The organism is Brevibacillus sp. MS2.2 (assembly GCF_013284345.1).
Taxonomy (GTDB): Bacteria; Bacillota; Bacilli; order Brevibacillales; family Brevibacillaceae; genus Brevibacillus; species Brevibacillus brevis_C.
The window spans coordinates 115,343-172,036 of the sequence record NZ_JABSUZ010000012.1; the positions used below are offsets into that span (position 1 = coordinate 115,343).

Below are 56,694 nucleotides of genomic sequence, written 5' to 3' on the forward strand. Positions count from 1 at the left end.
ACAGAATGGTCCCCGACGGATTTTATTAATCGCCCGTTGGCTATGCCATGCTCGCGTATGAACTGGCGAATGGTCTCTCCTTCTTGAGCGAGTTCGAAAGCTCGGTCGGACAAATAAGGCTCCATCGCCTTGATCCCGGCATAAATGGCTCCTAGCGTCACCGGGTGGATTCGGTCTCCTCCCTCTTCCCAGCAATCAAAGTTCGGGAGCTGCCAGCACGCCATTACATAGTCAATCGTCAGTTCAATAGAAGGCTTCAGCTCGTGAATCAAGTCATGCTCCCCACTCATCCGCACATGCTCAGCCAGCCCCCACAGCCATGTCCCGTAGCCATCGAGCTGAAAGCTGCCCCATTCTCCGGCTACTTCTTCTCCGTCCGCTGTATAGCGCGTATGCAAAAAGCGGTCGTTCCCCGCATCATTTTTATCTAATCCTTTTTTTACAGCCGAAATGGCTGCTCTTGCTTTTGCCTCATGCTTTCGGATCACATCATCGCACCATTGGTAAAACTTGCGGGCGCTCTCATGATTGCCGGTACGGTTCATCGCGTAAGCCGTAAATGTTCCATCGCGGAGCCACGCATACTGATAGTGGACAAATACGGGTGAAGCGAGATACGCCCCCGTACTCGCTTGATGCTGAAGGATCAACTTTATACTTTCCTCGATCAGGGTCATGGTTATCCCCCTTTATTCGGACAAGCCAACTTCGTAATAAATACAGTCGCTGCTCGTCTTCCGACTATGTTTTATAGCATATGCAACCGCCGTCCTAATGGAAACCAATCTGCCTAGCAAAAGAAAACCCGCTGGATGCGTATGTCCAGCGGGTTCTTGTGACATTTAATTTTGTGAAGGTATATCCGTATGTTCGGATTTCAGGTAATGCTGCAGCTCCTCATAAAAAGTCGGGTTGCAAGCCATCACGCTGCTTTTTTGGTCGTACGGTAGTGGTGTCCCCATCATGGTCGTCACCCGGCCGCCCGCTTCCTCTACAATAATGCGAGCGGCCCCGAAATCCCACGCATTGAGCTGCATACTGACGTAGCCATCCAGTCTTCCGGCAGCCACATACGCCATCTCCAGAGCGGCGCTTCCTAAAAGGCGCATACCGCGAACCTTCCCAGCCAGCTTTTTCACGATCAAGTCGATGCCGATTTGCTCAGCACGCTTGTTCCAAAATACGCTCGTGCACAATAAAGCTTGCTCCAGGCTCACTGCTCGATTCACCTGCAAGGGACGATCATTGAGAAAAGCCCCTTCTCCTTTTACCGCATAAAACAACTCGTCTCTGGAAGGATCGTAAACCGCTCCGACCATTCCCTCTCCCTTATGGTAAACGGCAATGGAAACGGAAAAATTGATTTGCTGATGCACAAAATTGGTCGTGCCATCAATCGGGTCGATGACCCAGAGCGTGTCATACTGCTTGTAATCCTCCGCATGTGCACTCTCTTCTCCAAGAATGCCGTGATCAGGGAAGCGTGCAAGAATCATTTGAATGACGTGATTCTCTACTTCTTTATCTACGGCTGTAACAAGATCGGAGGCTGATGTTTTATACTCGACGGTAAAAGGCTCCTTCATTCGCTTCAGACTCAGCTCACCCGCTGAACGGGCGCATTGCAAAGCAAGCTCCTTGAGAGCCGCCAGTGTTGATGCTTGCACACGTATCGCCACCTAAAACTTGACTTATTTTTTCGCAAAGCACGCCCTTTTCTTTTAGAAAGAGAGGCTTCGACGTTTTATTTGATAATGATGAGACAGCTCGTGCTAAAAAACGGTCATGCTATATGATTTAGTGTACCATACTTTACCTGCTGTTACACCACACGTTAGCCATGGGGAGTGCGCCTGAAATATCGTTGCTGCACCCAGCTCCCGAATGATTGAAAAAGGGTCTCTCCCTCGTCATTTTCTGACCGGGGAGACACCCTTTTTTACATGACCACTTTAGCAGCAGCGCGTTACGCCGCCTTTTTCAAATCGTTCGGTCAATGCGTACATGTAATACTCACGCTCTGTCATCGGAAAGATACCCGGTGCCCCATGTGTCTCATACCAATGAGCGAGATAGCGATCATAGTCTGGCATTCCGAAAATCGTTTTAATAGCAGAGCTCACTTTGCGCATTGCCTTTCGCATGGCTCTCAGCTTGCGCCTCATGCTACGTGATGTCCTTTCCCGTCAAATACATTTCCTTTGGACTTGATGTACGGCGACTCCTGCAACGGATAATGCTTGCCGCGGAGAATATTAATCCATGCCCTCGCACCGTCGAGAATGATCCCAATCGTAATGACCATGAAGATTGCACATACCACAGCATCGATCTGGTCGTTGAAGATCATTTTTTGAGCAGCTTCTACTGTTTTTACTCCTTTTGGCAGCGTACCGGCATCCAGAGCCTTTTGGAATGATTCTGCATGCGAGAGGAACCCGATTTTGGGATCAGGATGAAACAGCTTTTGCCAGCCCGCTGTCAGCGTAGCCGTCGTCAGCCAAGCCATCGGTACGAGTGTGATCCAGGAGTAAGCTGCTTTGCCCATTTTGAAAATAATCGTCGTTCCCACTGTAAACGCAATTGCGGCGAGCATCTGGTTGGCGATACCAAAGAGCGGCCACAGAGTGTAAATGCCTCCCAACGGGTCCATGACACCTTGGAGCAGGAAGTACCCCCATCCGATGGTAATGATCCCAGAGCCAATCAGATTACCTGGTAGCCAGTTGACTTCCTTCATTTTCGGAATGACGTTGCCGAGCATGTCTTGTACCATGAATCGTCCGACACGCGTTCCCGCATCGATCGTCGTCAAAATAAAGACAGCCTCAAACAAGATCGCAAAGTGATACCAGAATGCCATTAATGCCTTGCCACCGAGTACACCCGAGAAAATTGTCGCCATCCCGATTGCCAGTGACGGCGCTCCGCCCGTTCGGGAAAGGATCGTCTTTTCCTGAATGTCGTTGGCGAGCGTCGTTAATTGGTCAGGGGTTACGGTATAGCCCCAGCCCGTTATCGTCGTCGCAACCTGGACTGCATCCACGCCAATTGCTGCGGCAGGTGAGTTGATCGCAAAATAGACACCGGGGGTCAACACGCACGCTGCAATCATCGCCATAACCGCGACGCCAGACTCCATCAGCATCCCGCCATAACCGATCAATGGCGCATGCGATTCCTTCGCGATCATCTTCGGCGTCGTTCCGGATGATACGAGTGAATGGAATCCTGATACGGCTCCGCACGCGATGGTAATAAACAAGAAGGGAAACAGATTTCCTGCAAAAACTGGGCCAGTTCCATCAATGAACTTCGTCAGTGCTGGCATTTGCAATGGCGGCAGTGTCAGCACAATTCCCACCGCCAATACCGCAATCGTCCCTACTTTCAAGAACGAGCTGAGATAATCGCGCGGTGCCAATAGCAGCCACACAGGCAAAACAGAGGCAATAAAGCCGTACACAATGATCATCCAGGCAAGCTGGACTTTGGAAAACGTGAAGGCTGGTCCCCATGTTGGCGATGCAGCGACGATTTGACCGAGCCAGAGGGAAAAGAACAAGAGAGCAAGCCCGATAATCGAGCCTTCCAATACCTGCCCGGGTCGTATATACCGCATATACAATCCCATCAATATCGCGATAGGCAGGGTCATGAATATCGTGAAGGTAGCCCACGGTGACTCAGCAAGAGCGTTTACAACCACCATCGCCAAAACAGCAATCAGGATAATCATAATGGCAATAATACCAATCAAAGCGAGTGCTCCGCCAACAGGACCGATCTCTTCCTTGGCAATTTGACCAAGGCTTTTTCCGTTGCGACGCATCGATCCGAACAGAATAATGAAGTCCTGCACCGCCCCACCGATCACGACCCCGACGATAATCCAGATCGTTCCCGGCAAATATCCCATTTGCGCAGCCAACGTAGGACCTACGAGCGGGCCTGCTCCTGCAATCGCAGCGAAATGGTGCCCAAACAACACCCATTTGTTCGTGGGCACGAAGTCTTTGCCGTCGTTGTTCACTTCTGCCGGAGTAGCGCGATTGTCATCGAGTGACATTAGTTTTTTGGCTATGAATTTGCTGTAAAAACGATAAGCTACAGCATAAGTGCAAAATGCGGCTGTCAGTAACCAGAACGAGTTGACTGATTCCCCTTGCCAGAGGGCTATCATCCCGAACCCGACAGCACCCAATGCGGCTATCCCGCCCCAAATCAAGAGGGAAAGAAACCATTTCTTCATCCGAGTCGCCTCCTCCTATTTATCAAATATTCAGGCAATGAACCTTAGAAAAACGTATCACATCGGACAGCTTGCCAACATAAAAAATGGCTGAACCGTACAAAAACAGGCACAAGCTGCACCATCCTCGTTTGAGTGTAAGCGCGTTCAATTTTGGGACGTAGAAAGTCTCCGCCCCGAGTCTGATACAAACTCCCCCACAATATGTTAAAGTTATACATAAATTGGTATGGAAATCAAAAAGGAGAATACGCACATGCGACGAATCGGGGGTTACATCATTATCGGAATCGGAGCGATTTTTGTTCTGGCTACCTACCTGAACGTACCGCTCGCAATGGACTTGCTATGGCCAGTCTTCCTTCTCATCCCAGGAATCGGGTTTCATATTTTCTTTTTTATGAACCCAAAGCCAAATCGCGCTGGATTGCTCGTGCCAGGCGGGATCTTGCTCGTTTATGCCCCACTCTTCTTTTTCAGCCAACTATTTTTTCACGGGGATATGAGCACGACGTGGCCCTTCTTCCTGATCGGTCCTGCCGTAGGGCTTACCGAGCTGTACATATTCGGCAATCGCAAACCCGCTCTCTTGATCCCCATTGGCATCCTCACCGTTCTTGCCATCGTATTTTTGATCGCGAATCTGGCGTCCACCCAAGTAGGCGGCATCCTCGGCCTGATCCTGATCGTATTGGGCGGCATCATGGTGACACGTAAGAAAAACGATGACTATCCCGTGTAGGCAGTCAAAAAAAACAGACCAATCCTCCCCAAACGGGACGCAGGATTGGTCTGTTTCCTTTAAAACCCCAGTCGTTTCTTCAATTCCTTCACGACATTGCGGCTGACTGGCACTTCTGTTTTGCGATGATCCTGCATGACGAGATGAATCGAGCCTTTGAACCAAGGGACGAGCTCTGCCGTTTTGGATAAATTGACAATAAAAGCGCGATGCGTCCGAAAAAACTGCTGACGGGACAGTCTGCTCTCCAGCTCCTGCAACGTAAACGTGGTCGCATATTGCTCACCTGCTGTATAAATGCTCGCATACCTTCCTTCCAAGGTAGCATAGACGATTTCGTTTGGATCAATCAGCATGATTTTGCCGTTTTTCTCCACCGGGACACGACGCGGCTGAGTATCGACCAGCACATTTTGCAGAAGGGACTGTAGCCTTTCCTCCAGTAGAGGTGACGTGTCCAATGCAGGCTCACTTTTCCGCCTCATTCTTCGTACCCGATTCATCGTCTTTTCCAGACGCATTTCGCTGAACGGCTTGACGATATAATCGACGGCTTCGGCCTCAAATGCTCGAACCGCATGAAATTCATAAGCACTTGCGAAGATGATGACAGGTGGATTGACCATGGATTCCAGAAGCTCCTGCCCCACATCGACGCCATCCCTGTCCTGCAAATGGATGTCCAAAAAAACCGCATCCGGCTCTGTCTGAAGCACCGCTTCCAACGCCTCTTCCCCGCTGCCCGCCTCTCCTACTACGGACACCTCCGAAAACTGCTCCAGCAAATACCGCAGTTCTTCTCTGGCAGGCGTCTCATCATCGACGATGAACACTTTGAGCACTGACGTTCACCCCTATCGGTAATTGTATGGTGCATGTTGTGCCGCTCCCGCTTTTGCTCTCGATCACGATTCCATACGGTTCTCCGTAGATCGACTGGAGACGGCTTTTTACATTGGCAAGACCGATCCCGGATAATTGCCGCCCTGCACTCTTCTCATCTAGGGCTGGCTCGAATGGGTCCACTTTCATTCCTACTCCATTATCTGCCACTGTCAGTTCGACGGTTTGCTTTTCTTTGCGGCGCGCACGAATCACGACGGTTCCCCCTTCGCGCTTGGGCAACAGCCCGTGCTTGACCGCATTTTCTACCAGCGGCTGCAAAATCAGTCCTGGCACAGTAAACCGCTCTACCCCATCCTCGATGTCGTACTCTACATGGAGCTTGTCCCCGAACCTCGCACGTTCGATAGCCAAATACGCTTCGATATGCTCCAGCTCACGCGCCAAACTGACATATCCGCCAGAGTCATGTAAATTACGCCGGAAGTACTCCCCCAAATGAATCAACAGTTCGCGCGCCTGTTCGGGCCGGAAGCGAATAAAGGAAACAATCGTATTGAGCGCATTAAACAAGAAATGAGGATTGATCTGCGCATGCAAGGCTCTGATTTCTGCATCTGCCAACAGACGGGACTGCTTCTCTAGCTCAGCCAGTTCGAGCTGACTCGATATCAGGTTCCCCAATCCGCGTACGAGTTCCAAGTCCACCGCCGATAGTTTTCGTGAGCGATCCTGATACAGCTTGAGCACGCCCGCCACTTCACGTCTTCGCATCAGGGGGACAAGGATCGCATAGCGCAAGGAACAATTCGTCTCCCTGCATCCAATCTCTTCCTTCGTCTGGGCAATCTTTACTTCTTTTGTTGATAAAACTTCACGGGTCGCCTTGGTCGTTATGCCTTCTCCCACTACGTGATGGGATGAGCCTGCGCCAACATGTGCAAGTACAGAGCGCGTATCGGTAATCGCTACCGCTGCTACACGCGTCGTCCGCAATATTTCCTCCGCTACCTTATGGGCAGAGTCATACGTCAGTCCTTGACGCAAGTAAGACAACGTTTTGTCCGCTACTTGCAGCGTTCGCTGGGCTTGGAGCGCGCCAATCCGATCCTCTTCCTTTTTGGCCAAATCAATAATAATGATCAAAATAGCAATTCCGACCGAATTGACGATAGACATCGGTACACTTATGGCCTGCACCAATGCCAAAGCGTCAGCGTAAGGACGTGCGATGAGCAGAACAATTCCCATTTGCAGCCACTCCGCCAAGAAACCGACGACGAGTGCTGTCGTCCACCCGATTTTTTTGCTGCGGTTACGGCGGAACTGATAAATTAATCCCGCAAACAAGCCCTCGCTTATCGTCGAGATGGCACAAGCCACATCCGTAAAGCCCCCCAATGAATAACGATGAATCCCCGCAATCAGTCCCGTCATCAGCCCTACCCATGGACCAGCCAGCAAGCCCGCCACGACAGTCCCAATCACGCGTGAATTCGCGATCGCATCCTGATACCAGATGCCATTATATGTACCCAGTATGGAAATAGCAGAAAAAATGACGACCATCAGTGCTTTTTCTCGCCACGTTGCTTGCTGGTTCAATATGCTGCGGAATGCACGTACACGCGTAAACAGCAAGGCCACCACGATCAAAACAGCCGTCCGCTCCGTCAACGGAACCATTAATGCCATGTTCATTTGTTTATCCCACTCCTGTCGCTGCCCGATGGTTCCTGTTCGTTTCTGCAACTAATCAAAATATTCACTTTCCATACCGTATTTCCCTCTTGCTTCTCTTCCTTTCCTAGTGAAAAAGGTTGCCGAAGTGATTTCGACAACCCATGGATACCCGTATCGTTTTAGTATTCGAACTCCAGTATTTTCCCCTTTTCTTTCGGTTCAAATCCTAGCTTTGTTGCCAGTCGCACTGACTCCTCATTGGTTTCCAGCGTGGTCCAGTGCGGGGTCAGCCCATGTTCCATGCAATGCTCCAGGTACGCCACACAAGCTAGCGTAGCAAAGCCCTGGTTCATGTCGGTTTCCTCGTAGGTTTCCACGCTAATTTCATGATCAAGCTCATGGACACAGCAAGACAGGCAAGCACTCACAATCGTATTTCCTTTACATACGCTGAAACCTACACCCCACTGCAAAAAATCATCCACCGAATGATAGAATTCCTCTACAACCTCGATCAGGGTGTTGTCAGGGTCGTCTTCTATGACACCTGCATCGATTCTTTTCAACGTGTATCCTTCAGGCAGAGGGCGATAGCTGATCTTTCGCGCTTGGAATTGCTCGGGATTGAACTGGTAGTAATACTCCCAATCCGTTTCTATCTCTCGATGCGAGATAGCTTTGGTCACTGCCTTTTCCCACGCTTCATCTGGCACAACTGCCAAAAAATGAGTGCCCCCGCATGATTCGGTCGTATATCTGCGTAATTCCCCCTCGATAAAGGCACCCAGATCGGCTGTGAACGCTTCATTGGCAGCATCCCCTACGAAAATACTGATCACGCCGGTTTGATCGACCAATGCTGTCCGGGGCTGCTCCACATCATCTACGTAAATCGCTCCTCGATTTGTCCCATTGATAATCGCATGAATCGTCAAATCGTTCACGTTATCAGGTGACAGCAACGTCCTGATTTTTGCATAATCATTAGGTTCCAATCGATGAATCATCGCAATTTCGTCCCTTTCTCTCTCTTTTGGACATCTGTGTACTTATGCGGCTGACAGCGGAGCGAAGTCATCCAGATTCAGACTCAGCTTCCGCACAATAGTCGGGTCATCGTCCACGTTCCTTTCCTGGGAGGATTCCAGCTCTTCTGCAAGCAGTACGCGAGCCCGGTGCAGCCGGGATTTCACTGTGCCTTCCGGGACACCTACTCGCATGGCGACTTTTTTGATCGGCAAATCCTCGTAATAGTGAAGCCACACGACGATGCGCAGCTCTTGCTCCAACTTCCATACCGCCTCTGTTAGTTCAATCGCTTCGTAGGGGGCTTGTATGGCTATCTCTTCGATTTGCAGTGAAGACAGCTCTACGGTTCGGCTTCGTTTCTTTTTTCGCTGCCATTGTCTGCATTCGTTTATGAGAATTTGGATCATCCATGTTTTGAAATAAGCAGGCTCTCGCAGCGTTCGGATGGCTCTGAATGCTTTCATCATCGTATCCTGCACCACATCGGCACAATCCTCGTCCCGCCCGTTATAGGTTCGTGCCAAGCCATACAAGGTACGCTCGTACATTTGAATGACTCTAGCGAAAGCTTCTACGTTACCGTCCTGTGCAAGCTGAATGTCTTGCTGAACGTCCCTCATGATGATCACATTGCATAAGCCTCCTTTTATCTCCAATTTTTGGTTCCTATTAGTATAGATGATAGAGTCGAGTAAATGGTTCATGAGTTTTTATTTTTCTGCTTCGCAAATAGAAAAAGACCATCCCTTCCGCTTTTTCAGCCTGAGATGGTCTTGTCATGCTCGTTACATCAATGAATTACAGATTACCTCTGCGCTCCTGCTCGCGCTCCAGCGCCTCGAACAGTGCCTTGAAGTTGCCATTCCCGAAGCCTCGTGCTCCTTTGCGCTGGATAATCTCGATAAACAGCGTTGGACGGTCTACAATCGGCTTGCTGAACAGCTGCAAGAGATAGCCTTCGTCGTCTCTGTCAACCAAGACACCCAGCTTTCTCAGCGCCTCGATGTCTTCGTCGATTTCTCCTACACGCTCTTTCAAATCTTCGTAGTACGCATCTGGTACCATGAGGAAATCTACACCGTTATCACGCAGCTTCGATACAGTGTCGATGATGTCGTTGGTCAGGATCGCAATATGCTGCACACCTGGTCCTTTGTAGAACTCCAAAAACTCCTGAATCTGCGACTTGCGGCGTCCTTCTGCTGGCTCATTGATCGGGAACTTGATGCGTCCTGTTCCGCTTTGCATTACTTTGGACATGAGCGCAGAATACTCCGTCGAGATGTCGTCCTCACTGAAATTTTGTACGGCTGTAAAGCCCATGACCTTTTGGTAGTATTCTACCCACTCATCCATGACCTCGACGTTACCAACAATGTGGTCGATGCCGATGATACCCGTACTCTCCCCTTTGACTGGAGATTGGTAAGCTTTAAAGCCTGGGAAGAATGGGCCGTTGTAATTTTTTCGTTCGATAAAGGAATGAATGTTTTCGCCGTACGTACCGATAATCGCTTTTTTGACCGTCCCGAATTCATCGGTATACTCAGTCGGTTCCATGATCGGAATGGCTCCGCGAGAAACGGCCTCCCGGTAAGCCTGCTCACAATCCTCTACACGCAGGGCAACGTCTTTGACTCCGTCCCCATGCTTTTTCACAAAATCCGCGATCGGGCTGTCAGGCGTAAGCGCCCCACTGATCACGAACGTCATATGCTTCTGCTTCAAAACGTAGGAAACCTTTTCCCGAGAGCCTGTCTCCAAACCCGCATAGGCTACTGCTTCAAATCCAAACGCATTTGTAAAATAGTGCATAGCTTGCTTGGCGTTCCCTGTATAAAACTCCAGATAGTCCCAGTCCTGAATCGGGAAAAAATCGGTATTGCTCATTGTCTACCCCTCCGCTTTCCTGTTCAATTATTGACATTATTTTGTGAATTGGGATTATTTTGTCGTTATCTTGAGAGTACATTGGAAGCGCTTCCTCATGCAAGAACACGGAACAACGCGAAAACGCGAAAACGCTTTCATTTATTAAAGTACGCATGCGAATAACAACTGGATACCAAAAAGCCACCGATCAAGTTGACCGATGGCTTTCGCTGCGTTTTCCTACTACTTATGTTTGAAAACAAATTGTTTCAGTTCCGCTAGAGGAGCCGCTCCTACGACTTTGTCGATCAATTCCCCGTTTTTGAGCAAAATGGTCGTTGGCAAACTCATAATGCCATACTGATTGGCAATCTCCGTTTGTTCATCGACATTGACCTTTAGGACTCGCACTTCACTGCTATGCTCCCCATCAAACGATTCGAGTATCGGTCCAAAAAAACGGCATGGCCCGCACCAAGGTGCCCAAAAATTGACGAGGGTGTAGCCTTCGCTTTTTACATCTTGTTGAAAGGTAGTGTCAGTCGTGTGGCAAATGCTCATTTGTACTTTCCTCCCCTTTTTATGTTGAACAGTTATTCAAAATGACCATTACAGAGCTTTAATATCCTTAATAGGGGCAAAAAAAAATAACTCGCTGTACTTGGATCATTTCAAACAACTTGTTCACAGACTTATTGTATCTATAATATCCTTTAAAGATTTTTTGTGTCAAGTTGCACCACCCAAAAATGGTCATCGAAAGTGCAGATGCCAGCACGAATCACTCTTCCCCTTGCTCATGCTTCGCATTCACTTTATGATGGATGTATTAAGTCCATGATTGAGGTGTCTTATGAAGTATTCACAGGCAACAGACTATGCCCTCCATGCGATGCTCTATCTGGTGGCAGAAGCGCCTGATAAACCCGTTAGTGTTCAGCTTTTGGCAGAGAAGCTAGGCGTTTCACAAACGTACCTGTCCAAAATGCTGACGAAACTGGTCAAGGCTGGGTTGATCCACTCTGTCTCTGGCGCAAATGGCGGATACAAGCTCAAACGCAACCAGGATGATATATCGTTTCTGGATGTTATCCAAGCTATTGAAGGGACAACCTCCTTGTTTGAATGCAGCTTCCATCATGATAGTGCGTGTCTGATTCAACAGGTTGTGGCTGACGCCGAGCAGCAAATGATGCAAACGCTGAAGAATAAAAAAATTGCTGACTTGGTCGCACATATCCCCAACCGTTTGACGTAAAACAACTTCCTTGAAAAGCTCCGGCCACCTCGACCGGAGTTTTTCTTCATAACGGTATTGCTCAATCGATGAGAAGGGCGTGAACAAGGATGAGCCAATGGACAGAACAAGCCGCCAAGCAATGGGATCAATTTGCAGAAGACTGGCGAAAACGAAGTGAGCACATGTGGGAAAAAGGTAGCCGCAGCACCATCCTCCCCTATTTTATGAAGCATGTACCTGTCGGATCGGGACCTGTTCTCGATGCAGGCTGTGGTGACGGCTATGCCAGTTGCAAGCTCGCAGAGCACGGCTATCAGGTGGAGGGCATCGACATTGCCGGGGAAATGATTCGCCTCGCTCATGACCGGGTCATTTCCTTCCCAGGCTCTGTTCATTTTCAGACAGGAGACATCAGCAACCTTCCTTTTGCCGATGATTCATTCTCCGGTGTGCTCTCCATTAATGTAGTGGAATTCACGCCAGCTCCGCTCAAGGCACTCTTGGAGCTTCACCGCGTGCTCGCTCCCGGAGGAATTCTCGTCTTGGGAATCCTCGGTCCTACAGCTGGCCCCCGTGCACATAGCTATCGCAGACTATACGAAGAGACGACGATCCAAAATACGATGATGCCCTGGGAAGCCAAACAGTTGGCGAGCGAAAATGGCTTCACATTGCTGGGCGAAGAGCCAGTATACAAAGAAGGAATTACGCCAGATATCGCCGGCCGCCTAAGCGTAGAGCTGCGGGAGGCTGTCAGCTTTTTGACCTTGTTTGCTTTGCGGAAAATAGATTAAATGAACTTGCCGATACATGCAAAAAACCCGCAGGAAAGCACTCTGATAAAGTGTCCTTCCTACGGGTTACCATTCCATATGTTAACGGTACTGAACATTATTCAGTTGCATCCACATCAATTTACTGTCAATCAACAAGGCAAGCGTCATCTCATCCATCCCGTGCAGTTGACGGTACAAGCGCTGGGTTTCGACCAAGTCATTGTAGGTCAAGAACGGATAGTCCGGTCTTCCGAATGTCCCGTCCGGAAAATAAGCGTAATGCAAATCGCCATTTCCGAGAATCCACTGCGATCCGAGGTTTACCACACCGTAGAGCATGATGTCTGCTAAGTCTTTGTCTACCCGGTCCCCGAATTGCATGTAGCTTTTGTAGAGAAAATTGATTTCCGCCAACTGGTGATTCAAAGAAACATGTGTCTGAATCATTGGATTCGTTGCTGTCGCGTAGTCAGAAACCAGCCACCCTTGCTGTACACCAGCGATGACAAAACGGTTCATGGCTGCGTGATTGTGAAAGTAAGAAGCATATTTTTTCGCCGATTGGCAAAAGTCATTTTCTTGATACTGATCACAGCCCCGCAGCATCAGATCAGCCGCTCCTGTGTTGAATCTCGTATCGTAAAAGCCCTCTGGTATCCCGTAATCGCCGCTTAGCCACAAGGAGCGCGGCTGTGTCTTCCAGTACCCCTCAGGCTCCTGCTGCTTCAGGCTCGCTTTCAACATCACATAGCCCATATCCCGGGCAGCCTTGCTTCCACCTGTATATAAAAAGGAGCGAAGGACATAATTTTCAGGAATCCGCCAAAAAGAGGACTCCGAAGTCGGCTCGTACGTTGAAGGACTTTGATAGTAATACCCGTCGTACAGCCATTTTGCCTTTTCCGTTACGTCCAGGTTAAGCCAGACGCTGTCAATCGATTGTTCTCCCCAAGGAACGAGCGGATCTCTCGAATCGAGTGCCCACATTTCGCTGATAAAGCCTGCTTTCATCGGCAGCTTGATCACCAGCTCGACACCAGATGATGTCTGTTTTACTTCGATTGGCAGCGCCAATGCCGGCTTTTCCTCAATCGTGGCTCTGCCTTTATCCACGTAGGTAATCGGCTTACCTAACCAAATATACCTGCCCTCCGTCTCTACAAAACCAGAGGCAAGCGGAAGGGTCTGGACCTGATCAAGTGTGACGACCTTCCAATACGGTTTCTTCGACTCATCATAGGCTCGATAGCGAAACATCATGTTCTGACTGTTGCCCTGAATCGGGAGGGTGAAAACGTAGGGCATCATATTGCGCTGACCTGTCAGTTTATGCGCCCAATACGTGACACCATCTGGGAAACGAAATTCTTGTTTTTGGTGCATCGCGCCATTCAAGTGGTCAACAGTTTCTGTTTCTGTTGGTTTTTTCCATTCGTTTGCAGAAAGATTGCTCGGAAAGAAACTACTTACGGCGATGGCCGTCATCAAAAGGAGCATTCTGCTGATTTTTCTGACCATGTCATCCCCCTATTCTATTAAAGGAGAACCGAAAGTCCTACTTTAAAATGAATATTTCGTAGCGATTATTATTTTTATAATAATCTGATAAATTAATCATAGGTGTCTACTTCTATTTCGCAGGAGGGAATTTATGGACAAGAAAGTACGCTACGTTGTTTCTACAGCACTCGTAATATCTCTGTTCACCAGCCCCTCAATCATCCATGCCACTCAAGCTGAACCACAACCCCACATTCCTTATTACGGAATAGGGCCAACCTATGTACAGCCTGCACAGATTGAGAGCTTGTTTCCCAAGCCAACTATCCAGTTTGGGACACCCGGCTTCCAAGAAGGAAAAGAAGCTTTTACGTCCCAGGAAGAAATGATGGCTTACATAAGCAAATTGGCAGCAGGCAACAAGGAAATCAAGCTGCTATCCATCGGTACATCATTGGAAGGTCGTGATATCCCCCTGCTGCTATTCAGCAAAGACCACGGCAAACTCAAACAAAACAAGGAGAAGCCACTCATCTGGCTACAGGCACAAATCCACGGAAATGAACCCGCCTCTGGTGAATCTGCTCTTGTGATCGCCAAATGGCTGGCAGAAGGAAAACTTGGCGCCGACCTCCTGGATCAAGTAAACGTCGCGATTGTTCCTCGCATCAACCCGGATGGCTCCTACCAGTTCAAACGCTACATCGCGACAGAGCTGGATGCCAACCGCGACTACATGAAGGTAGAATATCCAGAGGTCCAAGCAGTTCACCAAGCTCTCAATGCCTATCAACCTGATGTGGTGCTTGACGCCCACGAATACGGTGTCTCTTCCAGCCAGCTTCGCGATGTTGGGGAAAAAGGCGCGATCTCTTCCTACGATGTTCTGATCTCCTCTGCGAAAAACTTGAATATCCCCGCCAGCCTGCGCAAAATGTCAGACAACCTGCTCTTGGCTGACGTTCAAAAAGCACTCGACAAGGAGCAACTTTCTCATCACGCATACTATACGCTTGCAAAAGGCAAGGACGGAAAAGTGACCGCAACAGAAGGCAGCACAGAGACGAGAATCGGACGCAATGCCTTGGGATTGAAAAACACGTTGACCTTTTTGGTGGAAACACGCGGCATCGGCATTGGACGCGCCGATTTTGAGCGCCGTGTATACAGCCAGGCCATGACTCACGCTGCTGTCATCCAATCAACAGCGGCCAACGCCAAAGCAATCAAGTCCGCTGTGACCCAGGCACGCGCAGAAATCACGGAAAAAGGCAAAAAGGCAAACGACAACGACAAACTCGTCATCCTGAGTGAGAATAAGCGAGTACCGGGTCAAACTCTCGATGTGGTCGATCTAGCCACCGCAAAAAAAGTGCCTGCCCCCATCGACTGGGTAAGCTCCACAGATGCCTATCCCGTACTCGAACGCGAGCGCCCCACTGCTTATCTCATGCCTCCTGGCTACCATGAAGTCGCAGCCAAGCTGGAACTGCTCGGTGTTTCAGTAAGCAAGCTATCAAAAGAAACAACCATAGCGGTAGAAAGCTACACCATTTTGGAAAACAAGGTGAATACGATTTACGAGAATGGGCATTTCACCAACCAAGTGACTGCAAATGTAACAGAAACAACGAAAACCTTTCCTGCGGGTAGCTACGTGTTCAGCATGGCTCAGCCAAACGCCAACTTCATAGCATTGGCCTTGGAACCGGAATCGGTAGACAGCTACGTCACGTTTAACTTCTTGCCCGTTGAAAAGGGCGATGAAGTCCCGGTGTATCGCTATATGCTGGAGCAATCGCTACCTACCATCCAAATGAACTAAAGGAAAAATTCCCCTCTCTAAAGTTAGACTCCTGAGAGGGGAATTTTGTTACATGTATAGGCTTACTTTATTTCAAACACTTCTTGGGCAAGCCCTGCCAGCTTTTGCGTATTGTCGCTCACTTCGACCATCGTCGCAGAAATTTCCTCCGTAGCGGCTGCCTGACTCTCCATGGTTTGATTAATCAATTCAATCGAATTTTGCAGCAGGGTTATCAAATCCCGGATGGAATCTGTGGTTTGCTTGATTTTGTCTGCATTCGCCCGTGAATCCGTCGCCATATTGCGAACTTCATTTGCAACGACAGCGAACCCTCGCCCTGCATCCCCTACTCGCGCAGCCTCAATGCTCGCATTCAGTCCCAAAATGTTACTTTGATCAGCGATTTTTTTCACGGCGAGCGTAATTTGCTCGATCTCAGTCGTACTTTGGCTCACATCATTGGCTTGCTCTGAGATCGCCTTCATTTGCTCGTTTAAATTCCCGATCTGCACAGCCATCTCATGTGTGGTGGCGCTGACCTGCTCGACGACGCTCGAGAGATTTGCCGCAATTTCATACAGCTCATTGGCTCGCTCCATGCTGGAACCAATGCCGACACCACCGATGACTTTTCCCGTGTGATCATGCAGAGGGATCGCCCGTGCGATGAGAGGAAACCCAAATAATTCCTTGGGGACCATCATCGCCTGCTTGGTGTTTTTTCGAATCGCGTTGGTGATCACATCTCCTTCCTGGAGTGGATCACCCGGCTTGACTTGCAGTGCAAATGTTTGGGCAGGCACATTGCGCAATAGCTTTTCCGTGTCATAGACCCCAATGGTAATGTCATCGGAGAGCAAATCATTTAAATAGGGGGCAACCTTGATGAACGCCTCGAGCAGCTCTGCGTTTTTCCCCTCTTCGGAAGCTTCCGTTTCGTTCCATTCTACGTAACCGTTCATGACCCTCTTCACCTCTATATTTTGCTGGCATTAATACGGAAATTGGCGTTGCTTGTGCTGAACCGATATCCATTTCAGCGTAGTAAACTCTTCTAAGCTCCATTGACCGTTCAAACGTCCCAACCCGGAGTGCTTTTCACCGCCAAACGCCACGATTGGCTCGTCATTGATCGTTCCATCGTTGATGTGAATCATGCCAGTCTCAATTCGTTTGGCCATCTGGGCACCTCTCTCCAGATCGCGTGTATGAATCGCCCCGGACAATCCAAATGGTGTCTCGTTCGCCATGCGAATCGCTTCTTCCTCGGAAGCAAACGACATGATGCAAACAGCCGGACCAAACAGCTCTTTAGAAGCAATCGACATGTCTGTGGTCACTCCTGTCAAAACGATCGGCTCGACCAGGTTGCCCTTTACTTCCCCTTTCAATGCAGGAACGGCTCCTTCCCGTATCGCCTCATCAATCGTTGCCATCAGGTTGGCGACTTGCCGTTGATTGATGAGTGGACCGATTACCGTGTCAGGATCATTTGGGTCGCCTACCTTGAGTCCAGATACTTTTTCCACATACAGATCGAGGAATTTATCGTATACATCTTGGTGAACCAGAACCCTGTTAGCCGACATGCAAATCTGACCTTGGTGGGTAAAGCGGCTGAATACCGCTGCATTAACGGCATACTGGAGATCCGCATCCTCCAAAACGATCAGTGCACTATTGCCGCCCAGCTCCAAAATCGCCTTTTTGAAATGCTTCGCTGCCACTTGCGCGATATGGCTTCCTACTTGGCTAGAGCCTGTAAACGAAAGGATGCGCGGAATCGGGTGGGAGACAAAACCATCGCCAATTTCCGCAATATCCGTCACAACAACGTTGATCAAGCCTTTTGGCAGACCTACTTCTTCAAAAATTTTCGCGATGAGCGTCCCACCCGTGATTGGCGTGTGCTCATGCGGTTTAAGAACGACACCGTTGCCCGCGCCAAGAGCTGGAGCTACGGACTTCATCGACAGATAGAACGGGAAGTTGAACGGACTGATGACACCGACAACGCCTGCGGGAATCCGATACAAGCGATTTTCTTTTCCGTCTACGGGAGAAGGAAGAATTTTTCCTTCCATGCGTACGGGGAACGTAGCCGCCTCGCGAATAATATCCTTCACAAGCCCGATCTCAAAAAACGCCTTTAATCGGGTTCCACCCAATTCACGTATGATGATCTGAATGATTTCTTCTTCATTCTCTTCGATATAGTGAACAGCTCGCTCCAACATTCGGGATTTGGTATAGGCATTCACTTCATCCCACTCTTTTTTCGCGTTGGCTGCCGCCTTGTAAGCCGCGTCGATATCCTCCAGATTTGCCATTTTGAATTCTGCGATGACTTCCCCGTTGTAAGGGTTGATATCTTGCAATGTCTTCGCGCCCAGTCCGTCGCGCCACTCCCCATTAATGTACTGCTTGTCCAGTGTTTGAAGGATTGACATGCTTTAACCTCTCCCTTTTGTAAAGGTAATAGGCCCCTTTCGCCTGAAAGGAGCCGTAAAACTAAAACAGCAAAATACACTGCTAGTCGGCAACCCGGCTGCCATCGTAACTTGTACATTAGGCCCGTGGCTTTGCGTCCCCAATTTTCAATGGGTTTGCCCATTCATAGCGAATGCTGGTAGGATTTTGTCGAAAAAAGGAAAGATATGGAGAATCCTACTTTGATTATAGTACTCCATTTCGAATAGTCAAACGAAAACATGTAAATAATTAGTGAAAGAAAGTGAACAAATACCAAAAAGTCCGCATCGCTTGAATACGGACTCCTGATTCTTTTTCCTTATGATCACAATAACTTTTTGACATCCTTTACGCTCGTCGCGAGCATTTGCTCTACCGCGTTGGCGTCCCTCACATGCTTGGTCAAGCCTTCATTCAGCTCGTCCAGCAAGCTCTTTGCATCACTTACCTGCTGGGACACATCGTCAGCAAATCGCTTTTGGTGCGCGATGATTTCCATCACGCCTGACACTTCGACGTTCAGGGCCTGGAAAGCATTCACGATCTGATCCGTCTTCTCCGCAGCATCCTTGCTGATAGAAAGTCCGTTTTTGATCGCACTGCTGCTTTTTTCACTGTTGGACAACGCTTCTTTTGTTTCTTCCTGAATCTTGCCGATCAATTCTGCAATCGTCTTGGTCGAGTTCGCTGTCATCTCGGCCAGCTTCCGTACCTCATCCGCTACGACAGCAAAGCCTCGGCCTTGTTCACCCGCACGTGCCGCTTCTATCGCTGCATTCAGGGCGAGAAGGTTGGTCTGATTGGCAATGTCGCTGATCACCTTGACGATACTCGTAATTTCCGAAGAGCGCTCTTCCAAGCGGCTCATGGATTTGGACGTATGGACCGATTCTTTGTCGAGCAGGCTCATGACTTCCACAACGTCCGTCATAGCCTTTTTGCCTTCATCTGCACGCGCTACCGATTGTTTGCAGATATCTGTCAGGCGCTCTCCTCGATCCGACAGTTGGCTCGCAGATTCATCATCCCGCTCGTTAATGACCTGGATATTATCTACGACACGCTTCATTCTCGTCACCAAGCGCACCATTTGCTCGGATTCGGCGTTCATCGCTTGGTTTGAAGTGAAGATCGCACCCAACTGTTCGTAAATACCGCGAAGCTCATGTTTCCAAGCGTCTTGCTGTCCTGCCATTGTGGTCGTGGGAGTTGCCACTGTCGTCGCTGCTGTCTCTTTTTCTGCCAGGCCTTTGTCTTTTTTCCAAAACATCCGCTTCCCTCTCCTTTGTACCCATCAATTGTCACCTCGGCGGCTATATACGCGGGACTCGATTATTCCCGGATGTTGTTTCGCCAAGCTCAGCAAGTTTTCCAAGAAATAATAGTGACCCTCCAAGAGCTCCACGTCTTTACGCTCAAATTGCTTCGCCTGCAAATACTGCTGCATTTCCAAAGCATAGCGCTCCAGTTTATCGTGAAAATCGTTGGCACGAAGCATTTGCTCCACTTCTGGATATTCTGTTTTCAGGCGATTCAGCTCGCTGTATACACGCCCACCCTCCAGAATCATCTGGTAGGCCGTACGCTCGAGCGTAGCTGTCGTAGCTGCCTCCTGCTCCTCACGCTCCTCGCGCAAAGCTGCCAAGTACGTGATAAAATGGTAGACAGTTAAAAACAATGGTCCTAAAAACAGAATGATCCCTGCTTTGTACACATGCTGATTGGACAAATTGCTGATGAGCAGGAACAAGTGAAACAAGATCGCACCCAACCATACATAGATGATGATTTGGTGATTGATCTTCCCTGCCTTTTGGTGGCGTGAAAAGGCAAAGGTAAGTCCGAGCAGATAAAAGGCAAGTAACGTAAAGCTGGCAGAAAACAAAGCCATCTCCATATCGATCAGCCAATCTGCGTCGGCGGGTATTTCGATAAAGAATTCAAAAGCGAGCACCAGCAGTGAGAACAGCAACCCCATGATCCAAAACCGGCTTACTTCCGAGTCATTCCTCCGCCGGGAGCGGTAGCGTTTTGCACGGGATCCTTCCATAATGCTCTCACCTCATTCTCTATGATTCGCCATGATTCTATGTTTTCCTTTCACATGGGGCCAAAATCTGACATCGGAGGCTGTTATGACAAAAAATTTACCAACAACATTTACCGAGCGCATGCAAACCATGCTTGGACACGATTATGAGGCATTCGTTTCCTCGTATGATCAGCCTGTGACACACGGCTTGCGGGTCAATCCGTTGAAGGTCGGTCGTGACGATTTTTTGAAAATCTCGCCGTTTTCTCTGGAAGCAGTCCCTTGGTGCGAAACCGGTTTTCGCTACAAAGAGCCAGATCGTCCCGGCAAGCATCCTTTTCACTCCGCTGGCATGTACTATTTGCAGGAGCCAAGCGCGATGTCCGCTGCCGAAGCACTCGGCGCACAGCCTGGTGAGCGAATCCTCGACCTGTGTGCAGCGCCAGGGGGAAAATCGACGCAGCTTGCAGCGTTTTTGCGTGGACAAGGAATGCTCGTAGCAAACGAAATCCATCCTGTTCGGGCAAAAGCCTTGTCAGAAAATCTGGAGCGCTGCGGCGTGACCAATGCCGTCGTGACCAATGAAACGCCTGAACGCTTACAGGAGCGATTCCCCCAGTTTTTTGACCGAATTTTAGTAGACGCTCCATGCTCTGGCGAAGGAATGTTCCGCAAGCTACCCGAAGCAATTGAAGACTGGAGCCCTGCAAAAGTAACCGAATGCCATGTCATGCAAGGCGATATTCTCGAGGCGGCCGCTGCTATGCTGAAGCCAGGCGGAACGTTGGTCTACTCCACCTGCACATTTGCTCCATTAGAAAATGAGCAGTCACTGGTTAACTTCCTGGGAAGTCACCCGGAATTTGAAATCGTTCCGCTGCCACATGCAGATTGCTTTTCTGCTGGTCAACCCGAGTGGGCGTCGCCGCAAAACGAGCAGCTCACCCAGACAGCCAGATTGTGGCCCCATCGTCTCCAGGGAGAGGGGCATTACCTCGCCAAGCTGCAAAAGAGTGAGACCGCTGAAGTTCATGAACCTTCCGGGAAGCGTAAAGAAAAGCGTGTGGTAAAATCGGCTCCGGCAGGTCGAAAAGAAGCCCTGGCAGCCTGGCGTACGTTCGCGGACGAAGCGCTCCCGGCGCTCTCCCAACCATTCGATGATGAATCAGCTTTTCTTTTGTTCGGCGAGCAGCTTTACTACTCACCTGCTCCCGAGCTCGACTTGGACAAGCTCAAGGTCGCTCGCGTCGGTCTGCACCTAGGAACCGTAAAAAAGAACAGATTTGAACCTGCACACGCCTTGGCACTCGCCCTCTCTCCTGCGGAGGCAGCCCGTGTCGCTTCCTATGGCGCAGACGATCCTGAAATGTTGCGATACTTAAAAGGAGAAGCGCTCACGCGTGACGGTGATAGCGGCTGGACGCTGGTTACTGTAGATGGATTCTCCATCGGTTGGGGCAAGCAATCTGAGGGGCAACTCAAAAATCATTATCCTAAGGGTCTACGGTGGTTGTAGTTTTGCTTCAAAAATAAAAAAAGCTCACAAGGCTACACGAGATGCATTCGTGGCTGCTTGTGGGCTTTTCTCTTTTTCTTATGATCTCCCTCTGCGGGACGGATTGTCTACAACGGTCAAAGAGCCATTTCTAATATAACGCAATATTTTTGAAACAGATATCCCTGTTGCGTTGGCAATTTGCATCGCATTCGAATTCGGATACGTTCTCACGTAATTGCGAATCATCTGGTAGTCTTGTATTTCGTTTTCTCCGCAAACCTGGCAACTGTACTCTCCCCGGCCCATCGGACTGCCGCATTTCAAGCACGTATCCGTCGTCATCACTGGTTCTCCTCACACCCTGTACTATGGTACTTTTACAAGAAAGGGTTCTATCTTCCTATCTATTACCCAAATCACATGGGAGGAAAACACTATTTCTATCGCAATTCCTGTATTCTGTTAAAATTCGATGCCGTCATTCCGAACTCCTTCAAAAAAGCCAGTATAGGGCCTCAAACCGCTTTTTGCAGAAGGACAATCGCAACCCCAATTAGAAAGACTCCACTGAGCCCATGAAAAACGTTGAGCCAAACCGGGCGAAAAAATCGAGCCAAATACGCGGCCAACAAAGCTACCAGCCCCAGGAACAATAAAGTCGATAGCAGACAGCCTGTCGCAAACAAGAACAACTCTGTTGAATGAACAAAAGTGCCAGATGCCAATAGTGCGCCAAATACTCCCGCCCAAAACAGAACGGTCAAAGGATTCGCGAGTGTCAGAAGCACGCCGTGCCAAAAGCTGTTTCGACCCGATGGAGCATGCTGGACTGGTGCTTGTTCACGTTCTCCTCTGCCTTTCATGGCACGCAAGGTTTGAATCCCGAACCAGGTCAAAATCAGGGCACCCATCATCAAAACCATCTGTTTGACCCATTGGATTTGTAACAGCAGTGACAGTCCTCTGATCGCCCCCACCATATAAACCGCATCTGCGAGTGCAACTCCCAGTACCATCATGAGTGCATCCCGTAATCGCCGAGTCATCGCGCGATGCAACACCGCCAGACAAACCGGACCAACCGATAGCTGGAGCATCATCCCAAATAATAGACCGTTCCAGATCGCCACGAGGTTCACATCTCCTCTTTCATGGAAGACAGGACGATCATCGTATTCCTCTTGCTTACACCTTCTACTTGCTTCAATGTTTCCGAAATGAATCGTTCCAGATCGGCTGTCCCTTTTACGGCAACCTTCAATACATAATCGTAAGCTCCCGCAATATGATGGCATTCCAGCACACATTCTGCCTGCATGACCGTTTCACGGAAGCCAGCGATATGCTCCGTTTTTTCGATTTGTACCATCACAAACGCAATCAGGTGAAGCCCTAGCTGTTCCCGATCCAGCTTAACCGTGAATTGCTTGATGAGTCCTGTATCCTCTAGCTTACGTATTCGCTCGGAGACCGCAGGCACGGACAAATGAACCTGCTTGCTGATGTCTGAGCTGGTGATTCGGGCATTTTCCCGCAATAAGCGGAGGATTTGTTCATCAATCCGATCCATAGTGGTGCCCCTCCTTTTTATCATGATTATATCAATTTCTTTAGAACGAAAAGGAGTTTGGCACCAACACCGTATTTTTTAAAGAATTGACGTATTTTCTCTTTTATTTTTTCTGTCAGACGATTGATCCTTAAGCGTTTTCCTAAAATCATGCTGCCGCGAGAGACGAGAAGACATCATACGCCATCTTCCTACGCTGATAGCTGCTCCTTCTTTAAAGTAAACAAACGGATCGCGAGCAGCAGTGACAGCAACGCAATAACAAATCCGTACCAGCCTAGATGCTCCACAGAGGAGTGGCTGATCACCAGTCCCCCAACCCATGATCCCAAAGCGAAGCCAAATTGAATAAAGGATGTATTGATGCTAAGCGCGATATCCGGCGAACGGGGCACCTGCGTAACCAGATAGAGCTGTTGGGCCGGAGATGTTGCCCATGTGGCGAGCATCCATAGCATGATGATCACGATATGGGCCGTTATCACTCCATCCATGACCGAAAGCAAAAGCAGCATACTTGCCTGAAGGGAGAGTCCTACATGAATCGTAAATTTCGGCCCCTTGCGATCTGCGATAACTCCCCCCATTTTTGACCCCATAAAACTGCAAATGCCTGCAAGAAACAGAATCCCAGAAATCTCGGATGCCGAGAGCTTTGCCTTGGTTAGCAGGAAAGGCGCAATATAGGTAAACAATGTGGAATAAGCGCCGATGTACAACAGCGTGATAACAACTGCTGCCAGAATCCTTTTATTTTTTAGAACAGCCATCTGTGCTCGCGGTGTTACCGCCTCCTGCGCTTTTATAAGCGGGACTTTTTTATAAATGACAAGCAGCGGAACCAAGCTCAGTAGTCCAATAAAAATAAACAGCAGCCTCCAGCCAATCACTTCACTTAAAAAAGTGCCAACCGGGAGGCCAAGTACAAGCGAGCTGCTCAATCCCATCAAAATGATGCCGATTGCTCGTCCACGATTGCCTTCTTCAACTAGCCGTGTAGATACCGCCATCGCAACAACTGTAGCAACGCCCCCACTGAGTCCTTGGATCATGCGTGTAACCAGCATCATCTCAAATGAAGGACTCACATAGACCAACCAGTTGCTCAAAATAAAAATGCCAAGCATCATGAGTAATAATTTTTTTCGGTCAAGATGGATCGTAACAGCGATGACAATGGGAGCCCCTACTGCCGCAGAAAGGGCAAATGCAGTAACAAGCAATCCGGCAGACGACGTCGTAACCCCCAGATCAGCGGCCACCATTTGAATGATGCCGCTTATCAGATACTCCACGGTCCCAATGAGGAAAACTGCCAAAGCGAGAATATAGACAACCCATTTATTTCCCATGCTCACTTTGCCCCCCTTGGTTCAATTGGAATCTGGATTTCTATGAGCTCAACTCCAGGTTCTTCTGATAGGGGAACGTAGATTTCTCTGCCAGGCTGCTCGCTTCGAATACTGTAACCATGCTGTTCAATCCACGTAGCCAGATCCAGGCAAGCTGATTCTTTAAAGGTCGAATCCGAACGGAATAGGAGCGTAGCCATTGTCTCGGCAGGCAAGACACTTCGTTCCATTTGCTCGGGCAGTTTGACAGATTCTGTTTTAATGGCATAACCCACCCCAAATTCGAAAAGCTGGTCCTTCGTTCCGGTTTCCTTCCATAGCACTGTTTTGGGACCAATCAAGGATGATTTCAGGCTGGCATCAAGCAAACTGTCGAATATTTGAAACAGCCAAGGAATATCTTCAGCAGCACCCAATGCTGAATAGGAAATCAAGTGCAGGCCATCTACCTGCTTCAGAACGACCTCATGCTCCTTTTCGATCCTTCCCTCCCGTTCAACAAGCTGCACCCGTTCTTTAATACGGGCAAGCTTCGACATTTCCATCTCCAACAGAGATTGGATTTCATTTTCTTTGAGCCTCAGCATCCCCCGAATTTGTTCGGCTGGTATATTCTCGTGAAGCAATTGCGCAATCTGCTGCAATGAGAACCCCAATTCTTTGAAGATGACAATTCGATTGATCTGCAAAAGCTGTTCGGCACAGTAATATCGGTACCCGGTCGTATCATCGATTTTTGCTGGTTTTAGAATCCCAATCTGATCATAATAGCGCAACGTTTGCAACGGAATTCGACTCAGTCGGGAAAACTCGCTGATTTTGAACAATTCCACACCTTCTCTCCCATTACTTCGATCTGAGTATAAACCTTCTAGTCGAGTATAAAGTCAATTACTTCCTTTCATACAACAAAGGTGTTTCTACACAAAAAAGCGCCCAGATCCTTTTCGAATCTGGGCTGCCTCTTTATTGCTTATCTTCCTCTTGATTTCCCGGCAGATTGACTAAACGGTCTTCCACCCTTCGCAGAGCGAGCCGCTCCACCTTTTCCTGCTTTTTTCGTATCGGCAGGCTTCGCAGATTTACCCGCTTTGCGTGCTGCAATCGCTTCAGCCTTCTTACGGTTTTTCTCGTACTGCGTTTGCAATTCTCCCAGCTCACGCGCCATCTTCTTTTTGTAGCCTGGCTTTACCTTCGTCTTTTTCTTCAAGGCATCACGTACAGGAGAGAACTCTTTGTCTTTTTCCTTTTGCTGCTCCTTCACCTGTTGCGCTCGCAGCTCAACAAAATGAGCTTCCCGTTCTTCTGCGCGCTGACGGCGTCCGGCATCCAGATGGCGTCCTGCCTGCAAAATTCTTTCTTCGATCGAAGCCTTCGTCGCTTTGGCAAAACGAGCCATCAAGTTTTTCTGACGAGGAGAAATGAGGGAGATCGCTTTTCCTTTTTGTCCCGCACGACCAGTACGACCGACGCGGTGAATGTAGCTGTCCACGTCATTCGGCAAATCGTAGTTGATGACGTGTGTTACACCTTCTACATCGAGTCCACGAGCAGCGATATCTGTTGCGATCAAGTATTGGAAACGTATCTCACGGAATTGCTTCATCAATTGTTCCCGCTTGTTTTGGGACAAATCACCGTACAAGGCTTTCGCCGAGAGGCCATTTTCCTGCAAGCGGGCTGTAAGCTGTTGCACACGTACTTGGGTATTTGCAAACACAATAGTCAAGAACGGCTGCTCTTGCTCCAGCACATCGACGAGAGCGTCTGTCTTATCGCTCTGGTTGACTACATAGTAAAATTGCTCAATGCGCTCAACCGTTTTTTGCTTGCCCTCGATTTTGATATGCGGTGGCTGCTTCATGAAGCGGTGCGCCAGTCTTTTTACCAGATCAGGCATCGTAGCCGAGAACAACAGCACCTGACGTTGAGAAGGCGTGTGGACGATGACTTGCTCCACGTCCTCCAAGAAGCCCATTTCCATCATTTTATCGGCTTCATCCAGCACGAGTGTAGAGATTCGTCCAAAGTGAAGCGATCCGCGTTTCATATGATCCAGTACACGTCCTGGTGTTCCTACAACAACATGAACCGTTTCTTTCAGCTTGCTCAGTTGTTTGTCAATATCCGTTCCACCGTGCAAAGAGAGTACATTCACATTCAGGTGTTTGCCCAGCTTTTCTACTTCTTTTGCAATCTGAATGGAAAGCTCACGCGTCGGAGTGAGGATGAGCGCTTGAATGTCGCGTTTTCCCTCTTCTAATGCGTTGAGGATCGGCAGCATGAATGCAGCTGTTTTACCCGTACCTGTCTGAGCTTGTCCGATTAGATCCTTGCCTTCCATAATGAGAGGAATGGCTTCCTCTTGAATTTGTGTCGGTTCTTTATAATACAGGTCTTGAATCCCTTGCATCAGCTCCGGACGAAAACCAAAAGACGCAAACGATTTTGCCATAACTTCCACTTCCTTTCACAAACGATCCGATTCGCCACACCATGACTGCATGGACAGTGGATGCGATAAATCCGGCTCTCATCAATCAACATTCATCCTAGGCAGGTTGTTGCCCTTGCGAAATCCTATCCTACCTATACTAAAGGAGTCCTTTCGAAAAAACAACTAAACCGTTCAACTCCCGGGTATTTTTCTTCGAGACTTGCAACAACAAAGCAAGCCTAACTGAAATTTTTGCTGACATCATGTGACCATGTAGCGATTTCGCTGATCTAATTACTGTCAATGTGAAAAACCAACACAGAAAGGAGTGAAAAAGGTGGATCTAAGAGAACAGGTTCTCCTGGCAAAGCAAGGAGATCGTGAAGCTTTTATCGCTGTTGTCAAACACGTTGAGAGCTCCTTGTACCATACGGCTAAATCCATCCTGAAAAAAGAGGAAGATATTGCGGATGCCCTCCAGGAAACCATTTTGAAGGCTTATAAATCTCTGTATTCACTTCGTGAGCCCCATTTTTTCAAAACATGGATGTTCCGAATTTTGATCAATGAATGCAATAAGATACTAGCAAATCGCTCCCGTAACGTTCTACTGGATGAATTACCTATCCAATTGTCACTCTCACATAAAGACGAACTTATTGACCTGCGGGACGCCGTTGAAAAATTGGATGAGCAGCAGCGCCTTGTTATTGTGCTTCACTATTTTGAAGACCTGCCTTTACGACAAGTAGCAGAGATACTGGAAATTTCGGAGAGTGCCGCAAAAATGCGGCTTAGTCGAGCACGGAACAACTTGATGGAAAAATTAAACACATTCCGGGAAGGGAAGATACATTATGGATCAATCTAAATTTGATTTCGAACTAAAAGAGTACAAACGTACAAAGGATGCGACGATGTCACCATTGGTACGGGCTCGACTGGATGAAACATACGCCTCTCTCCCAGAAATGTCTCGTGAACGAAAAGTCCAGCGATTACGCAAAGCACCCTATGTTGCGGCCGCCGCAGTCATTCTAGGTGCAACTGTATTCACTTCCGGATTTATCTCGCCGGTCATGGCGCAATCCATTAAGGAGATCCCATTCGTCGGCAGTCTCTTTAGCTTCATCGAAGCGGACCTCGGCTTACGTGCCGCAGGCGAACAAGGTCTTTCTTCCAAGGTAAACAGGAGTATTTCTCACCAGGACATGAAGCTCGAGGTAACGGAGACGGTCTTCGACGGAACACGTGCTGTCTATCTGCTCAGCGTAACGGCTCCAAACCTGAAGGACGGCATGTTTGATACGGGAAAAGAGGTTGTCAAACTCAGTGACGCTATCGAAAATGTCACTTTTACCATCGATGGAAAAGGTCAAGATGACCCAAGTAGTTTGGTAACTGGCGGTAGTTTTTTCTACACAGCGGGCGAATCACACCCAAACTATCTTATCTTCGAAGAAATTTTGAAGACACCTGGGCACAATTCAACGAGCATGATTCCAGACTCTTTCCAAGCGGAAGTGGTTGTTAAGCTTGCTGGAATTGATCAAGCCTTCAAGCTGGACATTCCCTTCCAAAAAGCGACGAACGACACCCTCCGGCTTAAACCGAATGCTATTCAATCAAACGATGGGATTTCTTTCGAAGTATCCGAGGTCAATGTGACGCCAGTGACGACGCGCTTGTTGTATTCGTTCAAACTGAATGGCAAGACATCAGATCCGTTCATCAGAGCTGCCCTGTTTGACGACCAAGGTCGTCAACTGACATCCCTCCACGGAGAAGGAGAGGTTAAGGATAACACGCTCACATTTGACGCCCGCTATGCTTCTTCACAAGGACAGCCGAAGTATTTCATCATCAAGCCTTTCGTCGTAAAAGATCATTCTGCGGAAACAGTCACAGACGATCAGTTTATTAAGGGTCTGGAAATAAAGGTAGACCTCCCCGAGCAGAACAAGTAACAAAACAAATAACCCTCTCCATCGCAATCATACATGCATGGAGAGGGTTTCGCTTCCCTCATCTATCGAGCAGTTGTTGAACCGTTTCCTTATCGAGCTTCTTGATGATAGCTGTAAGCAACTGGGCAGCCTGCTCGAAATCACGTTTTGACATAATTGCATTATGGCTGTGAATATATCGTGTCGCAAAGCCGACGACAATCGACGGGCAGCCAATGCCGCTTATATGGAATTTCGCTGCATCTGTTCCGCCTCCTGCGAGGGCATCCACCTGTACATGGATGCCGAGCTCCTCTGCTGTGTCGAATACGAGATCGCGCAATCCGGTATGCGGAATCATCGTGGCATCAAATAACATGACGAGCGGACCGTCCCCCACATTGCAGGTCATCGGATACGATTCATTTCCAGGCGTGTCATATGCGAGTCCAACATCGACAGCAAAAGCAATATCCGGTTCTACCAGCCTCGCTACTGTGCCAGCACCCCGGGTCCCAACTTCTTCCTGCACGGTTGCACCGGCGTATACCACATTAGGATGCTCTTCCGTCTGCAATCGTTTCAGCACCTCGATTGCCAGCGCACACCCCGCCCGATTATCAAGCGCCTTTGCGACCCACAGCTCTCCGTCGCGCATCGTCGTAAAATCACTGTCAGGGACAATCCAATCACCTGGGCGAACACCCATTTCCTTCGCATCTGCTTCATCTTTCGCCCCGATGTCAATGTACAGCTCCTTGAGCTTCATGACTTTTTCCCGCTCTTCTTTTTCCAGCGCATGCGGTGCCTTCGAACCAATGAGCCCGAGATACTCACCTTTGCGTGTCTTGACCTTCACACGATGTGAGAGCATATTGTGCGTCCACCATCCGCCAAGCTGGATAAAACGCAAGTACCCTTTTGGCGTGATATTCGTCACCATGAAGCCTACTTCATCCAAATGTCCCGCGAGCAAAATTTTCGGTCCGTTTACTGAGCCCGTCTTCTTCCCGAGAACCCCACCCAGCCGATCCTTTACCAACTCGTCGCTGAGAGGCTGTAAGTACTCCTCCATCTTCACCCTGACTTCGCGCTCGTGCCCAGGTACTCCGTCCGTTTCCGTCAAATCCTTGATCAATTTCGTGAGATCGTCCATCATTTATCTCCTTTTCGATACTGACGTATTCCCGTTATGTTTGCCTACCTCTATTTGTTATTGTTTCCCTAACAAATATCCTGAATGCGCTCGAGTACTTCTTCATGCTGTCGCATTTGATTGGGTGGCCTTCGTAATCCGATGAAAGAGCACGAGACAAATCAGTCCCATCCCCACAAACATTCCGGTGATCGCAACGTTGGGAACCCACGCACTGACAAGAATAAACATACCTGCACTGCTCACCCCCACAATGCTAAACAGAGAATGTACAGCCATATACGTACTCCTCGCATGATCTGGCACCATATTGGCGAGTAACGCTTGTTTTACCGGGATGTGCATCACTTCACCCAGAGTCGCGAAGAACATGGCAAAGAGCAGGACAGCAGGGGAGCTGCTGAAGCTAATCCACGCATACCCGCAAAAATACAGGACAAGGCCTGACAGGAGCACCACCCTATCTCTCAAGCTCTTCACCACGCAGGAGATCAAAACCGTCAAGCAAACAACCAGCAACGTGTTCTCTGTTTTTAATAGACCTAACAAGTTCATCCCATCTACCTGGATGCCCAAAAACGGAAATAACTGCTCAGGCTCTGGGATTTCTTTCACTAAACGAAGGCCGATGACATTGGTCAATTGCTCCTCTACAGCAATAATGAGCAAATTCGCTATGGTAAACAGCAGAAAAATCCGGTGCTTGAGCACTTCTTGATAAGCTCCCAGGACATCTACCATAAAACTCGAAACTTTTTGTCTTTGCTTGCCAGACGCCGAGCATGCACGTTTTTCTGGTACATACGTTTCCTTGATAAACAGGATCGTCATGGCGAGCGAAATCGCGATGCTTACAGCCACACCGAGAAATAGCGCAAAATAATGCTCATTGAACAAAAAAGCACCCACCAATCCTCCTATCGCTACCGCCAGATTATTCAACCAATAGGAAGCCGTAAAAATCGCTCTCCGATTCTCGGGCTGACTCACATCAATGACGAGTGCTTGGTAAGCAGGCCCCGACGCCCCCAAACAAAAGTTATGAAACAGAAACAAAATAAATGTCACATAGGGCAACTGGAGCCAAGGCGAGTTAACGAAGGCCACACCAAGAAAGCTGATGAAAATGACCGCCTCAGATGCAACGATCACTTTTTTTCGCCCGATCCTGTCCGCCACATATCCCCCTGCAAAAGAGCCTGCGACACTCGCTGCCATCACACCTAAAAACATAAAACCCGTTACAACCGTCCCCAATTGCTTGGAGAAAAAAACAATCAAGTACGGGGTCACAGTCATGCTCGCCATCGTCGTCAAAAATTGTAACATCAGTCTGATCTGGATGTTGCTATCGAACTTCCAAAAACTCATCGTGACCACTCCTCTCTCTTTTAACGATTGATTAATCAATCATTTATAATTCAAAAAAAAGACCGGTGGAGAATGCTAGCGATTCTTCGGTCCAAAAAGCTGGATGGCAACCGGAACGAATTTTTCCCACATGTTGCTTTGTGGCCCATCCGTCAAATTCACACGCAGACCAATTAACAGACTCATGTACGCTGTCGCCACATATTTGGGATCTTGGACATGCAAGAGTCCTTTCTCTTGTCCATTGATCAAGAGCTCGGCAATTTTCGTACGAAAGGTATTGTGAAACGCATCTAGCTCAGCAAAAGAATGGGCAAAACGATTGTAGTAGCCGACTACTTGTACAACCAGACGCAAGTAGGAATCGAACGTAGCGAAGCTCTTGATGTGATTGGTCACCATTCTCTCCAATTCCAGTAATGGCTCAGATGCTTGGGGATCAAAGTCAAGCAGTTTGACCGAATGCTCTTGTAATGGCTCCGTGACGGCTGCATGAAAGAGCTGATCCTTGTTTTCAAAGTACGTGAAAACACTGCCAAAGCTCACTCCGGATGCCTTCGCGACTTTTGCAATGGTGGTATCGTCATAGCCGTGCTCGGCAAACAAAAGAACTGCCTGCTGGAGAATCGTTTCCCGCTTTTGCTTCATTTTTAGCACTTGTTCTTCTGAAAGTGGCATGGTGTACAGTCTCCTTGCTAATGAATGATTAATCGATCAATCGTTAATTTGCATTATAGTACTGACTTCCAGCATTTGCAAAGAGTTTTGTCTCTTTCTGATTCAGCCAAAATAAAAACGGCTGGCACTTATGTCCAGCCGTTTGCTATTCCTACTTCGCCAATTCATAGATCGCTTGCGCGTAAATCGCTGTCGCTTTGATCAGATCATCCACGAAAATATATTCATCTCGCTGGTGGGCACTGTCAGGACGCCCTGGGAAAAGCGGTCCGAATGCTACCCCAACATCCAACGAGCGGCCGTAGGTAGCGCCGCCAATTGCAATGATGCCAGCCTCCTCGCCTGTTTGTTCCGTATACACGCGTTGCAGTGTCGTCACCAAAGGATGATTCGGGTCGACGCGGTGTGGTGTCAGATGCTCAGCTACTTCGAGTGTAAATGCCCCTTCACTGAATCGTTCAGCAAGAACGGCCGACCATTTTTCGAAGGCAACAGAATGTGGGTAACGGATATTCAGACGGAAAAGCGCATCCTGCTTTTCATCATACTCGATCACACCTGTGTTCAGTGTGAGCGCACCCATTTCTTCATCATCATGGGAGATGCCGAGCGCTTCACCGTAATGCTGCTTGTGCAAATAACGATCAGCCAAGCCTACAAATACAGCTCCGCGTTCATCCAAGGACAAGGAGAGCAAAAAGTGAATGAGCTCGGTACCCGCGTTGACGCCTTTGCTCGGGTCCATTCCGTGAACCGAGACGCCTTCCATGTACAGCACTACGAGACCGTCCTGCTCCTCCACTTTGCCTTTCAAACCAGTCGCTTCCAAGTGCTGGCGATAACTTTGTGCAATCGCCTCACTATTCAAGCCGATTGGCGCAAGCGTTGCTACAGCCCTGTCTGGAACCATGTTCATCCGCAAGCCAGCTTGTAATGAAACGAGCTTTGCCTCCACATCTTCCGCAGCAGATATTCCAAGGCTTTGGAAGGATGCAAGCGTCTGACGCAACGACAGATCAGTCAAGCCTTTTTCCGCATAGATCAGCGGGAAGTCTGCATCTGGCGTAAAGCCCATTGTCGGCATTTCTTCCGTTTCAAAATACGTGTTCACACACTGCCAGCTCGATTCTTCATCCGTACCGAAAATAAAGCGCACGCGCTTCGACAGCGGCAATCCCAGCTCCATCACAATCTTCGCTGCAAAAATGGCAGCCATCGTCGGCCCCTTGTCATCAATCGCACCACGGGCCACCATGCGTCCATCCACGATCTCGGCTGCATACGGTGGCGTACTCCAGCCATCGCCTTCCGGTACGACATCGACATGGCTCAGAATGCCGATCAATTCCTCGCCCTGCCCGAATTCAGCGTGCCCTGCATAGCCGCGGACGTCTTTGGTTGTCATGCCTGCTTTTTCACACACGTCTAGTGCAAAGTCAAGCGCTTGCCGAATCCCTTCTCCAAAAGGGGCACCTTCTCTGGATGTCTCAGGGTCCAAAACGCTTTTAATCTGCAAAAATTGTTGTGTTGTCGCAATCAGTTCGTCCTTGCGTTTATTTGTTTCTTCCAGCCAATTAACGCTTGTCATTCTCTTCTCCAGTCCTCTCATTCATACTTCCTTCGTCCATTGCCGCATCGACGTCGAGATCCAGCTCCACCAACGATAATAATGACTCCATCGGCACTTCTTTTTTCGTAAATTCTGCTTGGGCGTCTTTAATTTCATCCCGGATGTTGTTCATTTCGCTGTCCAGCTTGTAGGACGCCTTGGCAGCCTCGAACAATCTTTGTCGTATATCGGATGGGATAATTCCCTCGTATTTATAATTCAGCGAGTGCTCAATCGTCGCCCAAAAATTCATTCCCAATGTGCGAATCTGAATTTCAACCGGAATGGTCACTTGCCCACCCGCCATCATGATCGGATACTCCACAGCAAGATGATAACCGCGATATCCGCTTTCTTTTGGGGTGGAGACATAATCCTTCTCCAAATACACACGCATGTCTCCGCGATTGCGGATCATCTCAACGACTGCAGGTATATCATCAATAAACTGGCAAATGACGCGGATGCCCGCGATATCACGAATTTCCCAGCAGATATTCTCATCAATCGGAAACTGCAAGCGGTTTGCCTTGTTGTAAATACTCGGGATCGATTTGACCCTGCCCACCGCAAACTCAATCGGTGAATGCTCCTTGCGTTTGCGCAGCTCATTACGGATATTTTTAATTTTGACTTTGATTTCTTCTACAGCTTGTTCGAACGGTAGCAGATATAGTTCCCAATCTAGTTTGTGCACGCTTACGTCCCTCCGGCTTGAAACTCTCCATCGTCCTTATCATTCAACATTTTGTGTGAGATATCCTTCCAAAATACAAAAAGAGACGGGAGAAAAGGCAGTTGTCACCGGCTTTTGCTCCGTCCCTTTTTTCTTAATTTTCGCGCGAAACAAAGGCTGCAAGTGAGCTTCTCAGCTCTTCTGCTAGAATGGCCAACTGAGTCGCAGCATCAGCAATGAGCTCCATCGCTGCACTCTGCTCCTCTACCGCAGCCGAGATGCTTTGAACACCGGCAGCCGCTTGCATCGATGCAGACGATACTTCCCCAGCGACAACGGCTACCTGTTGGGCATCCGGCGCCATACGCCTGAAGGCTTCACTGACACCGTTAATTTCCTGCGACACCCCGAGGATGTTTTCCTCGATATGCTGGAACATCTCTTGCGATTGGTGTGCTGTCTTCATGCCGCGGGCGGTCGTTTGGGCACCCTCGACCATCCTGGCGACCGCTTCCTTTGTATCCTTTTGTACGTCTCCAATCATGCCTACAATCTGCTGGGCAGCACTGTTGGTATCTTCTGCCAGCTTGCGCACTTCTCCTGCGACGACTGCAAATCCCTTGCCATGCTCTCCTGCTCTGGCCGCTTCAATCGCAGCATTCAAGGCTAGCAGATTGGTCTGTCGGGCAATTTCTGTAATGACCGAGATAATTCTCGAAATGTCCTTCGAGCGCCCTTCTAATACATGAATGACATCCGTTGCAGCTTCTACCGAACGATTGATTTCGTCCATGCTGTCCATCACATCTGTGATCGCGCGTCTGCCAGCATGTGCATGCTGCTTCATTTCTTCCGCAGATACGGTCACCCGTTCTACATTTTCCGTTACAACCGCCACATCTTTCGTTAAATCAACAGCCAGATTCAAGGTTTGTCCCATTTTTTCTACCTGACTGTCGGCAGATGCAGCCACTTGATCGACGACGAGGACAATTTGCTGGCTGGAAGCGGCAATCTCACTGGTGTTTCCCTGAATATTACGTACGGCACCGGATACGGAAGCGGCTGCCTGCTGAATCTGAAACAAAATTTTGCGCAGTTGCTTCTGCATCGTAACAAGAGACCCTGCAAGCTCCCCTAGTTCGTCTTTTCGTTTTAATAGCTTGTCAGGTATCTCTCGCGAAAAATCCCCATGCCCAATCCGCTCTGCCACGGCAAGCATGCCGCGAAACGAGCGGCGAAGCCAGTTTGCTGTAAATAACGAGATGATGACGATGAGCAAGAGGACGGCACCATTAAAGGCAATCATGGCATCCCGAATGCGGGTTGGGCCCTCCAGTATTTCGGTCATGTTCATCTCTGCCAAAATCGCCCACGTCTTCTTCCCCACTTTGACCTGATCGTAGGATACGAGTACTTGCTGTCCTAAGTAATCCATGCTTTCGACCGTTCCTTCGGATTGTTGGGTGAGCAAGACTTGATCGACGATGGGTGTATCTACTTTTTGCTGTAACAACGTATTTGGTCCACTACCCAGTTGCGAGCGCATGAGCTTGTCCGGACCGCCCACCAAGTAAATCTTCCCGGTTTCCCCCAGCCCTTCCCGTTGGTTGAATATTCTTGAAATATAATCCATGGATACTTCGACGGCTATTTGCCCAATGATGTAGCCTCGTTCGTAGATCGGCGCTGCAATGTATACCCCTGGCGCCCCTCCAGATGGTTCGTAATTGCCGAGGTCTGACATTTCTGCGCTTTGGGTTTTCCTGACTTGCTGCACAGTCTGGCCAAGTACAGAGTCAGCGTGTGGGCCTGTCAGGAGATTGGTTCCAAAATCGGCCTGCGGCTTTGTCTCATAAACGATGTCCCCTTGTGCATTTAACAAAAAAGCATTTACGAAGCCGTAGCGCGCGACCTCCATCTTCAATTCGTTCGTATACTGCGTTTGCACTTCTTCATAAGCTGGCGATTCCAGGCCTTGCCGCCAGACGTCCTCAAACGAAGAAAGGGCAGACATTACTGTTCCCGATGCAGCCAATGTATCCACGTTCCTGGCTCGCTCGCGAAAGTAATTTTCCACCTGTTCCTTATTGCTGTGACGCAGCGCTTCCAGTGTAGCGGCGCTTCCGTTCAACAATTCCTGCTTGGATTCCTGATAAGCAAATACTCCCGCTGCCGTCAACGGTACACTTCCTGCCAGTAGTAGAACGAGCAATATACGAGCGCCTAGCTTCATGGAAAAGCCCCCCATTTTTTCCAATCTCTTTTTCTGGTATACTTGTAGAATATTGTTTATATTTCTACTATTTATATGAATATAGTACCAGAAAAGAAAAAAGGAAGGCTAGACCAAATGTATCAGGCTGTTTCGAAAATCATAGCAATTTCGTCGCACATCGGCAGTTTGGAGCAGTTAATGCAATCCTTCCAAGCTTTTTGCGGCAGTGTTTCCTTGGCAACCACCCAAAACCCGCACTTTTCAAAAAACACTTGTTGATAGGTCAGCGCCAATACACGTTTAATGCCCAAAAGGCGGCATTGCTCAACCAAATGAAGAACCAGATGTTTTCCAACACCCATCCCCTTCGCTTTTTCCGAGATAGCCAAGGAGCGGATCTCAGCCAGATCCTCCCACAAAATATGTAGGCCTGCGACACCTACGACCGAATCTCCATCATGAGCGACAATAAAGGATTGCAAGTTTTCTAAGAAAGACAGCTTCGTACGTGGCAGCATCAAGCCTTGTTGTGCATATTCATTAACAATCTCCAACATGGCATCCACGTCTTTCATCGTAGCCTGACGTACTGCCAGTGCCTTTGCAACACCCATTTTACTCTCCTCCACCCCATGCATTTCGAGCCTGGTATGATTTAATATTTATTCATTATAGTATATAAATATACATTCGAGCTGCGCAGAAGTCTATCCTTTTTTCACCTAATTTATGCTCAATTGCATGAACTATTCTTTTGTTAGGTAACGGTTGTGTTATAATCAAGCGTACGAGTTCATAAGGAGGTGCTACATACTTGACGACGAGACGGGAACGGAAAAAGCGCGAAACCCGCGAAAAAATCTTCAATGCTGCCATCAAGCTCTTTAAAACGCACGGCTTTGAAGCAACCACAATCGACATGATTTCCGAAGAAGCGGATGTTGCACGCGGTACGATCTTTCTGCATTTCACTTCAAAGGAAGCCATTCTCGCTAACTGGGGATATGAGCGTCTGCATGAAATCGAGGAGCGCCGGGAAGAGTGGGATTATGGTAACGAATGCAAATCGAAGGTGCTCCGGATCTACAAGATCATGAATGAAGTCACCATCACCAATTTCGATTTCATCAAAGTCGTCGTAGAATCCTCGATGAAACATCGGAAAGTGCTTGAGAATGAAAAGAATATGTACTTTGAATTGCGTCAACTGTTCGCTGACTTGATTGAAGAAGCGCAAGAAAAGAATCAATTGAAAAGCAAATTCAACCCTCTTGTCGCTGCGAATATGTTGGAAAATATCTACTATAACGCTCTTTATGATTGGGTACGCAGCGAAGGCGCCTGGGCACTCGAAGAAATCATGGAAGAGAAGGTCTCTATCGTATTCGAAGGGCTGGTCGTGGAATAATCCGACTGACCAGCCCTTCGAATGTGACTACTTGTGATTTATTCGAAATACGCCCATTTGTACTGCGCGTGGCCCAAACCTGAAATGACTACGCCTTTCAACTTGGGGTTCTGTGCATACACCGTAGACTTAAAGTAAAACGGTATGACTGGCATTTCGTCCACCAGGATTTTCTCCGCCTCTTGCAAGATCGCTTTTCGTTTGGCAGCATCCTTCTCCTTGGCAGAAGCCGCCAATAGATCGGCATATTGACGATTCTCCCAACGAGTATGGTTGTTGCCTTCCTTCGTTCGGAATATTTCTAGGAAGTTGATCGGATCGTTGAAATCCCCTGTCCACCCCATCCGTGCTACTTGGTACTTCCCGTTTTTCACGTTTTCATAGTAGACATTCCATTCCTGATTCTCCAGCTTGACGTGCACACCCAAGTTTTTTTGCCACATGTCCTGTACAGCTTGCGCGATTTTGGTCTGTGCTTCCTCCGTATTATAGGATAGTGTAATCGGCGGGAGCTGGTCGACGCTGGCATACCCTTCTTCCTTCATGCCTTCCGCCAACAGCTGCTTGGCTTTTTCTATGTCGTTGTCTGTAAACAAGCCTTGCTCGTTCTCAGCAAACATGGTAGGCGGCACTACGGCTGTCGCAACCAATTCCCCTCCCTGAGTGATGTTCTCCACGATGTCTTTCCGGTTGATCGCGTATGAAAAGGCTTGGCGAATTTTTTTGTTGTGGAAAGGCTTTTGCTCTGTGTTGAATTCATACCAATACGTCCCGGCTTTTGGTGTGATTACCAGCAATCCTTTTTCCTTCAAGGTCGGCATCGCGTCGAGCGGAAGATTGCCTGTCGGGGCACCTGCCCAATCGAGATCGCCACCCTCCAGCATCGACAGCTCTGTATTCGCGTCATTGATCATATTCATTTCGATTTTGGTCAGCTTGACAGCGTCTGCGTCCCAATAATGCTCGTTTTTCACAAGCGTCAGCTTGGTTTTATGCTCCCACGTATCGAGCTTGAACGGTCCATTCGAGGTGTAGGCTGATCCTGCTTCCTTTGCCCAGTCCGGATTGTCTTTCACCACTTTGGTATTTAGCGGAAAGTAGCTGTAAAAAGCCGTCAGCTCCAGAAAAAATGGCGTCGGGTTTTCCAGTTGGACGACCAATGTTTTGTCATCTGTTGCCTTGACCCCGATCTCTTCGGGCTTCGCTTTGCCTGCAAAGGCCGCTTCTGCATTTTTTACATAAAACATCTGATAGGCATACTGGGAACCGTTTTTGGAATCGAGTGCCCATTTCCAAGCGTTTTCAAAATCGTGCGCGGTCACGGGATCGCCATTCGACCACTTCGCATTGTCGCGAATCGTGAAGGTGTACGTCAGCAAATCATCTGATGCCTTGATTTCCTGTGCCATGGCGGGCTGTGGAACGCCCTTGTCGTCAATGCGAGTCAGCCCCTCAAACGTCTGAAAAATAACATTGGATGACCAAACATCCGAAATGAGTCCGGGATGAAGAGAAAGCGGTTCTGTAAAGTTATTCAGTCTGAGTATTTGTTCGGATTGCCCAGATGCACTAGCCGGTGTAGCTTCTGTCGTTGGTTGTGTGGCAGGCTTTGCTGCTTCCTGTGGTTGTCCGCATGCAGCAAGCGCTAAAGCAAAGCCTGCTGCGAAAACAGCTTTTCCTGTTTTTTGCCACCATCGGGTTACGTAACGTTGCATGGTTTATTCCCCTTCGTTCGGGAGCCTTCGCTGTTCTTCACGCTGCTGCCATTCTTTCAGCTCGCTTTTGATTTGGTAGAGCTCTGCACGTGTCTCGAGCTTGAACGCTTTTAATTCACTTCTGATGACAGCCAACTCATGAAAGAGTCGCTCCCACACCTCTTGTTCTTTGTCCATGTTCGCCTCCTTTTTCGGTCGTATACACAGCAGGCAGTTGAATCGTCACCTGCGTTCCGTGCCCGTGTTCACTCTGAAAGTGGATCGTCCCTTGCATCGCCTCGATGATCCGGCAGGTTACCATCAAACCGAGACCTGTCCCTTTTTCCTTTGTAGAATAAAAAGGCAACCCAATCTGTTCAATCTGCTCCGGCGTCATCCCCTCTCCCTCATCCTTGATGGAAATCTCATGATAGTTCCCGGCTGCTTGTACGGTGACGTGCAGTACGCCACCTTGTCCCATCGATTCGATGCCGTTTTTCATCAGATTCATCAATGCTTGCTTGAGCTTAACGGCGTTGCTCTCAACGAATAAGCCCGGTTCGGTCTCACAGGCGATTTCCACTCGGTTCATGACGCTGTAAGAGGACATGATGGCGGTCACTTCTTTCACGGTATGCGCAATCTCCAGTCGCTCCAGCGTCTCAGAATGAGGCTTGGCCAGATTTAAATAGTCGGAAATGATAAATTCAGCCCGATCGAGTTCATTTAGAACCAATCGGATGTATTCAATGTTTTTCGGATTCGTCTCCTCACGCAACAATTGGACAAAGCCTCGTACCACTGTGAGTGGGTTGCGCACTTCATGGGCAACACTAGCGGCCAGCTCACTGATCAGGTTCAGCTTTTCCGAGCGTTCGACCTGCTTGCGGATAATATGAGATTCTCGAATAAACTCGATGAAATAAACGGCTCCACCTTGTACGATCAAAGCGAGGTAGCCGATTTCCACTAGCGGCTCCAAATAATCGTTAATGATGGACAACGAGAACCCTTTCCAGATCAAAACAACCATCCCTCCACCGATGATGGATAGCTGCTTCAAGCATCCGATCAAGAGAACGACCGCTAGTTTTTTTCGCAAAGAGTAGCCATACCAACGAGTGACCAACAAAAACGGTATGATCGCGTAGACCATCGCTCCAAGAATCGTTATGAGAACGCCATCGCCACCCAAAACGATCCTTACGACAAACATCACCAAAATCGTCAATATGCCCGGGATATAACCGGCGTATAAAATGGTAATAATGATCGGTATCGAGCGTAAATCGTACTCCATACCATTACTAAGTTGTACTGGAAAGCTCATGGCAAAAATGACACTGATCGAGCTACAAACGATAACCATGGATGATTTGACGCTCATCTTGTTCGAGGTTGATCGCCCCAGCCAAACATTTCTATACAGCAAAACAGGGACGATAACGAACAGTAACTGTAGCAAAATGTCTTTGATGATTAACATATATCGGTTCCCCTGGCTCTTAGAATATTTCGATTTTTCTTACAGAATAACATCACAGGTGTCTTTCTGGAAGGCACATTTTCAACATCTGGCAGAAAGGATGTTTTTGTTGCGGTGACCAGCACATTTCCCTATGATGAAGAAGAGCTTGTTTGAAGACCTTGGAGGTAATGACATACACATGCGAAATGGTATAAAGCGTGAAGATATCGAGCTATTGGCACCTGCTGGTAACTGGGATTGTTTGAAGGCAGCCGTGGCCAACGGAGCCAATGCCATCTTTTTTGGGGTAGAAAAGTTCAACGCGCGTGCTCGTGCTGAGAACTTCCAAATGGCAGAACTGCCTGAGATTATGGCTTATTTGCACATGTACGGGGTAAAGGGCTTCCTTACCTTTAATATTCTCGTATTTGAAAATGAACTAGAGGATGCACGCGAGCTGATAGACGCCTGTATTCACGCTGGAGTAGACGCTGTGATCGTTCAAGACCTCGGTCTTGTAAAGATGATCCGCGAGATTTCTCCAGACTTCCCGATTCACGGCTCTACACAAATGACGATCACTTCGCCAGAAGCGGTGGAGTTCACGAAGCCGTTTGATATGGAACGCGTCGTACTCGGTCGTGAAAATTCATTAAAAGAGATCAAAAAAATCGGAGAAAAAGCAAAGCTGCCAATGGAAGTATTCGTCCACGGTGCCTTGTGCGTTTCTTATTCCGGACAATGTCTGACCTCGGAAATGTGGGGTGGACGCTCGGCAAACCGCGGGGAGTGTGCCCAAGCCTGTCGTTTACCGTATGATCTGATGGTAGACGGTGTGCAGAAGGAAATGGGGAATATCGCTTACGTGCTGTCCCCGAAGGACTTGGCTGCTATCGATTTGGTTCCTGAGCTGATCGAGGCTGGCGTGACTTCCTTTAAAATTGAAGGCCGCCTGAAAACACCTGAATACGTGGCAAACGTTGTGAGCAAATACAATGCCGCCATCGAGCGTTATTTTGCCGGACAAGATACGGGACCATCCGAGGTAGAAGTTCGCGAGCTGCAACAAAGCTTCTCTCGCGGGTTTACACACGGATTTTTGACCGGGACAAACAACAAGCAGCTCGTAGATGGTTCGTTCCCGAAAAGCCGCGGTGTGTTTTTGGGAACCGTAAAAAAACTGCTTCCTACCGGCGTACTGGTGGACATCACTGCTCCTGTCAAACGCGGAGACGGAATCGTGTTCGACGCGGGTGACCCCACTCAAAAAGAAGAAGGCGGTCGCATCTACGATATTTTGAGCCGCAGTAAAAAAGTAGAAGGCGAAGTTTCCAAAGGCCTGTACGAAATCGTCATGGGACGCAATGACGTGAATCTGAAGCGTCTCCATGTCGGGGACCGCGTATGGAAGACGAGCGATCCTGAGCTGGATCGTCGCCTGCGCAAAACGTTTGAGACAGAAAAGCCTTATCGCACCTTCCCGCTGTCCGTTCACGTAAGCGGAAAGCTGGGTGAAAAGCTCAGCGTCACTTGGGTGGATAAACAGGCAAATCACGCTGTCAGTGTTCCTTCCGAGGTACTGCTGGAGACTGCTTTGAAGCGTCCTCTGACGAAGGAATTGCTGCACGATCAACTCAGCCGTCTGGGCGGAACTATTTTCCACCTGGAAGCTCACGACCTGACTGTCGATCTCGAAGGGGATCTCATCGTACCTGTCAGTGAGTTGAACCGGATGCGCCGTGACGCAGTCGAGCAGCTCGTGTTCCTGCGTTCCAAGCCGCCGATTTACCATCATCACGATATCAATGTATACGCGGACGTACCAACGAGAAAACCAGTGGAAAAGCCGCTCCTGACAGCGCTGTGCCGCTCGCTTGAGCAATTGGAAGCAGCTGCGCAAACAGATGTGGACTTCCTCTACGCTGACTTTGAATTCGTCAAGCAGTATCCAGAGGGTGTCAAGCTGGCTCATAAGTACGGGAAAAAGATCGGGATTGCTACGATGCGCATTCATATGCCAGATGAAAACGGTGTCCTTGCCCTGATCGCAAAAAGCAAGCCAGATGCTATTCTCGTGCGCAATACGGGAGCACTCTATTACTACTTGTCCCGTCGTGATGAAATCGACATTCCGCTGATTGGCGATTTCTCCTTGAATGTCGCGAACCACAAGGCAGTTGAGCTGTTCCTTGCAACAGGTCTTGAGCGCGTAACGCCATCGTACGATCTGAACATCCAGCAGATGGTCGATCTGCTCAGCCGCTCAAACGCTGCGAACATGGAGCTGGTCATCCATCAGCACATGCCGATGTTCCACACCGAGCACTGCGTATACTGCACATTCATGAGTGAAGGTACTGATCATACAAACTGCGGAACTCCATGTGAGACCTCCCGCATTTCTTTGAAAGACCGCGTCGGTTTCTCTCACCCTGTACGTGTGGATACCGGTTGCCGCAATACCGTTTATAACGCGATTGACCAGTCCGGTGCTGAGTACTTGAGTGAGTTCCGCTCTCTGAATGTCGGTAGCTACCGCATCGAGTTTTTGGAAGAAGAGCCAGAGCGCGTGAAAGAAGTAATCAGTCTGTATCGCAAGGCATTACGTGGAGAAGTTAGCGGTACACACGTATGGCGTACCCTGAAGGCAACGAACCAGTTGGGCGTCACACGTGGGCAACTGACGAAATAAATACCAGCTTTGTAGAGAGGAGAGAGTAAGTATGGCTGACCTGAATCAACCGACAGTAGAAAACTTGGCCATTATCATTGAGGGCATCAAAGCAAAGCTGAACATGGCGAATACGGCTGTGATGCGCCCGGAGGATTTCGATCTCGTTCATTACGAGGATTTGCTGTACCTGTACAATATGGTGCAGAAAAAAGCGGCGTTTGGCATCAATGAAATGACCGCCATCGTTGAAGAGCTGGGTGCGATGAGAAAGCAATCCTAGTTTTTGCCCTGATCAAGTAAAGAAGCGTCGCTCCAGTACGTGGAGTGACGCTTTTTTGTGTGGTTTTATTTTTGCAAGGAAATTGTAAACGTATTGAACTTGATGTTCTTTCCATGCTTTTGTATCGTCTCGATTGCCGATGGGATCAGTGTTTCTTTTCCTTCGCCATCTGTTTCGACACCGCCACCGTTCGCAGGCAATGACATATATGGCGTGATCGTTAATTCTTTTACATCCGCTGTGACCGGGTCGTAACGTCTTGTACCCGTGAGAAACTCTTTGCCGTCGGACTTTTTACCTTGGCTGCCGCCTGAGTACGCTCCCAGCTCGTTCCCTTTTTCATCAACCACCTTGAATTCCAAATAGCTCGATAAATACCCAATTTCCTCGGTTACTGCCTGGAAACTCACAACCAGCCCTGCTGGACCCATTGTGACATCGGAAACGCTCAGGTTAATGCCTCCAGCTTGTTGCTGGTGATTAATCGGAATGCGTTTCGTATCTGTACGTTCACTGATTGGTAGGGAGAAGCTCCACTTCTTGCCGTCCTCCCCCTGGAAGCTCAGCCCTAGCTTGAATTCCTGAGGCAAGCCATTTACTGCGTCGATATCGACAATTCCGGTCGCAAGCGTCGGAGTGATTTGTGTTTGCTTGCTGCTTCCTGCGTATCCAAACGCTTCCCCGTTCACTGTCAAATCTGGTGAGGAGCCTAAATAATGCTCTCCGACTGCCTCCTTCGTTTCTAATGTGTAACCAATCGTAAAGCGTGTCCCATCATAGTAGACTTCATTGACGGTAATCGCATTGCCGCCCACGTCCTGCGACTCGCCGATTACAGTCGTTAAACCTTTTTCACTCGCTTGCTTCAATCCGCTGTCACCGTAAGTAGCGAATATCGATCCGATCAAAGGCACCTTGGAGACGAGGTTCGCCATCGCTGGTGAGACAGTCGCTGAGCTAAACAAGATACCTACAGCAACAACTGCAGCCCCTGTACTGTACACCAGCTTCCTTTTGTTTAGGCGTTTTCTTTGTGGCGATGCTTCTCGAACCGTTTTGGTGATAATGTCGTCCAGCTTCTCTGTAGGGACCGGAATGCGATCTACTTGCTCTTTATAGGCATGATTTTTTTCTCTCATTGAAATACTCCCCTTTCAGCTTCTTCCTTAATACAGTTAGACCTCTGTGTATGTTCGTTTTCACGGTACCTTCCGGGCAATCTAGCAAGGCTGCGATTTGCTTCACAGAATAGTCTTTATAAAATCGCAGCAAGAGAACCGTTACATACTTTTCTTCGAGCTCTTCCATTGCTTCCAAAAGGTCGATTCGTTCTTCCAGCCTTACACCTTCTGTATCTCGCATATTTTCGATCATGCCTTTACTCAGCGAAATTACCTTTCGCTTTTTAGCCAAATAGGCAATCGCCGTGTTGATCAAAATTCGCGTCAGCCATGTCGTAAAATATTGATCGTCCTTTACGGTTGGAATGGAGATCAAAGCCTTATAGACCGTTTCCTGAAAAACCTCCAGCGCATCCTCTTCGTTTCGCGTGTACACGAAAGCCATCTTGTACAGATTTGCTTTTTCCTGATGCATGAGCATTTGGAATGCCTCTGAATCACCAGCCTTGGCGCGTGCAACGAGACCAAGCTTTTTGTTCAATCTGTTCCCCTCCTTTTCTCCCCAGTTAGAGAAATCAGGACTGTAAAACGTTTCACAATTTTTCCGAAATGAAAAAAGCCTGCTCTCATAGTCTACCGGAGACTACGGAAACAGGCTCTATCCGTTACACTTTTTTCAATACGATGACTGCGTTATGACCGCCAAAGCCAAAGGAATTGGACATGCCGATGTCGAGCGCGGCTTTACGTGCTGTATTTGGCACATAGTCCAGATCGCAGTCCGGGTCTTGCTCCTCCTGATTGATCGTCGGGGGAATGATTCCTTCCTGCAAGCTCTTAATCAGGGCGATCGCCTCCGCCCCCCCTGCTGCACCAAACATATGACCGGTCATCGATTTGTTGGCGGTGACCGGTACACGATACGCATGCTCGCCAAACAGCTTTTTGATTGCCAATGTCTCGGAACGGTCTCCGATTTCTGTACTGGTCGCGTGCGCACTGATGACATCGACGTCTGTCGTTTGCACCCCTGCTTCCTGGAGAGCCCATTTCATCGCACGGTAGGGACCGATTCCTTCTGGATGTGTCGCCACCATATGATAGGCATCTGAGCTTGCCCCATAGCCAATCACCTCGGCATACATCCGGGCGTTTCTTTTCTTGGCGTGTGATTCTGATTCCAATATCACAATACCGGCACCCTCTGCCATGACAAACCCATCCCGCTTTGCATCAAATGGCCGACTCGCTCCTGCTGGATCATCATTTCTCGTGGACAATGCCGTCGCATTACTAAAGCTGGCGAGAGATATATCCGTCACTGCAGCCTCAGACCCTCCTGCGATGACGACATCCGCCGCGCCCGCCCGAATGAGCCGGAAAGCCTCTCCGATAGACGTATTCCCAATCGAGCAAGCAGTAACAGGGGACATCGTCGGCCCGTACAGACCGTACTTGATGCTGATCATCGCTGCTGCCATGTTGGAGATGAGCATGGGAACCAGCGTTGGGCTGATCCTCTCAGGCCCTCGCTCACGCAGGACATCATGCTGCTCAAGCAGTGTCTTTACCCCACCAATGCCAGAGCCTACATATACCCCGATTCGCTCGCGGTCCAACTCGTCCAACCGAAGCTCTGCATCCTCTAGCGCTTCTTCTACAGCAGCAAGAGCGAACTGGCAAAAGCGATCCATTCGCCGCGCTTCTTTGCGCCCAAAACGCTCCTCCGGATCAAAATCTCGCACCAAACCTGCGATTTTCGTTTTATAGCGTGCTGTATCAAAAGTATCAATAGGTGAGATACCAGACTTCCCTTGCACGAGACTGTTCCAAAACTGATTTACTGTATTCCCTACCGGGGAGATCACACCCATACCTGTAACAACGACTTTTTCCATAGTAAGCCTCCAATTCGAGTGCCTTATGGAGATCATCTTGTCACATGGGTTATCCTATTACAAGTTGTTGTTTATCCTAGTATAATGAGTACTAGTCTAACAAACTGAACCAGTTGAGGAAATGGAGAGTGTACCATGAATCAGCAAACGCGTTTGCAGGCACTGTCTACTTTTTTGAAAGCACAGCGCGCCAAAATCCTGCCACAATCGGTTGGACTGGCTCCCGGGACGCGCAGAAGAACCCCTGGACTACGAAGAGAAGAAGTTGCACAGCTCGCGGGGGTTAGCTCCACCTGGTATACATGGCTGGAACAAGGCCGCGATATCAAGGTCTCGCCTTCTGTTCTGGACGCAGTTGCGAGAGCCTTGCAGCTAACCGTCGATGAGCGAAAATATTTGTATGCGTTGGCACTGGAGACAGGCACGGGAGTCGGGCAAGACGTGCAAAAAGATGAACCGCCGCAGATCAATCCGGCCCTAAAAAGAATCTTGAAAGAATTGCGCTCGTGTCCAGCCATCATTACAGATCGGCGCAGTCATATTGTCGGCTGGAACGAGGCAGCCGCACATGTCTTTCTCGATTTTGAACAAATCCCTTACGAAGAGCGGAATTTGATCCGTCTCGTGTTTACGCGAAAGGAATTACGACGGCTGGCCGTTAATTGGGAGCATTTCGTCAGCGGCTTTCTTGCGATTTTTCGTGCCAATTACGGTCAGTATGTAGAGGACGAATGGTACGAGCAGTTTTTAAACGAGATGCGGCAGGTTCATCCCGACTTTCACGACCTGTGGGAGCAAAGCCGCGTCAGCTCAGCCCCGGAGGTTTTACTGGAATTCCGTCATGCAAAGGCAGGGAAAATGCTCTTTCATCTGACTTCACTGCAAGTTTCCGGGAATGCGGATTTGCGATGCAGCATTTACACGCCTGACCCGAATTCTGCCACGGAAACGAAGCTGCGGCAACTGATTGATCGTCCGGTTTCTTCTGCACAACCGTGACCGAAGGTTTTTCTGGTTTGGGTCACCATAGTGGAGGAGAAGAAAAAGCACAGTTCTCTTCGACTCTGACACGCCTGCATGGGGGATTGACTGGCCGTCTCCACTTCAAAAAGGGGACCGTCGAGCCAAAGCCACCCTACGGGCGGAAGGTTCTCGAGGAAGAAGTGTTCGACAAGCGTGGTCCCCTTTTTGAAGTTCCGACTGGGTAGGCGTTGTCAAGGTCTGCGAGCCCTGTGCTTTTTCTTCTCACCAGCTTTGTTTGTTCATCGTTATTTTCTAAACCTTGTATACCAAAGAAAACCAGCCCAACGGCAAATGCTCGGGCTGGTCTTTTTATTAATGATTCACAATCCCTACGCGCGTCCCCGAGGAAGCAAGGCTTCCGACCTCCTCACAGCCTTCTTTCCACAGCAAGTAACGGATACTGTCTGCCAGCGCTTCCCAGCTCGCTTCGATGACGTTGGTGGAGACGCCTACTGTGCTCCACTTTTCGCCGTTGCTCGAGGATTCGATTAGGACACGTACTTTTGCGGCAGTCGCGCCGTTTTCATCCAATACACGCACCTTGTAATCTTCTAGCTGCATTTTTGCAATGCACGGGTAGTAGCCTTCCAATGCTTTTCGCATCGCATTGTCCAGTGCGTTCACCGGACCGTTGCCATCTGCGGCTGTATGGACAGATTCCCCGTTCACACGCAGCTTCACAGTCGCCTCCGACGTGATTGATTGGACGGCTGCCTTTTCCAGCATGATTTTGAAGGAGTCCAGCTTGAACAGGTTTTTCAGCTTGCCGGAGGCTTCCAGCAGCATCAGCGTTAGCGAAGCCTCTGCTCCTTCGTATTGATAGCCTTGGAATTCGCGCTCTTTGATGTGTGTAATGATTTCTCTCGCCTTTTCCCGATCCAGCGACAGATCGATCTCCAGCTCTTCCATTTTGGCGAGCAAATTGCTTTGCCCAGCGAGCTCTGAGACGAGTACGCGACGTTTGTTGCCGATGTTTTCCGGCTCGATGTGCTCGTACGTTTTCGGATCGCGCATAACGGCGCTTACGTGAATACCACCCTTGTGAGCAAAAGCACTATACCCGACAAACGGCTGGTTGTTCGGCATCGTCATGTTGGCAATTTCCGCTACATAGCGAGACAGCTGTGTCAACTCCTGCAATTGATCAGTGCTCACACAGTGATAGCCCAGCTTGAGCTGCAAATTCGGAACGACTGAGATCAGGTTGACGTTTCCACAGCGCTCACCGATGCCGTTAATGGTTCCTTGTACTTGCTGTGCGCCCGCCTGAATCGCAGCTAGTGCATTGGCAACTGCCACTCCGCTGTCATTATGCGGATGAATGCCTACAGGCGTCCGCAGATGGCCCACAGTCGTTTTGACAATATCATAGACTTCATGCGGCAATGTCCCGCCATTTGTATCACAGAGAACGATCCAGTCAGCTCCAGCCTCTTCTGCCGCTTCCAGCACTCGCAATGCGTAACGCGGATTCGCCTTGTAGCCATCGAAGAAATGCTCTGCCAAAAAGAGAGTCGTCAGTCCGTTTTCTTTTAAAAATGCGACCGAATCAGCGACCATGCGCACGTTTTCTTCCAATGTCGTCTTAAGAGCATCCGTCACGTGCAAGTCCCATGATTTCCCGAAGATCGCCGCTGCCGAGGCTCCGCTTAAGATCAACGCTTGCAGATTGTCATCATCGGAAGCAGCTACATTTGGTCTACAGGTACTGCCAAAAGCCGTTACCTTAGCGTGCTGCAACGAAATCTCCCGGATACGCTCAAAAAAAGCCATGTCCTTTGGATTGCTGCCCGGCCAACCACCTTCAATAAAATCAATGCCAAATTGGTCCAGCCGCAGTGCGATCTTTATCTTGTCTTCTACCGACAGGCTGATCCCCTCTCCCTGCGTACCATCTCGCAGGGTCGTATCATACAGATACACCTTGCTATTCATGTTTCTTCTCCACCTGTTCTGTTATTTTTCTGAATAATCACATCTTTCTAACCGTTAGACGATTCCCAGTATACCACAGCCCAAATGGATTGAAAACGCAGGAAAATAGAGGTTTTTTCTATGTCCGTGGGGTGCGGACAAATGCGACAGTTTGCTTGATCGCTGCTTCCAGCGGAGCCGATGTACCCGCAAACGGATGACGCGTGTTAAATGTATGATCTCCGCCTTCTATCCAGTGCAGCTCGCTATTTTTGGCAGCCTGATGAATTCTTTTTGCACCCTCTACCAGACGGACATAATCTTTTTCTCCTGTGATGATGCACAGTGGTTGATCCATCGCAGAAACAAGTTCCAGAATATCGTATTTCTGGCGATTGGTGTCCACGTCCTCGATCACGGCTCTCGTGATTGGCATGTCTTGACCAGTCCGCGCATTCGCTATGTAGCCCACGCCTGTCTCTTCTATTTGCTGGCGCAGCTTCTCGTCAAACAAATCGACATAAGCGATTCCGTTCCAGGTCACAATCCCTGCCACATGCGGGTTGTTTGCTCCGAATAGAATCGCGTCACCGCCGCCCTTGCTGTGTCCCAATACGTACAGCTTCGTTTTGTCCACATAATCGGGTACAGGAAGTTCGCCTGACAAAATCCGTTCCGTCATCGCTTGCAAATCAGCCAGTTCACGCGCATACGTATTGCGCCCGAATTTCTCCAGCTCGTCGAACTCCGTCAAGCTCTCCCCTACGCCATTGCAGCTAAAATTAAAGCGAATCGTGGTGATGCCTTGCTTGGCCAGCTCATCGGCTACGTAGGGAAAACTTCCCCAATCCTTGAAGCCTTTAAAACCATGGCAAAACAGCAGTAGTGGCTGTGCCAAGCCTGCCGCTTCCTCCGTATGAATGTCTCCTCGTAGCGTCAACTCCTCGTCGAGTTCGATGGAAAAGGATTGCTTTTGCATGTGCGTTTCACCTCTTGTGCATTTTTTTATTATTATGCCGTGTCCCCCTCTTAAAAGAAACGAAAATGCCAAAAAAAAGACCTTCCTCTTTGGAAGATCCCCTTTAGTTAACTGCGCTGTTTTTATTAATAAGATACAACGCGTACTCCAACGGTCGTCGAACCGCCGTCGCATATCGCTTGTGCTGACGTATCTGCTTGAAAATTTCTCTGCCTGGCTTCGGATTGATTTCAATAATCCAAACCTTCCCGTTAACATCAATCCCCAAGTCAAAACCAAACTCCATCATCAGGCCAAAATGCTCTTCAATACGTGTGACAGTCTTGATCGCGAGCTCCTTGCATTCCAGTACAATCCGCTCCGCCATTTCCGGACCAAATCGTTTGACCAAAAAGGAAACAGCAGGCAAAGCGGTTCCCCCTCCATGCAAATTCGAGGTGGACGATTGCATTGGCCCAACGCGAATACCCATCCCGGTCAAACACCACTGCCCCTTCCCGTCCTTTTGCACGAGCAGGCGAGCATCTACTGTTCGCTTGGGAACCAGTGACAACCGCAGCCCCTGTTGAAGAAAAAACTGCTCGTTTCCGCTCTTCTCATTCTTCATCCAATGCTCCAGCCGCTCGCACACCTCTGTGAGCGTCGCCATTTTTTCGCAGCTTTTGGCTTGCTGCTTGGTCCTGCCATGCAAAAGGTAACGACCTGCTCGTTTCTCCACACGCAGTATGCTTCTGCCGCCTGTGCCGTTTGTTGGCTTGAGATAAACCAGACGATGATCGGCAAGCATCGTGGCAAGCGTTTTTCTGTCGTAGGGGAGTGTTTCGGGAAGCCACCGCTGTAGCTCTGGATCTTGTATCAAAATCTGATGAACGACATATTTGTTCGAAAAGCGGTTATTCGCATAACGGAACCAGTTTTGCTTGCGAAATGGCAAATAGGCACGATGCTTGGGCAATGGATAGTAGCGATAACGATCGATGACGATGTCGGGCCAGGCAAAACGCTTTCGTCTCCACTTCGTGCCATCTGGTACATAACCGTTAATCCGCTTTTCTTCAAAATGGACATCTTGTGGGCTAAATAAAAAAACCTCTGCCCCCATTTCTCTCCCTGCCTCAACCAGCCTTCGCAAATAGCCAGGCTCGACAAAACCTGATTCTCTTCGGTAGGTCAGTACGCCTATCCGTTTTCTCACCGAAAGGCCACTCCCTCCCTTGTTCGATTTTCTAGCTAGCCTCGTATAGCTTATGGTTGAAAGCAAAAAAAGCGCCTTTGTCCTATGTAGGCAAAAGCGCATCTTTCATGAATGTTCTTATCGTTGCTGTGTTTCCAAATAGTGGAGCGCTGTTCGTCCCAAGAGCTCGCCTGCGATCAGCATGGCATCCTCGTCGATATCAAAACGGGGATGGTGATGCGGATAGGCCGCCAGTTTTTCCGGATTGCCTGCCCCAACGAACAAGTAAGCGCCGGGCACCTTTTCCAAGTAGTACGAAAAGTCCTCGCCACCCATCAACGGCTTCATCGATTCCACACGGCCAGCTCCAAACGCTGCAATGGCTGCTTCCTGTGCGATCGCTGTTTCCTTTTCATGGTTAATGACGGCTGGATACCCTCGCTCGTAGACAACTGTAGCGCTTCCTCCCATCATGGTAGCCGTCCCCTCCGCAATTTCTGTCAGGCGCTGCTCCGCACGATCGCGGACGTCTGGCAAAAAGGAGCGGACAGTCCCTGTTAAACGACAGCTATCTGCGATGATGTTCGTACTGTCTCCGCCGTGGAACGTCCCTACGGTCACGACCACACTTTCTAACGGGCTGATGTTGCGGCTGGCAATCGTTTGGAGATGACCGACGATTTGGGAACCGATCACAATGGAGTCGACGGTTTCTTCCGGAACAGCACCGTGTCCCCCTTTTCCTTTGATCTCGATGGAAAAGTCGTCTGTATTCGCCATGAGCGGACCCGCACTAATGTACACCTTCCCCACAGGGAACATCGACCAGAGATGAACGCCAAAGATCGCATCGACGCCATCTACAGCACCATCCTGAACCATTTGGGTAGCTCCGCCCGGATTTTCCTCTTCCGCATGCTGAAAGACAAAGCGAATTTCACCGGCAAACTGCTCACGATGTGCTGCCAAAACAGAAGCGAGTCCTAAAAGCTGGGAAGTGTGCGCATCATGACCACACGCATGCATGACACCAGGGACAGTAGATTTATACGGCACTTCTTTTTGATCTTGAATCGGCAGTGCGTCAAAATCCGCACGCAACGCGACGACCTTACCCGGGCGCCCTCCGCGCAAAACGCCGATAACTCCTCTCCCCCCCACACCTGTGCGAACCTCATCAAAGTGAAGTCCTCTCAATATTTCGGCAATGAGAGCTGGAGTCTTCTCCTCTTGAAAGGAAAGCTCGGGATGCTGGTGCAGATGACGTCTCCAGCTAATGATTTGCGGCTCCATCTGTTTGAGTAGCTCTTTTAATTGATCCTGCAAGGCCATGGTTATTACTCCTCCCCCTGGATGCACCATTCTTCTCCCATCATAGCAGAATCATGGGCCAAAAGGGGAGCTTGACTAATCCAGAGCGAGCATGCTGCGTTTTCTCTTCTCAAAAACCGCAAAGCTCGTATAGCCTACCCGCTTCAACTGCACTCGAGCCTCGTCCAACTGCTGACCGACTTGATCAGGGGCAGTAGCGCTAGACGCCAAGGTGATGGGCACCTCATTCTGGAACAAAATTTCCAGAAAACGATAGCTGGGCGAAAATTCCCGGAGCTGACTCGCCAGACCGTAGCCTGTATTGATTTCCGTCGCAATCCCCCTGCGCCCAAGAGCTCGGGCCACACGCTGATAATACGGCAAGAGGGCAGTTTCATCCGGTCGCACACCAAACGCTTTGATGCCATCGATATGGGCAATCACATCGAATATTTGCGATTCGATCGCCTGCTCCAGCTTATCAAAATAAAGGCTGTACAATCCGATTAGCTCCTGTCTTCCAAAGCGTTCTCGTGCATCCTGGATCGAATAGCCCCAGCCTTCCAGAAAATGCACAGCCCCAATGCACACATCCCAAGGATATTGATTGATGACATGCCGCAGTGTCTCTTCTCCACCTGAAAAATAATCCAGTTCAATCCCGACACGCAGCTCAATTCCATCCTCCGCCCAACGAAGCCGTTCTTTTTGCAGGAAAACAACAAAGCTGTCCAGAGAGTCGTTTGCGACCTGACTCAGCCATTTGCGCTGCGCTATCCCCAAGCGATCAGAACCGATGTGCACATGCTGCTCGTAGTATGACCGATACTCAAGAAAACGATATAAGTGCTCGACCACGCATACTTGCTGAATCCCCGCCTGTTTGGCACGTAATCGATACAATTCAAGCCAATCTCGTGAATACGGGCCTTGTTGCAGGCGTTCTGCCAACCCATTGGTCAGCATACTTGCCCATTTTCGGCTCCCCTTTACTTCGGCATGCTCCACGAGGGGGCGCAATGATTCCGCTTGCTTGAGCAACCAGTCCAGCGAATACGGCCCTTCCTCCAGATGGACGTGAAAGTCTACCTTCATCCCGATCACCTCCCTTGGGTTCGTCCCTGCTATTTTCTATCGTTATATATGCGTTTGGCTCCATACATATGTCGAGTATTCACATGACGAACGACCTAGTAGAAGAGGTGAAAACAGAACAAAAAAATGCCTCAGCAATGAGGCATTTTTGTTTATCAGCTATTTTTTCGCTCATACACGTAAAACGCATGCGGATGAACGTTCTTCTCATCCACGATACCCTCACGCTTGTCCACCAAGCTGTAAGCGTCGCGATCCCAAGCCGGGAAAAACGTATCGCCCTCTGTTTCCAAATCGATCTCCGTAATATACAGACGATCAACGACATCGAGGAACTGGCGATAAATTTCCGCGCCTCCAAAGATGATGACATCGCCCATTGCGAGCACTTCTTCCTTCGTATGGACAACATCTACACCTTCTGGGTGAAAGTCCTGGCTACGTGTCAGGACGACATTCTTTCGGTTAGGCAGCGGCTTGCCGATCGATTCGAACGTTTTACGTCCCATTACAATCGTTTTGCCTGTCGTTAATTCCTTCACATTTTTCAAGTCGGCAGGTAAGTGCCACGGCATGTCGCCATCTTTTCCGATGACTTGGTTGCGGGCATAGGCAACAATCAGGCTGATCATACGGCCACCTCACCTTTGATGTGCGGGTGGGATTCGTAGCCGACGATTTCAACATCTTCGTATTTGAAATCAAAAATCGAGGTAACCTCTGGATTGAGTACGAGCTTCGGCAGTGGTTTCGGCTCGCGAGTGAGCTGTAGCTTGACCTGCTCGATATGGTTGAGATACAGATGAGCATCTCCGATCGTATGAACAAAATCCCCCACTTCCAGCCCGGTGACATGCGCCACCATATGCGTCAACAAAGCGTAGGAAGCGATATTAAACGGTACACCCAAAAACGTGTCGCCACTGCGCTGATACAACTGGCAGGACAACTTGCCATTGGCTACGTAAAACTGGAACAACAGGTGACAAGGCGGCAATGCCATTTTATCCAATTCAGCCGGATTCCACGCGCTAACAATCAAGCGGCGAGAGTCTGGATTGCGCTTGATCTCATCAATGACCCATTGAATCTGGTCCACTGTTTTGCCGTCGCGTCCAGTAAAGGAACGCCATTGGCTTCCGTATACCGGGCCCAAATCTCCGTTTTCATCGGCCCATTCGTTCCAGATCCGCACGCCGTTTTCCTGCAAGTAGCGGACATTGGTATCGCCTGATAAAAACCAGAGCAATTCGTGGATGATCGATTTCATATGCAGCTTTTTCGTCGTGACCATGGGAAAGCCTTCACTTAAGTCAAAACGCATCTGATGCCCAAAAACACTGGTCGTTCCGGTGCCTGTCCGATCCTCTTTTGTGACACCCTCATCTAAAATGCGCTGGCACAAATCCAGGTATTGTTTCATCGTCCATCTCTCCTTCCATCTCATCTATTTTACCTGACCCAGACAAAAATGAAAGACAGAATGTCATGATATAATAAATGGATAAATGTAGAAAGCGAGATTCGTGATGGATGGCATATCTTCTGTGGCTACAAAGCCCTTATATAAACAAATAGCAGAGCAAATCGAGCAAAGAATCAGCAGCGGTGAATTCGGTCCTGGCAGCTATTTGCCCTCGGAACGCACGCTGGCCAAAGAACTGAACGTCAATCGTTCCACTGTCGTCGCGGCGTACGATGAGCTGCAAGCAGCAGGCATGATCGAGCGCATACAAGGAAGCGGCACCATCGTCAGCCAAGATATTTGGGGACTGGCACGGACCCGCGTTCCGAACTGGCGTCATTTGACGGAGTCAGGGTCGTTTCGCCCGAATTTACCGTTAATTCGCAAAATCCGTCGTGAAACACAGGAAAATGACTTGATCGATTTGGCGA

At 49.0% G+C, this 56,694-nt stretch carries 54 protein-coding genes and 1 riboswitch (1 of these 55 running past the window's edge); of the genes, 13 read left to right on the forward strand and 41 right to left on the reverse strand.

The window, feature by feature from the left end:
• The 4 genes from HP568_RS13675 to HP568_RS13690 all read right to left on the reverse strand — a co-directional run.
• On the reverse strand, positions 1 to 677 hold the 5' portion of the coding sequence (locus tag HP568_RS13675) for a glycoside hydrolase family 15 protein (RefSeq protein ID WP_173629356.1). The gene continues 400 nt to the left of window position 1, outside the view; only the first 677 of its 1,077 coding nucleotides appear in the window; the start codon lies at positions 675 to 677; its stop codon lies beyond the left edge, outside the window.
• Between the two features lie 165 nt (positions 678 to 842).
• Positions 843 to 1,667 (reverse strand): inositol monophosphatase family protein, encoded by an 825-nt coding sequence (locus tag HP568_RS13680; protein WP_048034149.1) that lies wholly within the window; start codon positions 1,665 to 1,667, stop codon positions 843 to 845.
• A 285-nt stretch (positions 1,668 to 1,952) separates the two neighbouring features.
• Positions 1,953 to 2,165, reverse strand: a complete 213-nt coding sequence (locus HP568_RS13685; RefSeq protein WP_017250626.1) for a CstA-like transporter-associated (seleno)protein — start codon at positions 2,163 to 2,165, stop codon at positions 1,953 to 1,955.
• Positions 2,162 to 4,252 (reverse strand): carbon starvation CstA family protein, encoded by a 2,091-nt coding sequence (locus HP568_RS13690; RefSeq protein WP_173629357.1) that lies wholly within the window; start codon positions 4,250 to 4,252, stop codon positions 2,162 to 2,164. Before HP568_RS13690 ends, HP568_RS13685 begins: the two co-directional genes overlap by 4 nt.
• A gap of 256 nt (positions 4,253 to 4,508) precedes the next feature.
• Between HP568_RS13690 and HP568_RS13695 the strand changes: the two genes are divergently transcribed.
• Positions 4,509 to 4,994 (forward strand): hypothetical protein, encoded by a 486-nt coding sequence (locus tag HP568_RS13695; protein WP_048034151.1) that lies wholly within the window; start codon positions 4,509 to 4,511, stop codon positions 4,992 to 4,994.
• A gap of 59 nt (positions 4,995 to 5,053) precedes the next feature.
• On the opposite strand, the gene HP568_RS13700 is transcribed toward HP568_RS13695, so the two are convergent.
• The 6 genes from HP568_RS13700 to trxA all read right to left on the reverse strand — a co-directional run bounded on the left by HP568_RS13700 (position 5,054) and on the right by trxA (position 10,982).
• Positions 5,054 to 5,836: a LytR/AlgR family response regulator transcription factor gene (locus HP568_RS13700; protein WP_173629358.1), complete on the reverse strand. Its 783-nt coding sequence runs from the start codon at positions 5,834 to 5,836 to the stop codon at positions 5,054 to 5,056.
• Positions 5,811 to 7,538: a sensor histidine kinase gene (locus HP568_RS13705; RefSeq protein ID WP_048034153.1), complete on the reverse strand. Its 1,728-nt coding sequence runs from the start codon at positions 7,536 to 7,538 to the stop codon at positions 5,811 to 5,813. The genes HP568_RS13700 and HP568_RS13705 overlap by 26 nt, the downstream gene beginning before the upstream one ends.
• Positions 7,539 to 7,699: 161 nt before the next feature.
• Positions 7,700 to 8,527: a GNAT family N-acetyltransferase gene (locus tag HP568_RS13710; protein WP_173629359.1), complete on the reverse strand. Its 828-nt coding sequence runs from the start codon at positions 8,525 to 8,527 to the stop codon at positions 7,700 to 7,702.
• 42 nt (positions 8,528 to 8,569) lie between these two features.
• On the reverse strand, positions 8,570 to 9,169 hold the full coding sequence (locus HP568_RS13715; protein WP_217366586.1) for an RNA polymerase sigma factor: 600 nt from the start codon (positions 9,167 to 9,169) through the stop codon (positions 8,570 to 8,572).
• A gap of 178 nt (positions 9,170 to 9,347) precedes the next feature.
• A complete protein-coding gene (gene hppD / locus HP568_RS13720) occupies positions 9,348 to 10,439 on the reverse strand; it encodes a 4-hydroxyphenylpyruvate dioxygenase (RefSeq protein ID WP_048034156.1) in 1,092 nt (363 codons plus the stop codon).
• A 225-nt stretch (positions 10,440 to 10,664) separates the two neighbouring features.
• Complete coding sequence (trxA, locus tag HP568_RS13725; RefSeq protein WP_048034157.1) at positions 10,665 to 10,982, reverse strand: thioredoxin; 318 nt, start codon at positions 10,980 to 10,982, stop codon at positions 10,665 to 10,667.
• 292 nt (positions 10,983 to 11,274) lie between these two features.
• Here trxA and HP568_RS13730 point away from each other — a divergent pair, with 292 nt between their 5' ends.
• Entirely contained in the window at positions 11,275 to 11,679 is a 405-nt protein-coding gene (locus HP568_RS13730; protein WP_056489675.1) for an RrF2 family transcriptional regulator, read from the forward strand.
• A gap of 89 nt (positions 11,680 to 11,768) precedes the next feature.
• On the forward strand, positions 11,769 to 12,455 hold the full coding sequence (locus HP568_RS13735) for a class I SAM-dependent methyltransferase (protein WP_173629361.1): 687 nt from the start codon (positions 11,769 to 11,771) through the stop codon (positions 12,453 to 12,455).
• A gap of 81 nt (positions 12,456 to 12,536) precedes the next feature.
• Here the strand turns inward: HP568_RS13735 and HP568_RS13740 are convergent, their stop codons facing one another.
• Positions 12,537 to 13,955 carry a hypothetical protein gene (locus HP568_RS13740; RefSeq protein ID WP_048034161.1) on the reverse strand — a complete coding sequence of 473 codons (1,419 nt, stop codon included), beginning with the start codon at positions 13,953 to 13,955 and terminating at the stop codon, positions 12,537 to 12,539.
• Positions 13,956 to 14,088: 133 nt separating this feature from the next.
• On the opposite strand from HP568_RS13740, the gene HP568_RS13745 reads away from it, so the two are divergent.
• Complete coding sequence (locus HP568_RS13745; protein ID WP_173629362.1) at positions 14,089 to 15,762, forward strand: M14 family metallopeptidase; 1,674 nt, start codon at positions 14,089 to 14,091, stop codon at positions 15,760 to 15,762.
• 62 nt (positions 15,763 to 15,824) lie between these two features.
• On the opposite strand, the gene HP568_RS13750 is transcribed toward HP568_RS13745, so the two are convergent.
• The 4 genes from HP568_RS13750 to HP568_RS13765 form a co-directional block, all read right to left on the reverse strand.
• Positions 15,825 to 16,706, reverse strand: coding sequence for a methyl-accepting chemotaxis protein (locus tag HP568_RS13750; RefSeq protein WP_048034163.1), 882 nt, complete (start codon positions 16,704 to 16,706; stop codon positions 15,825 to 15,827).
• Between the two features lie 30 nt (positions 16,707 to 16,736).
• Complete coding sequence (gene yfmT / locus HP568_RS13755; RefSeq protein WP_048034164.1) at positions 16,737 to 18,194, reverse strand: benzaldehyde dehydrogenase; 1,458 nt, start codon at positions 18,192 to 18,194, stop codon at positions 16,737 to 16,739.
• An 85-nt stretch (positions 18,195 to 18,279) separates the two neighbouring features.
• Positions 18,280 to 18,365: riboswitch (cyclic di-GMP riboswitch) on the reverse strand.
• Between the two features lie 176 nt (positions 18,366 to 18,541).
• Positions 18,542 to 19,486: a methyl-accepting chemotaxis protein gene (locus HP568_RS13760; protein ID WP_173629363.1), complete on the reverse strand. Its 945-nt coding sequence runs from the start codon at positions 19,484 to 19,486 to the stop codon at positions 18,542 to 18,544.
• Positions 19,487 to 19,510: 24 nt separating this feature from the next.
• A complete protein-coding gene (locus HP568_RS13765; RefSeq protein ID WP_048034166.1) occupies positions 19,511 to 20,266 on the reverse strand; it encodes a hypothetical protein in 756 nt (251 codons plus the stop codon).
• A gap of 85 nt (positions 20,267 to 20,351) precedes the next feature.
• Between HP568_RS13765 and HP568_RS13770 the strand changes: the two genes are divergently transcribed.
• Positions 20,352 to 21,764 carry an RsmF rRNA methyltransferase first C-terminal domain-containing protein gene (locus HP568_RS13770; RefSeq protein ID WP_173629364.1) on the forward strand — a complete coding sequence of 471 codons (1,413 nt, stop codon included), beginning with the start codon at positions 20,352 to 20,354 and terminating at the stop codon, positions 21,762 to 21,764.
• Between the two features lie 78 nt (positions 21,765 to 21,842).
• Here HP568_RS13770 and HP568_RS13775 read toward each other — a convergent pair whose 3' ends face one another.
• The 6 genes from HP568_RS13775 to HP568_RS13800 all read right to left on the reverse strand — a co-directional run bounded on the left by HP568_RS13775 (position 21,843) and on the right by HP568_RS13800 (position 27,123).
• Positions 21,843 to 22,088, reverse strand: coding sequence for a hypothetical protein (locus HP568_RS13775; protein ID WP_048034168.1), 246 nt, complete (start codon positions 22,086 to 22,088; stop codon positions 21,843 to 21,845).
• A gap of 173 nt (positions 22,089 to 22,261) precedes the next feature.
• Positions 22,262 to 22,876, reverse strand: coding sequence for a LysE family translocator (locus HP568_RS13780; protein WP_173629365.1), 615 nt, complete (start codon positions 22,874 to 22,876; stop codon positions 22,262 to 22,264).
• 5 nt (positions 22,877 to 22,881) lie between these two features.
• Complete coding sequence (locus tag HP568_RS13785; protein ID WP_173629366.1) at positions 22,882 to 23,316, reverse strand: Lrp/AsnC family transcriptional regulator; 435 nt, start codon at positions 23,314 to 23,316, stop codon at positions 22,882 to 22,884.
• Between the two features lie 191 nt (positions 23,317 to 23,507).
• Complete coding sequence (locus HP568_RS13790) at positions 23,508 to 24,668, reverse strand: MFS transporter (RefSeq protein WP_173629367.1); 1,161 nt, start codon at positions 24,666 to 24,668, stop codon at positions 23,508 to 23,510.
• Positions 24,669 to 24,670: 2 nt separating this feature from the next.
• Complete coding sequence (locus tag HP568_RS13795; RefSeq protein ID WP_173629389.1) at positions 24,671 to 25,495, reverse strand: MerR family transcriptional regulator; 825 nt, start codon at positions 25,493 to 25,495, stop codon at positions 24,671 to 24,673.
• 146 nt (positions 25,496 to 25,641) lie between these two features.
• On the reverse strand, positions 25,642 to 27,123 hold the full coding sequence (locus tag HP568_RS13800) for a DEAD/DEAH box helicase (RefSeq protein WP_173629368.1): 1,482 nt from the start codon (positions 27,121 to 27,123) through the stop codon (positions 25,642 to 25,644).
• A 319-nt stretch (positions 27,124 to 27,442) separates the two neighbouring features.
• On the opposite strand from HP568_RS13800, the gene HP568_RS13805 reads away from it, so the two are divergent.
• Both HP568_RS13805 and HP568_RS13810 read left to right on the forward strand, forming a co-directional pair.
• Positions 27,443 to 27,976: an RNA polymerase sigma factor gene (locus HP568_RS13805; RefSeq protein WP_173629369.1), complete on the forward strand. Its 534-nt coding sequence runs from the start codon at positions 27,443 to 27,445 to the stop codon at positions 27,974 to 27,976.
• A complete protein-coding gene (locus HP568_RS13810; protein ID WP_173629370.1) occupies positions 27,963 to 29,072 on the forward strand; it encodes a DUF4179 domain-containing protein in 1,110 nt (369 codons plus the stop codon). Before HP568_RS13805 ends, HP568_RS13810 begins: the two co-directional genes overlap by 14 nt.
• Positions 29,073 to 29,130: 58 nt before the next feature.
• Here the strand turns inward: HP568_RS13810 and HP568_RS13815 are convergent, their stop codons facing one another.
• The 7 genes from HP568_RS13815 to HP568_RS13845 form a co-directional block, all read right to left on the reverse strand.
• Positions 29,131 to 30,207 (reverse strand): M42 family metallopeptidase, encoded by a 1,077-nt coding sequence (locus tag HP568_RS13815; RefSeq protein ID WP_048034174.1) that lies wholly within the window; start codon positions 30,205 to 30,207, stop codon positions 29,131 to 29,133.
• Between the two features lie 102 nt (positions 30,208 to 30,309).
• Positions 30,310 to 31,578: an MFS transporter gene (locus HP568_RS13820; protein ID WP_173629371.1), complete on the reverse strand. Its 1,269-nt coding sequence runs from the start codon at positions 31,576 to 31,578 to the stop codon at positions 30,310 to 30,312.
• A 75-nt stretch (positions 31,579 to 31,653) separates the two neighbouring features.
• A complete protein-coding gene (locus tag HP568_RS13825; RefSeq protein ID WP_056489704.1) occupies positions 31,654 to 32,256 on the reverse strand; it encodes a TetR/AcrR family transcriptional regulator in 603 nt (200 codons plus the stop codon).
• Positions 32,257 to 32,407: 151 nt separating this feature from the next.
• Positions 32,408 to 33,844 carry a dipeptidase PepV gene (gene pepV / locus HP568_RS13830; RefSeq protein ID WP_173629372.1) on the reverse strand — a complete coding sequence of 479 codons (1,437 nt, stop codon included), beginning with the start codon at positions 33,842 to 33,844 and terminating at the stop codon, positions 32,408 to 32,410.
• Positions 33,831 to 34,562, reverse strand: coding sequence for a GTP pyrophosphokinase (locus HP568_RS13835; RefSeq protein WP_017250656.1), 732 nt, complete (start codon positions 34,560 to 34,562; stop codon positions 33,831 to 33,833). The genes pepV and HP568_RS13835 overlap by 14 nt, the downstream gene beginning before the upstream one ends.
• A 133-nt stretch (positions 34,563 to 34,695) precedes the next feature.
• On the reverse strand, positions 34,696 to 36,777 hold the full coding sequence (locus HP568_RS13840) for a methyl-accepting chemotaxis protein (protein WP_173629373.1): 2,082 nt from the start codon (positions 36,775 to 36,777) through the stop codon (positions 34,696 to 34,698).
• A gap of 122 nt (positions 36,778 to 36,899) precedes the next feature.
• Positions 36,900 to 37,373, reverse strand: coding sequence for an N-acetyltransferase (locus HP568_RS13845; protein WP_007722846.1), 474 nt, complete (start codon positions 37,371 to 37,373; stop codon positions 36,900 to 36,902).
• A gap of 200 nt (positions 37,374 to 37,573) precedes the next feature.
• On the opposite strand from HP568_RS13845, the gene HP568_RS13850 reads away from it, so the two are divergent.
• Positions 37,574 to 38,167 carry a TetR/AcrR family transcriptional regulator gene (locus HP568_RS13850; RefSeq protein ID WP_017250658.1) on the forward strand — a complete coding sequence of 198 codons (594 nt, stop codon included), beginning with the start codon at positions 37,574 to 37,576 and terminating at the stop codon, positions 38,165 to 38,167.
• 38 nt (positions 38,168 to 38,205) lie between these two features.
• On the opposite strand, the gene HP568_RS13855 is transcribed toward HP568_RS13850, so the two are convergent.
• From HP568_RS13855 to HP568_RS13865, 3 genes are read right to left on the reverse strand one after another with little or no spacing between them, the layout of a single operon-like run.
• Entirely contained in the window at positions 38,206 to 39,882 is a 1,677-nt protein-coding gene (locus HP568_RS13855; protein ID WP_173629374.1) for a peptide ABC transporter substrate-binding protein, read from the reverse strand.
• A 3-nt stretch (positions 39,883 to 39,885) separates the two neighbouring features.
• The gene (locus HP568_RS13860) at positions 39,886 to 40,059 is read right to left on the reverse strand and encodes a hypothetical protein (protein ID WP_173629375.1); all 174 of its coding nucleotides are present in this window, start codon (positions 40,057 to 40,059) and stop codon (positions 39,886 to 39,888) included.
• Positions 40,019 to 41,347: an ATP-binding protein gene (locus HP568_RS13865; protein WP_048034179.1), complete on the reverse strand. Its 1,329-nt coding sequence runs from the start codon at positions 41,345 to 41,347 to the stop codon at positions 40,019 to 40,021. Before HP568_RS13865 ends, HP568_RS13860 begins: the two co-directional genes overlap by 41 nt.
• Positions 41,348 to 41,528: 181 nt before the next feature.
• On the opposite strand from HP568_RS13865, the gene HP568_RS13870 reads away from it, so the two are divergent.
• Together HP568_RS13870 and HP568_RS13875 are read left to right on the forward strand one after the other, a co-directional pair.
• Positions 41,529 to 44,021 carry a U32 family peptidase gene (locus HP568_RS13870; protein WP_048034180.1) on the forward strand — a complete coding sequence of 831 codons (2,493 nt, stop codon included), beginning with the start codon at positions 41,529 to 41,531 and terminating at the stop codon, positions 44,019 to 44,021.
• Between the two features lie 31 nt (positions 44,022 to 44,052).
• Positions 44,053 to 44,283 (forward strand): DUF1128 domain-containing protein, encoded by a 231-nt coding sequence (locus tag HP568_RS13875; RefSeq protein WP_015892616.1) that lies wholly within the window; start codon positions 44,053 to 44,055, stop codon positions 44,281 to 44,283.
• A gap of 65 nt (positions 44,284 to 44,348) precedes the next feature.
• On the opposite strand, the gene HP568_RS13880 is transcribed toward HP568_RS13875, so the two are convergent.
• The 3 genes from HP568_RS13880 to fabF all read right to left on the reverse strand — a co-directional run bounded on the left by HP568_RS13880 (position 44,349) and on the right by fabF (position 47,302).
• Positions 44,349 to 45,422, reverse strand: coding sequence for a DUF4179 domain-containing protein (locus HP568_RS13880; protein ID WP_173629376.1), 1,074 nt, complete (start codon positions 45,420 to 45,422; stop codon positions 44,349 to 44,351).
• Complete coding sequence (locus HP568_RS13885) at positions 45,397 to 45,945, reverse strand: sigma-70 family RNA polymerase sigma factor (protein ID WP_173629377.1); 549 nt, start codon at positions 45,943 to 45,945, stop codon at positions 45,397 to 45,399. The genes HP568_RS13880 and HP568_RS13885 overlap by 26 nt, the downstream gene beginning before the upstream one ends.
• Before the next feature lie 124 nt (positions 45,946 to 46,069).
• On the reverse strand, positions 46,070 to 47,302 hold the full coding sequence (gene fabF, locus HP568_RS13890; RefSeq protein WP_173629378.1) for a beta-ketoacyl-ACP synthase II: 1,233 nt from the start codon (positions 47,300 to 47,302) through the stop codon (positions 46,070 to 46,072).
• 135 nt (positions 47,303 to 47,437) lie between these two features.
• Between fabF and HP568_RS13895 the strand changes: the two genes are divergently transcribed.
• Positions 47,438 to 48,301, forward strand: a complete 864-nt coding sequence (locus HP568_RS13895) for a helix-turn-helix transcriptional regulator (protein ID WP_173629379.1) — start codon at positions 47,438 to 47,440, stop codon at positions 48,299 to 48,301.
• Positions 48,298 to 48,510, forward strand: a complete 213-nt coding sequence (locus tag HP568_RS13900; protein ID WP_309142221.1) for a hypothetical protein — start codon at positions 48,298 to 48,300, stop codon at positions 48,508 to 48,510. The genes HP568_RS13895 and HP568_RS13900 overlap by 4 nt, the downstream gene beginning before the upstream one ends.
• Positions 48,511 to 48,637: 127 nt before the next feature.
• Here HP568_RS13900 and cimA read toward each other — a convergent pair whose 3' ends face one another.
• The 7 genes from cimA to HP568_RS13935 all read right to left on the reverse strand — a co-directional run bounded on the left by cimA (position 48,638) and on the right by HP568_RS13935 (position 56,221).
• Entirely contained in the window at positions 48,638 to 50,260 is a 1,623-nt protein-coding gene (gene cimA / locus HP568_RS13905; RefSeq protein WP_048034184.1) for a citramalate synthase, read from the reverse strand.
• A 118-nt stretch (positions 50,261 to 50,378) separates the two neighbouring features.
• Positions 50,379 to 51,218, reverse strand: a complete 840-nt coding sequence (locus tag HP568_RS13910; RefSeq protein ID WP_173629380.1) for an alpha/beta hydrolase — start codon at positions 51,216 to 51,218, stop codon at positions 50,379 to 50,381.
• A 103-nt stretch (positions 51,219 to 51,321) separates the two neighbouring features.
• On the reverse strand, positions 51,322 to 52,413 hold the full coding sequence (locus tag HP568_RS13915) for a YheC/YheD family endospore coat-associated protein (protein ID WP_048034186.1): 1,092 nt from the start codon (positions 52,411 to 52,413) through the stop codon (positions 51,322 to 51,324).
• A gap of 117 nt (positions 52,414 to 52,530) precedes the next feature.
• Positions 52,531 to 53,724 (reverse strand): M20 metallopeptidase family protein, encoded by a 1,194-nt coding sequence (locus HP568_RS13920; protein ID WP_173629381.1) that lies wholly within the window; start codon positions 53,722 to 53,724, stop codon positions 52,531 to 52,533.
• A gap of 75 nt (positions 53,725 to 53,799) precedes the next feature.
• The gene (locus HP568_RS13925; RefSeq protein WP_173629382.1) at positions 53,800 to 54,798 is read right to left on the reverse strand and encodes a histidinol phosphate phosphatase domain-containing protein; all 999 of its coding nucleotides are present in this window, start codon (positions 54,796 to 54,798) and stop codon (positions 53,800 to 53,802) included.
• A gap of 155 nt (positions 54,799 to 54,953) precedes the next feature.
• Positions 54,954 to 55,430, reverse strand: coding sequence for a dihydrofolate reductase (locus HP568_RS13930; protein ID WP_173629383.1), 477 nt, complete (start codon positions 55,428 to 55,430; stop codon positions 54,954 to 54,956).
• Positions 55,427 to 56,221: a thymidylate synthase gene (locus HP568_RS13935; protein ID WP_173629384.1), complete on the reverse strand. Its 795-nt coding sequence runs from the start codon at positions 56,219 to 56,221 to the stop codon at positions 55,427 to 55,429. The genes HP568_RS13930 and HP568_RS13935 overlap by 4 nt, the downstream gene beginning before the upstream one ends.
• 106 nt (positions 56,222 to 56,327) lie before the next feature.
• On the opposite strand from HP568_RS13935, the gene HP568_RS13940 reads away from it, so the two are divergent.
• A partial coding sequence (locus tag HP568_RS13940; protein ID WP_173629385.1) for a GntR family transcriptional regulator occupies positions 56,328 to 56,694 on the forward strand: 367 nt, incomplete at its 3' end.

Bases quoted from the DNA above. Each gene is read 5' to 3' on its own strand.
- HP568_RS13935 (WP_173629384.1), bottom strand. From the start codon at position 56,221: ATGAAACAATACCTGGATTTGTGCCAGCGCATTTTAGATGAGGGTGTC.
- HP568_RS13895 (WP_173629379.1), top strand. From the start codon at position 47,438: ATGAATCAGCAAACGCGTTTGCAGGCACTGTCTACTTTTTTGAAAGCA.
- HP568_RS13865 (WP_048034179.1), bottom strand. From the start codon at position 41,347: ATGTTAATCATCAAAGACATTTTGCTACAGTTACTGTTCGTTATCGTC.
- HP568_RS13770 (WP_173629364.1), top strand. From the start codon at position 20,352: ATGACAAAAAATTTACCAACAACATTTACCGAGCGCATGCAAACCATG.
- HP568_RS13750 (WP_048034163.1), bottom strand. From the start codon at position 16,706: ATGAACGGTTACGTAGAATGGAACGAAACGGAAGCTTCCGAAGAGGGG.
- HP568_RS13880 (WP_173629376.1), bottom strand. From the start codon at position 45,422: ATGAGAGAAAAAAATCATGCCTATAAAGAGCAAGTAGATCGCATTCCG.
- HP568_RS13800 (WP_173629368.1), bottom strand. From the start codon at position 27,123: ATGGCAAAATCGTTTGCGTCTTTTGGTTTTCGTCCGGAGCTGATGCAA.
- pepV (WP_173629372.1), bottom strand. From the start codon at position 33,844: ATGACAAGCGTTAATTGGCTGGAAGAAACAAATAAACGCAAGGACGAA.
- HP568_RS13855 (WP_173629374.1), bottom strand. From the start codon at position 39,882: ATGCAACGTTACGTAACCCGATGGTGGCAAAAAACAGGAAAAGCTGTT.
- HP568_RS13875 (WP_015892616.1), top strand. From the start codon at position 44,053: ATGGCTGACCTGAATCAACCGACAGTAGAAAACTTGGCCATTATCATT.
- HP568_RS13810 (WP_173629370.1), top strand. From the start codon at position 27,963: ATGGATCAATCTAAATTTGATTTCGAACTAAAAGAGTACAAACGTACA.
- HP568_RS13920 (WP_173629381.1), bottom strand. From the start codon at position 53,724: ATGGCCTTGCAGGATCAATTAAAAGAGCTACTCAAACAGATGGAGCCG.
- HP568_RS13820 (WP_173629371.1), bottom strand. From the start codon at position 31,578: ATGAGTTTTTGGAAGTTCGATAGCAACATCCAGATCAGACTGATGTTA.
- HP568_RS13730 (WP_056489675.1), top strand. From the start codon at position 11,275: ATGAAGTATTCACAGGCAACAGACTATGCCCTCCATGCGATGCTCTAT.
- HP568_RS13785 (WP_173629366.1), bottom strand. From the start codon at position 23,316: ATGGATCGGATTGATGAACAAATCCTCCGCTTATTGCGGGAAAATGCC.
- HP568_RS13685 (WP_017250626.1), bottom strand. From the start codon at position 2,165: ATGAGGCGCAAGCTGAGAGCCATGCGAAAGGCAATGCGCAAAGTGAGC.
- cimA (WP_048034184.1), bottom strand. From the start codon at position 50,260: ATGAATAGCAAGGTGTATCTGTATGATACGACCCTGCGAGATGGTACG.
- HP568_RS13745 (WP_173629362.1), top strand. From the start codon at position 14,089: ATGGACAAGAAAGTACGCTACGTTGTTTCTACAGCACTCGTAATATCT.
- HP568_RS13925 (WP_173629382.1), bottom strand. From the start codon at position 54,798: ATGAAGGTAGACTTTCACGTCCATCTGGAGGAAGGGCCGTATTCGCTG.
- HP568_RS13775 (WP_048034168.1), bottom strand. From the start codon at position 22,088: ATGACGACGGATACGTGCTTGAAATGCGGCAGTCCGATGGGCCGGGGA.
- yfmT (WP_048034164.1), bottom strand. From the start codon at position 18,194: ATGTCAATCCTTCAAACACTGGACAAGCAGTACATTAATGGGGAGTGG.
- HP568_RS13870 (WP_048034180.1), top strand. From the start codon at position 41,529: ATGCGAAATGGTATAAAGCGTGAAGATATCGAGCTATTGGCACCTGCT.
- HP568_RS13840 (WP_173629373.1), bottom strand. From the start codon at position 36,777: ATGAAGCTAGGCGCTCGTATATTGCTCGTTCTACTACTGGCAGGAAGT.
- HP568_RS13705 (WP_048034153.1), bottom strand. From the start codon at position 7,538: ATGAACATGGCATTAATGGTTCCGTTGACGGAGCGGACGGCTGTTTTG.
- HP568_RS13930 (WP_173629383.1), bottom strand. From the start codon at position 55,430: ATGATCAGCCTGATTGTTGCCTATGCCCGCAACCAAGTCATCGGAAAA.
- HP568_RS13815 (WP_048034174.1), bottom strand. From the start codon at position 30,207: ATGGACGATCTCACGAAATTGATCAAGGATTTGACGGAAACGGACGGA.
- HP568_RS13695 (WP_048034151.1), top strand. From the start codon at position 4,509: ATGCGACGAATCGGGGGTTACATCATTATCGGAATCGGAGCGATTTTT.
- fabF (WP_173629378.1), bottom strand. From the start codon at position 47,302: ATGGAAAAAGTCGTTGTTACAGGTATGGGTGTGATCTCCCCGGTAGGG.
- HP568_RS13735 (WP_173629361.1), top strand. From the start codon at position 11,769: ATGAGCCAATGGACAGAACAAGCCGCCAAGCAATGGGATCAATTTGCA.
- HP568_RS13790 (WP_173629367.1), bottom strand. From the start codon at position 24,668: ATGGGAAATAAATGGGTTGTCTATATTCTCGCTTTGGCAGTTTTCCTC.
- HP568_RS13710 (WP_173629359.1), bottom strand. From the start codon at position 8,527: ATGATTCATCGATTGGAACCTAATGATTATGCAAAAATCAGGACGTTG.
- HP568_RS13690 (WP_173629357.1), bottom strand. From the start codon at position 4,252: ATGAAGAAATGGTTTCTTTCCCTCTTGATTTGGGGCGGGATAGCCGCA.
- HP568_RS13760 (WP_173629363.1), bottom strand. From the start codon at position 19,486: ATGTTTTGGAAAAAAGACAAAGGCCTGGCAGAAAAAGAGACAGCAGCG.
- HP568_RS13740 (WP_048034161.1), bottom strand. From the start codon at position 13,955: ATGGTCAGAAAAATCAGCAGAATGCTCCTTTTGATGACGGCCATCGCC.
- HP568_RS13825 (WP_056489704.1), bottom strand. From the start codon at position 32,256: ATGCCACTTTCAGAAGAACAAGTGCTAAAAATGAAGCAAAAGCGGGAA.
- HP568_RS13910 (WP_173629380.1), bottom strand. From the start codon at position 51,218: ATGCAAAAGCAATCCTTTTCCATCGAACTCGACGAGGAGTTGACGCTA.
- HP568_RS13765 (WP_048034166.1), bottom strand. From the start codon at position 20,266: ATGGAAGGATCCCGTGCAAAACGCTACCGCTCCCGGCGGAGGAATGAC.
- hppD (WP_048034156.1), bottom strand. From the start codon at position 10,439: ATGAGCAATACCGATTTTTTCCCGATTCAGGACTGGGACTATCTGGAG.
- HP568_RS13715 (WP_217366586.1), bottom strand. From the start codon at position 9,169: ATGAGGGACGTTCAGCAAGACATTCAGCTTGCACAGGACGGTAACGTA.
- HP568_RS13845 (WP_007722846.1), bottom strand. From the start codon at position 37,373: ATGGGTGTTGCAAAGGCACTGGCAGTACGTCAGGCTACGATGAAAGAC.
- HP568_RS13860 (WP_173629375.1), bottom strand. From the start codon at position 40,059: ATGGACAAAGAACAAGAGGTGTGGGAGCGACTCTTTCATGAGTTGGCT.
- trxA (WP_048034157.1), bottom strand. From the start codon at position 10,982: ATGAGCATTTGCCACACGACTGACACTACCTTTCAACAAGATGTAAAA.